This is a genomic window from Alcanivorax hongdengensis A-11-3 (assembly GCF_000300995.1).
GTDB lineage: Bacteria > Pseudomonadota > Gammaproteobacteria > Pseudomonadales > Alcanivoracaceae > Alcanivorax > Alcanivorax hongdengensis.
Genome location: NZ_AMRJ01000010.1, coordinates 1 through 57671 on the forward strand (window position 1 = coordinate 1; position 57671 = coordinate 57671).

49 protein-coding genes (1 of these 49 running past the window's edge) are annotated in these 57671 nt (G+C 60.5%); 28 read left to right on the plus strand and 21 right to left on the minus strand.

The window, feature by feature from the left end; translation table 11 throughout:
* Positions 1-172: 172 nt before the first annotated feature.
* The gene (locus A11A3_RS07820) at positions 173-778 is read right to left on the minus strand and encodes a hypothetical protein (protein ID WP_008928740.1); all 606 of its coding nucleotides are present in this window, start codon (positions 776-778) and stop codon (positions 173-175) included.
* Between the two features lie 285 nt (positions 779-1063).
* Here A11A3_RS07820 and A11A3_RS07825 point away from each other — a divergent pair, with 285 nt between their 5' ends.
* Positions 1064-4336: a carboxyl transferase domain-containing protein gene (locus tag A11A3_RS07825; RefSeq protein ID WP_008928741.1), complete on the plus strand. Its 3273-nt coding sequence runs from the start codon at positions 1064-1066 to the stop codon at positions 4334-4336.
* A 106-nt stretch (positions 4337-4442) separates the two neighbouring features.
* Positions 4443-5288 (plus strand): DNA ligase, encoded by an 846-nt coding sequence (locus A11A3_RS07830; RefSeq protein ID WP_008928742.1) that lies wholly within the window; start codon positions 4443-4445, stop codon positions 5286-5288.
* Positions 5289-5293: 5 nt separating this feature from the next.
* Here A11A3_RS07830 and A11A3_RS07835 read toward each other — a convergent pair whose 3' ends face one another.
* Together A11A3_RS07835 and A11A3_RS07840 are read right to left on the minus strand one after the other, a co-directional pair.
* Positions 5294-7297 (minus strand): bifunctional 2',3'-cyclic-nucleotide 2'-phosphodiesterase/3'-nucleotidase, encoded by a 2004-nt coding sequence (locus A11A3_RS07835; protein WP_008928743.1) that lies wholly within the window; start codon positions 7295-7297, stop codon positions 5294-5296.
* A 59-nt stretch (positions 7298-7356) separates the two neighbouring features.
* Positions 7357-9240, minus strand: coding sequence for a hypothetical protein (locus A11A3_RS07840; RefSeq protein WP_008928744.1), 1884 nt, complete (start codon positions 9238-9240; stop codon positions 7357-7359).
* A 209-nt stretch (positions 9241-9449) separates the two neighbouring features.
* Between A11A3_RS07840 and A11A3_RS07845 the strand changes: the two genes are divergently transcribed.
* Positions 9450-10844: a phospholipase D family protein gene (locus A11A3_RS07845; RefSeq protein ID WP_008928745.1), complete on the plus strand. Its 1395-nt coding sequence runs from the start codon at positions 9450-9452 to the stop codon at positions 10842-10844.
* 44 nt (positions 10845-10888) lie between these two features.
* Positions 10889-11332 (plus strand): acyl-CoA thioesterase, encoded by a 444-nt coding sequence (locus A11A3_RS07850; protein WP_008928746.1) that lies wholly within the window; start codon positions 10889-10891, stop codon positions 11330-11332.
* A gap of 36 nt (positions 11333-11368) precedes the next feature.
* Here A11A3_RS07850 and A11A3_RS07855 read toward each other — a convergent pair whose 3' ends face one another.
* From A11A3_RS07855 to A11A3_RS07875, 5 genes are all read right to left on the minus strand, one after another.
* On the minus strand, positions 11369-12349 hold the full coding sequence (locus A11A3_RS07855) for an NADPH:quinone oxidoreductase family protein (protein ID WP_008928747.1): 981 nt from the start codon (positions 12347-12349) through the stop codon (positions 11369-11371).
* Between the two features lie 266 nt (positions 12350-12615).
* Positions 12616-15753, minus strand: a complete 3138-nt coding sequence (locus tag A11A3_RS07860; protein WP_008928748.1) for a penicillin acylase family protein — start codon at positions 15751-15753, stop codon at positions 12616-12618.
* 354 nt (positions 15754-16107) lie between these two features.
* Positions 16108-16956: a MerR family transcriptional regulator gene (locus A11A3_RS07865; protein WP_008928749.1), complete on the minus strand. Its 849-nt coding sequence runs from the start codon at positions 16954-16956 to the stop codon at positions 16108-16110.
* Positions 16957-17066: 110 nt separating this feature from the next.
* Positions 17067-18794 (minus strand): SDR family oxidoreductase, encoded by a 1728-nt coding sequence (locus A11A3_RS07870; RefSeq protein ID WP_008928750.1) that lies wholly within the window; start codon positions 18792-18794, stop codon positions 17067-17069.
* A gap of 38 nt (positions 18795-18832) precedes the next feature.
* Complete coding sequence (locus A11A3_RS07875) at positions 18833-19516, minus strand: M24 family metallopeptidase (RefSeq protein ID WP_008928751.1); 684 nt, start codon at positions 19514-19516, stop codon at positions 18833-18835.
* 235 nt (positions 19517-19751) lie between these two features.
* On the opposite strand from A11A3_RS07875, the gene A11A3_RS07880 reads away from it, so the two are divergent.
* Entirely contained in the window at positions 19752-22040 is a 2289-nt protein-coding gene (locus A11A3_RS07880; protein WP_008928752.1) for a mechanosensitive ion channel domain-containing protein, read from the plus strand.
* A 402-nt stretch (positions 22041-22442) separates the two neighbouring features.
* On the opposite strand, the gene A11A3_RS07885 is transcribed toward A11A3_RS07880, so the two are convergent.
* Positions 22443-23285, minus strand: coding sequence for a metal-dependent hydrolase (locus tag A11A3_RS07885; RefSeq protein WP_008928753.1), 843 nt, complete (start codon positions 23283-23285; stop codon positions 22443-22445).
* 88 nt (positions 23286-23373) lie between these two features.
* Between A11A3_RS07885 and A11A3_RS07890 the strand changes: the two genes are divergently transcribed.
* Complete coding sequence (locus tag A11A3_RS07890; protein ID WP_008928754.1) at positions 23374-24366, plus strand: hypothetical protein; 993 nt, start codon at positions 23374-23376, stop codon at positions 24364-24366.
* On the opposite strand, the gene A11A3_RS07895 is transcribed toward A11A3_RS07890, so the two are convergent.
* The gene (locus A11A3_RS07895; protein WP_237738841.1) at positions 24363-27233 is read right to left on the minus strand and encodes a GGDEF domain-containing phosphodiesterase; all 2871 of its coding nucleotides are present in this window, start codon (positions 27231-27233) and stop codon (positions 24363-24365) included. The two genes, A11A3_RS07890 and A11A3_RS07895, sit on opposite strands and share 4 nt — an antisense overlap.
* Positions 27234-27393: 160 nt before the next feature.
* On the opposite strand from A11A3_RS07895, the gene uvrD reads away from it, so the two are divergent.
* Positions 27394-29571: a DNA helicase II gene (gene uvrD, locus A11A3_RS07900; RefSeq protein WP_008928756.1), complete on the plus strand. Its 2178-nt coding sequence runs from the start codon at positions 27394-27396 to the stop codon at positions 29569-29571.
* A gap of 258 nt (positions 29572-29829) precedes the next feature.
* Positions 29830-30981, plus strand: a complete 1152-nt coding sequence (locus A11A3_RS07905; protein ID WP_008928757.1) for a TRAP transporter substrate-binding protein — start codon at positions 29830-29832, stop codon at positions 30979-30981.
* Between the two features lie 96 nt (positions 30982-31077).
* Here A11A3_RS07905 and A11A3_RS07910 read toward each other — a convergent pair whose 3' ends face one another.
* Entirely contained in the window at positions 31078-32049 is a 972-nt protein-coding gene (locus A11A3_RS07910) for an integron integrase (RefSeq protein ID WP_008928758.1), read from the minus strand.
* 235 nt (positions 32050-32284) lie between these two features.
* Here A11A3_RS07910 and A11A3_RS17420 point away from each other — a divergent pair, with 235 nt between their 5' ends.
* The 10 genes from A11A3_RS17420 to A11A3_RS07950 all read left to right on the plus strand — a co-directional run bounded on the left by A11A3_RS17420 (position 32285) and on the right by A11A3_RS07950 (position 40980).
* The gene (locus tag A11A3_RS17420; protein ID WP_008928759.1) at positions 32285-32671 is read left to right on the plus strand and encodes a VOC family protein; all 387 of its coding nucleotides are present in this window, start codon (positions 32285-32287) and stop codon (positions 32669-32671) included.
* Complete coding sequence (locus tag A11A3_RS07915; protein WP_008928760.1) at positions 32655-33248, plus strand: hypothetical protein; 594 nt, start codon at positions 32655-32657, stop codon at positions 33246-33248. Before A11A3_RS17420 ends, A11A3_RS07915 begins: the two co-directional genes overlap by 17 nt.
* Before the next feature lie 83 nt (positions 33249-33331).
* Positions 33332-33547 (plus strand): hypothetical protein, encoded by a 216-nt coding sequence (locus tag A11A3_RS17705; RefSeq protein WP_157375485.1) that lies wholly within the window; start codon positions 33332-33334, stop codon positions 33545-33547.
* A 781-nt stretch (positions 33548-34328) separates the two neighbouring features.
* On the plus strand, positions 34329-35459 hold the full coding sequence (locus A11A3_RS07920) for a DUF3800 domain-containing protein (protein WP_008928761.1): 1131 nt from the start codon (positions 34329-34331) through the stop codon (positions 35457-35459).
* Between the two features lie 81 nt (positions 35460-35540).
* Positions 35541-35816, plus strand: coding sequence for a hypothetical protein (locus A11A3_RS07925; protein ID WP_008928762.1), 276 nt, complete (start codon positions 35541-35543; stop codon positions 35814-35816).
* 162 nt (positions 35817-35978) lie between these two features.
* Positions 35979-36296 carry a transposase gene (locus A11A3_RS07930; RefSeq protein ID WP_008928763.1) on the plus strand — a complete coding sequence of 106 codons (318 nt, stop codon included), beginning with the start codon at positions 35979-35981 and terminating at the stop codon, positions 36294-36296.
* Positions 36293-37162, plus strand: coding sequence for an IS3 family transposase (locus tag A11A3_RS07935; protein ID WP_040296920.1), 870 nt, complete (start codon positions 36293-36295; stop codon positions 37160-37162). The genes A11A3_RS07930 and A11A3_RS07935 overlap by 4 nt, the downstream gene beginning before the upstream one ends.
* Positions 37155-37922 carry a hypothetical protein gene (locus tag A11A3_RS07940; protein ID WP_202802677.1) on the plus strand — a complete coding sequence of 256 codons (768 nt, stop codon included), beginning with the start codon at positions 37155-37157 and terminating at the stop codon, positions 37920-37922. Before A11A3_RS07935 ends, A11A3_RS07940 begins: the two co-directional genes overlap by 8 nt.
* A 112-nt stretch (positions 37923-38034) precedes the next feature.
* Entirely contained in the window at positions 38035-39843 is a 1809-nt protein-coding gene (locus tag A11A3_RS17710) for an AAA family ATPase (protein ID WP_157375491.1), read from the plus strand.
* Positions 39844-40167: 324 nt separating this feature from the next.
* Complete coding sequence (locus A11A3_RS07950) at positions 40168-40980, plus strand: CPBP family intramembrane glutamic endopeptidase (protein WP_202802678.1); 813 nt, start codon at positions 40168-40170, stop codon at positions 40978-40980.
* On the opposite strand, the gene A11A3_RS07955 is transcribed toward A11A3_RS07950, so the two are convergent.
* Positions 40946-41866, minus strand: coding sequence for a LysR family transcriptional regulator (locus A11A3_RS07955; protein WP_008928768.1), 921 nt, complete (start codon positions 41864-41866; stop codon positions 40946-40948). The two genes, A11A3_RS07950 and A11A3_RS07955, sit on opposite strands and share 35 nt — an antisense overlap.
* Positions 41867-41971: 105 nt before the next feature.
* Here A11A3_RS07955 and A11A3_RS07960 point away from each other — a divergent pair, with 105 nt between their 5' ends.
* The gene (locus A11A3_RS07960) at positions 41972-43090 is read left to right on the plus strand and encodes an FAD-dependent oxidoreductase (RefSeq protein ID WP_008928769.1); all 1119 of its coding nucleotides are present in this window, start codon (positions 41972-41974) and stop codon (positions 43088-43090) included.
* A gap of 7 nt (positions 43091-43097) precedes the next feature.
* Here the strand turns inward: A11A3_RS07960 and A11A3_RS07965 are convergent, their stop codons facing one another.
* From A11A3_RS07965 to A11A3_RS07975, 3 genes are read right to left on the minus strand one after another with little or no spacing between them, the layout of a single operon-like run.
* Positions 43098-43493 carry an acyl-CoA thioesterase gene (locus tag A11A3_RS07965; RefSeq protein ID WP_008928770.1) on the minus strand — a complete coding sequence of 132 codons (396 nt, stop codon included), beginning with the start codon at positions 43491-43493 and terminating at the stop codon, positions 43098-43100.
* A 4-nt stretch (positions 43494-43497) separates the two neighbouring features.
* Positions 43498-44868 (minus strand): TRAP transporter large permease, encoded by a 1371-nt coding sequence (locus A11A3_RS07970; protein WP_008928771.1) that lies wholly within the window; start codon positions 44866-44868, stop codon positions 43498-43500.
* Positions 44868-45413 carry a TRAP transporter small permease subunit gene (locus A11A3_RS07975; RefSeq protein WP_008928772.1) on the minus strand — a complete coding sequence of 182 codons (546 nt, stop codon included), beginning with the start codon at positions 45411-45413 and terminating at the stop codon, positions 44868-44870. The genes A11A3_RS07970 and A11A3_RS07975 overlap by 1 nt, the downstream gene beginning before the upstream one ends.
* 240 nt (positions 45414-45653) lie before the next feature.
* On the opposite strand from A11A3_RS07975, the gene A11A3_RS07980 reads away from it, so the two are divergent.
* From A11A3_RS07980 to arsH, 9 genes are all read left to right on the plus strand, one after another.
* Entirely contained in the window at positions 45654-46700 is a 1047-nt protein-coding gene (locus A11A3_RS07980; RefSeq protein ID WP_040296925.1) for a PstS family phosphate ABC transporter substrate-binding protein, read from the plus strand.
* A gap of 147 nt (positions 46701-46847) precedes the next feature.
* Positions 46848-48236, plus strand: coding sequence for a phosphate ABC transporter permease subunit PstC (gene pstC / locus A11A3_RS07985; protein WP_008928774.1), 1389 nt, complete (start codon positions 46848-46850; stop codon positions 48234-48236).
* Between the two features lie 10 nt (positions 48237-48246).
* Entirely contained in the window at positions 48247-49515 is a 1269-nt protein-coding gene (gene pstA, locus A11A3_RS07990; protein ID WP_008928775.1) for a phosphate ABC transporter permease PstA, read from the plus strand.
* Positions 49516-49605: 90 nt separating this feature from the next.
* Positions 49606-50415, plus strand: a complete 810-nt coding sequence (gene pstB / locus A11A3_RS07995) for a phosphate ABC transporter ATP-binding protein PstB (RefSeq protein ID WP_202802679.1) — start codon at positions 49606-49608, stop codon at positions 50413-50415.
* A 12-nt stretch (positions 50416-50427) separates the two neighbouring features.
* Positions 50428-51141 (plus strand): phosphate signaling complex protein PhoU, encoded by a 714-nt coding sequence (gene phoU, locus A11A3_RS08000; RefSeq protein WP_008928777.1) that lies wholly within the window; start codon positions 50428-50430, stop codon positions 51139-51141.
* A gap of 104 nt (positions 51142-51245) precedes the next feature.
* Positions 51246-51563 (plus strand): ArsR/SmtB family transcription factor, encoded by a 318-nt coding sequence (locus tag A11A3_RS08005; RefSeq protein ID WP_040296916.1) that lies wholly within the window; start codon positions 51246-51248, stop codon positions 51561-51563.
* A gap of 5 nt (positions 51564-51568) precedes the next feature.
* On the plus strand, positions 51569-52057 hold the full coding sequence (locus A11A3_RS08010; RefSeq protein WP_040296926.1) for an arsenate reductase ArsC: 489 nt from the start codon (positions 51569-51571) through the stop codon (positions 52055-52057).
* A gap of 5 nt (positions 52058-52062) precedes the next feature.
* Positions 52063-53094 carry an ACR3 family arsenite efflux transporter gene (gene arsB, locus A11A3_RS08015; protein WP_008928780.1) on the plus strand — a complete coding sequence of 344 codons (1032 nt, stop codon included), beginning with the start codon at positions 52063-52065 and terminating at the stop codon, positions 53092-53094.
* Positions 53095-53163: 69 nt separating this feature from the next.
* A complete protein-coding gene (gene arsH, locus A11A3_RS08020) occupies positions 53164-53874 on the plus strand; it encodes an arsenical resistance protein ArsH (RefSeq protein WP_008928781.1) in 711 nt (236 codons plus the stop codon).
* A gap of 95 nt (positions 53875-53969) precedes the next feature.
* Here the strand turns inward: arsH and A11A3_RS08025 are convergent, their stop codons facing one another.
* From A11A3_RS08025 to A11A3_RS08050, 6 genes are all read right to left on the minus strand, one after another.
* Positions 53970-54890 carry a glutathione S-transferase family protein gene (locus A11A3_RS08025; protein WP_008928782.1) on the minus strand — a complete coding sequence of 307 codons (921 nt, stop codon included), beginning with the start codon at positions 54888-54890 and terminating at the stop codon, positions 53970-53972.
* A gap of 188 nt (positions 54891-55078) precedes the next feature.
* Positions 55079-55528: a thioredoxin TrxC gene (trxC, locus tag A11A3_RS08030; protein ID WP_008928783.1), complete on the minus strand. Its 450-nt coding sequence runs from the start codon at positions 55526-55528 to the stop codon at positions 55079-55081.
* 55 nt (positions 55529-55583) lie between these two features.
* Positions 55584-56342 carry a hypothetical protein gene (locus A11A3_RS08035; protein WP_008928784.1) on the minus strand — a complete coding sequence of 253 codons (759 nt, stop codon included), beginning with the start codon at positions 56340-56342 and terminating at the stop codon, positions 55584-55586.
* Between the two features lie 16 nt (positions 56343-56358).
* The gene (locus A11A3_RS08040) at positions 56359-56910 is read right to left on the minus strand and encodes an HdeD family acid-resistance protein (RefSeq protein WP_008928785.1); all 552 of its coding nucleotides are present in this window, start codon (positions 56908-56910) and stop codon (positions 56359-56361) included.
* Between the two features lie 71 nt (positions 56911-56981).
* The gene (locus tag A11A3_RS08045; RefSeq protein ID WP_008928786.1) at positions 56982-57530 is read right to left on the minus strand and encodes a YaeQ family protein; all 549 of its coding nucleotides are present in this window, start codon (positions 57528-57530) and stop codon (positions 56982-56984) included.
* Between the two features lie 88 nt (positions 57531-57618).
* A protein-coding gene (locus A11A3_RS08050) for a TMEM165/GDT1 family protein (protein ID WP_008928787.1) crosses the window boundary here: on the minus strand, positions 57619-57671 show its 3' portion. It continues 499 nt past the right edge of the window; the window shows 53 of its 552 coding nt (coding positions 500-552); its start codon lies beyond the right edge, outside the window; it ends in the stop codon at positions 57619-57621.

The window sequence follows — 57671 nt, forward strand, 5'->3', positions numbered from 1 at the left end:
AAAGGTGTCTAGCAAACTGGTGGCGATTCACAGAGCAGCCCAGGAAACTATTACACAGCCATTCTTGCAACCATAGCTTGGTCATACGATGGTGGCTTTGAGATAGTTTGCCCGTACCCACTTGCCATCGGCTTAGGTGAGAACTCGAGTTTCGAGAATCTAGCCCCTTTTCCTACACTGTGTAACGCACCCGATCGACGCGATGCATGAATTCGTTGTCGACCAAAATTGGCTGGAACTCGAAATCACTTTCTATTCCTTCACGCCAGAACAGGATCGGATCTGCCAATGCTGACTCGGGCAATTCGCCTCTATGTACCAGCGTAGGAATGATCGATAAATCAATCACCGTCATTTCCTCAAGCGTCAGCCACACATGCACATCCAATGAGCCCACAGCAGCAGGACCTTGCTTAATGATTTCCCTTAGGCTGTCCTTGGTCAGGTTGTAGAGATTGTTGCCCTTGTAGAAGACATTTCCCACTGTGATGTTTAGCCTGACTTCAGGCGGAAAAATATTGGCACAGGTTTCCCACAGCGACTGAGATACGGCATGACATTTATTGACCACATCCTCTTTACGATATTTTGCTAGCACTCCTTTAGAAAGGCTGCGGATAGCTGCCAGAACATCGTTGTAAAGGGGGTCATCGTGGCGACTTTCAAGTTCCGACAACACATCTCTTAGCGTGTCCTCATCCGGCGCTCCCGCCTTATATTCTTCGTTAAACTCCTCCAGGAATCGCAGCGACGCAACAAATTGACTTAGGTAAGACATGAGCACCCCTTGCTCTTATTTTTATGGATTGAAAGGACCGCAACTATGTCACATGACGTCGTCACCAGCCAGGCGCTAATCGGGGGCATCTACAAGATGCGAGGTCTTTCATCGTGCATCAAGGATGTTGAAGGATCTCAGTTGCTAGGTCTTTCTCTGTGCCCTTTATCTTGCCAACTCACCATTAACCCAATGCATACCCGCGCATGCGTATCGATCAATGTCATCAATAATGGCGACTGGCTACACTGGGGGTCTTACCGTTAACCCTGCCTGGAGTCCGCCGTGTCCGTGCCGTTTTCCGCCATCCTGATTGCCAACCGTGGCGAGATTGCCATTCGTATTGCCAATGCCTGTGCGGATCTGGGGGTTCGTTCCGTGGGCGTGTATGCCAAGGATGATCAGGCCGCCCTGCACACCCGTCAGGTGGATGCGGCGGTGGCGCTGCCCGGGCGGGGGGTACCGGCCTATCTGGATGGGGTGCAGCTGATTGCGGTTGCCAGGGAGCAGGGTTGTGAGGCGATTCATCCCGGGTATGGCTTTCTGGCCGAGAATGCGGACTTTGCCGAACAGTGTGCCGAGGCGGGACTGACCCTGATCGGGCCGGGGGCTGCGACGTTGCGGTTGTTTGGCGACAAGGCGGCGGCCCGGGCGTTGGCCGCCCGCTGCCAGGTGCCGCTGGTGCAGGGCACGGCGCAGGCGGTGTCGCTGGAAGAGGCAAAAGCCTTTATGGCGTCACTGGACGGCAGTGGCGTGATGATCAAGGCACTGAGTGGCGGTGGCGGGCGCGGCATGCGCGCGGTCACCGACTCGGCAGAGCTGGAGGCCGCCTATCAACGCTGCCAGTCGGAAGCCCGGGCCGCCTTTGGCAATGCGGCGGTGTATGTGGAGCAGCTGGTCACCGCCGCCCGGCATGTGGAAGTGCAGGTGCTGGGCGATGGTAGCGGCGCGGTGAGTCATCTGTGGGAGCGCGACTGCACCCTGCAGCGCCGCCACCAGAAGCTGGTGGAGTTTGCCCCGGCCCCGGGCCTGGATGCGGCCCTGCGTGATCGCATCATCCACAGTGCCCTGACGCTGGCGGCGGAAGTGAACTACCGGGGTATCGGTACCTTCGAGTTTCTGGTGGAACCGGATCAGGGGCGTTTCTATTTCATGGAGGCCAACCCCCGGGTGCAGGTGGAGCATACCGTCACCGAGCAGGTCACCGGGGTGGATCTGGTGCAGAGCCAGATTCGTCTGGCCGCCGGCGCCAGCCTTGCCGAATTGAATCTGCTGACCCCGCCCGATTGTGAGGGTATGGCCGTGCAGTTGCGCATCAATCTGGAAACCCTCAAGGCTGACGGCAGTACCACTCCGGCGGCAGGAATGCTTGTCGCCTATGAGCCGGCCAGCGGCCCCGGCATTCGCGTGGATGGTTATGGTTATGCCGGTTATGCGGTGAGCCCGGCCTACGATTCCCTGCTGGCCAAACTGATTATCACGGGGGCGGACTATCAGGCGGTGCTGCGCCGTGCCCGTCGCGCCCTGATGCAGACCCGTATCGAGGGTGTGCAAAGCAACCTGCCGCTCTTGCAGGCCCTGCTGGCTAGCGACGCGGTTCAGGCCAACGCCGTCACCACCGGTTACGTGGAAAGCCAGCTGGCCGCCTTGCTGGCGGCCATGCCCGAGCAGACTGACGCCGATTTGCCCACGGCAAAGCCGGTACAACAAGCGGAAAGCCTGGCCACGCCGCCCGGTTGCGAGGCCCTGCGCAGCCCTACCACCGGCGTGCTGGTAGCGCTGCTGGCGCAGCAAGGCGATACCGTACAGGCCGGTCAGGTGGTGGCGGTGCTGGAAGCCATGAAGATGGAGTTCGAGGTGCGCGCCGTCACCGCCGGCCGGGTGCATAGCCTGGTGGCCGGAGAGGGGGATGCCGTCAACGAATCCGCGCCGCTGATGTTTGTGGCGCCGGGTGAGATGGTGGGCGATGCCATCACCACGGAAGAGACCGTGGACCTGGATCATATCCGCAAGGATCTGGCGGAGGTGCTCGATCGCCACCACACCGTCAGTGATGCCGGCCGTCCCCAGGCGGTGGAAAAACGTCATGGCAAAGGCAAGCGTACGGCGCGGGAAAACCTCCATGACCTGCTGGATGGGGACAGCTTTCAGGAATACGGCGCCATGGCCCTGGCGGCCCAGCGCCGCCGACGCAGTGCCGAGGAACTGCAGGCCATGAGCCCGGCGGACGGGCTGATTGGCGGTACCGGCACGGTCAACGCCGCGCAGTTTGGTAACCCGGCGGCGCGGGTCATGGCCATCAGTTATGACTACACCGTGTTCGCCGGCACCCAGGGCGTCATGAACCACAAGAAGACCGACCGGCTGCTACAGCTGGCCGGCCAGTGGCGGTTGCCCTTGGTGCTGTTCGCCGAGGGCGGCGGCGGGCGCCCGGGGGATACCGATTTTGTTGGCGTGGCCGGGCTGGACTGTTCCACCTTTGCGGCCATGGCAACGCTGTCCGGTGAGGTGCCGCTGGTGGGCATTGGCTCCGGCCGCTGCTTTGCCGGTAATGCGGCGCTGCTGGGCTGCTGCGATGTGATCATCGCCACCCGTGATGCCACCATCGGCATGGCGGGCCCGGCCATGATCGAAGGCGGTGGCCTGGGCCGCTTTACCCCGGAACAGGTGGGCCCGGTGGATATGCACGCCGCCACCGGCGTGGCGGATATCGTGGTGGAAGATGAAGCCGAAGCGGTGGCCGTGGCCAAACAGTACCTGTCCTATTTCCAGGGTACGGTCAGTGACTGGCAGGCTGCCGACCAGCGTGAGCTGCGCCACCGCATTCCGGAAAAACGCACCCGCGTGTACGACATTCGCCAACTGATCACCATCCTGGCCGATAGCGGCTCGGTGCTGGAGCTGCGCCGCGGCTTTGCGCCGGGCATGATCACCGCGCTGGTGCGTATCGAAGGTAAACCCTTCGGCCTGATCGCCAACGACCCCCAGTATCTGGGCGGCGCCATCGATGCGGCGGGCGGCGACAAGGCGGCGCGCTTCATGCAGCTGTGCGAGGCCTTCGGGCTGCCCATGGTGTCCCTGTGTGATACCCCCGGCTTCATGGTCGGCCCGGAGGCAGAGAAGCAGGGCACCGTGCGCCATGTGTCACGCATGTTCGTCACCGCCGCCAGCCTGACTATCCCGTTCTTCACCCTGGTGCTGCGCAAGGGTTATGGCCTGGGCGCCCAGGCCATGGCCGCCGGCAGCTTCCATGCGCCGCTGTTCATTGCCGCCTGGCCCAGCGGCGAATTCGGCGCCATGGGGTTGGAAGGCGCCGTGCGCCTGGGCTTTGCCAGGGAGCTGGCGGCCCAGCCCAGCCCGGAACGTCAGCAACGCCTGTTCGACAAGCTGGTGGCCAAGGCCTATCAACAGGGCAAGGCCCTGAACATGGCCAGCTTCCTGGAGATCGACGCGGTGATTGATCCGCAGGAAAGCCGCCGCTGGATACTGCGCGGGCTCAACGCCGCCGGCTTCCAGCCGGGTCGCCACGGCGGGCGCCCGTTCGTGGATACCTGGTAGCCGATCTCCGGCAACGGCTGTGGGCGCAGGCTGACGCCGCCCCGGCCCCGGTGCTTACAGCCTCCCGGCGTTGTTGCTGTCAGGGTGACGGCTCAGGGAGGTGATCATGAAATTCCATCTTGTCGTGCTAACCCTGCTGCTGCCGTTGCTGGCGGTGGCCGGGCCGGCGCCGTCACTGTTGCTGGCGGAACGCTACCAGGACCAGCCACCCTTTTCGCTGGCGGATTACTGGGTCAGCGAAAAACTCGACGGCGTGCGCGCCTACTGGGATGGCTACCGGCTCTGGTCGCGCCAGGGCAATGCCTTCCACCCACCGGCCTGGTTTGTGGCGGATTTCCCCGCCACGCCATTGGACGGCGAACTGTGGATGGGACGAGGCACCTTTGAAAAGGTGTCCGCTGCGGTGCGCCGGCTTCAGCCCGATGACCGGGAGTGGCGAGAGATCCGCTACCGGGTCTTTGACCTGCCCGCCAGCCCGGCGCCATTCGATCAGCGGGTGGCACGCCTGCATGCCCTGCTCGATCACAGTGCCTCGCCCTATGTGTCCATGATCGCCCAGCGCAAGGTGGCGGATCGGGATGCCCTGATGCGCTGGCTGGATCGGGTGGTGGCCGCCGGTGGCGAGGGCCTGATGCTGCACCGCGGCGGCAGCCTCTATCAGGGTGGGCGCAGCGATGATTTGCTCAAGCTGAAAACCTTTGAGGATGCGGAGGCGGTAGTGGTGGGCTACCGGCCCGGCCATGGCAAGTACCGGGGCATGATGGGCGCGCTGGAGGTAAAGACGGAAAAAGGCCGGCGCTTTGCACTGGGCAGTGGTTTCACCGATGACCAGCGGGCCCACCCGCCGGCCATCGGTGCCACCGTCACGTTCAAGTACTACGGCCGCACGGCCTCCGGCCTGCCCCGGTTCGCCAGCTTCCTGCGCGTGCGCAATGACGAACCGGGGCGCTAGACCGGCTACTGCAGGTTGAGCTCGTAGACCGCCTCATTGTTGTCGTTCACTTCGATGAAGCTGGCGTTGCTCGCTTGGCTCTCCACGAAGGTTTTCGCCCGGGCGGTATTGGGCACCCGGAAGACGATGGTCAGGTCGGTGGCGCTGCTGATGGGCGCGAACGACCAGTTGCCGTCGGCGGTGGGGGTGACCGGGCTGTTGTCCTTGATGTAGTTGGCCAGCACGGTACGGTTTTCGTCCGGTGACTGAATCACCACATGGTCGCTGCCGGTGCCCGGGAACACGCCGCTGTTTGCCCGGTAATTGTTGGTGGCAATCAGGAAGGTTTGGCTGTCGGTGACCGCTTTACCCTGGAACTGCAGGTTCACAATGCGGTGGGCATTGCTGTCGATTACCTGACAATCGCGGTCGTAGCGGGCCGGTTGGGTCACATCGATCTGGTAGTCAACGCCGTCAATCACATCGAAGTTGTAGGTGGGGAAGCCGGCGAAGTTGACCAGTTCCTGGGGCGCGCTGGTATCGGTGTCAATCTGGAAAAACTGCGAAGCGGAGCATTCCAGCCACTGGGTCAGCTCGGCACCGGTCACCTTTACCGCCATCAGGGTGTTGGGGTAGAGATAGAGGTCGGCCACGTTCTTCACCTTCAGCTCGCCTTTGGGCACCACGGTAAAGCTGCTTTCGTTGGCACACAGTGCATTGCGGTCACAGGCCTTGAAAGGGGCCGCCGCCGACAGTACCGGCAGATCCTGCAGATTGACGTCTCCCTGGATCTGTTCTTCCACATAGGCTTTCTGGGCATCGCTGACGATCTGGATGGACGGGTCGTCCTTCTCCAGGGCCAGGAAGCTGAAGATGTCATCGGTGGATTCGCCGATGGGCTGGTTCATGTAATCCAGCGTGGATTGGTGATCCCCGGCGACCGCCGCGACCAGCGTCGCGTCTGCGGAGACCGTGGCCTTGCCGTCGGCATAGATCGGCTCCGCCTGAACCTGGCTGCCGGTAATCTGCCACTGGTCATCGGTGCTGTTGTACTGCAGGGTGAAATCGATCACCCCCAGGTGGCTGCCCCAGTAACCGGGCATCACCGCCGGCACGCCCTTGATGGTGCCCTTGTCGATATCCACGTTGGCGGTATCGGCAAAGGTGGCGGACGGAAACACCAGATGGCTGTGGCCGAACATGATGGCATCGATACCGGGCACATCCGCCAGGTACCAACTGCTGTTCTCCGGTTTGTCGGCGGCGGAATAGGCGGCAGTACTGAGGCCGGAATGGGGAATGGCCACGATCAGGTCCGCGCCCCTGGCTTTCATTTCCGGCACGTATTTTTCCGCCACCGTCTTGATGTCCCGGGCCGTGACCTTGCCTTCCAGGTTGCTCTTGTCCCACTGCATGATCTGCGGCGGCGCAAAGCCGATAAAGCCCACGGTCAGGGAATGGCTGACGCCGTTACGGTCACGTACGGATTTGGTGATCAGCTTGTAGGGCGTGAAATAGTGGGCGTCGTTGTCCGGATTGTCATCGCCATCATCCTGATAGATGTTGGCATTGATGTAGGGGAAGTTGGCGTCGTTGACGCTTTCCGCCAGGTAATCCAGGCCATAGTTGAATTCGTGGTTGCCGTAGTTTCCCACGTCGTAGTGCAGGGCATTCATGGCCTTGTAGACCGGGTGAATCTCGCCGGGCTTGAGGCCGGCGGCCTGACGCCAGTCGCCCATGGGACTGCCCTGGATCAGGTCACCGTTGTCTACCAGGTAGCTGTTATCCGGATAGGTCAGTTCGGCGCGGGCCCGGCGGATCAGTGAGGCGGTGCGCACCAGGCCGATTTTGGCGTCGGTCTGGTCGCTGTAGTAGTTGTAATCCATCACATTGGCATGGATGTCGGTGGTTTCCATCAGACGCAGGTCCACCGTGGCGGTGTCGGTATTGTTGCTGTCACCACCGCAGGCGGTGAGCATAATGCTGCCGGCCAGTGACAGGGCAAGCAGGGGAGGCAAAGCGGTCTTCATGGGATTTCCTTGCTGATAATGAAAGATTGGCGGTGACCCGGTCACCGCCGCCAACAGGTTCAGGGGCAGTCGCTGATCACGGTCAGGGCGCTGACCGATTCCACACTCGGGGTGTTCATGTAGAGGTCGCGCACGCCGTCCACTTCCAGGGTCTGGCCGACCATGGCCGGGTTGTTGGCCGGGCTGTATTCGGCGCGCTGGTCGGATTCCAGTTTCACGTACACGCTGGTGCTGTTATTCAGGTCCTGCAGCTCCAGGGCATAGGGGTCGTTGATGCCGCCAATAACCTGGCCGATAACGGTCAGCGGCGTGCCCTGGCTGCTGGCATAGGCATCACTGACGGAAACGGCATTGCTGCTGCAGTTGCTGCCACTACCACCGTTGTTGGCGCCACTGACCAGCTGCATGGCGGACACGGATTCAACGCTGGGCTCGCCCATGTAGTTATCGCGCTGGCCGATGACCTCCAGGGTCTGGCCGATCACCGCCGGGTTGTTCTGCGGGCTGAAGTCATTGCGATACTGGCTTTCCAGTTTTACGTAGAGGGTGGCGCTGCCCTGGCTGTCCTGAATCTCCAGGGCGTATTCGCCATTGATGGCCTGGGTGATGGTGCCCACCACGGTAACGTTGCTGCCGGTGGGCAGGGCCAGGGCATCGCTGACACTGAGCGCATTGCCGCTGCCGCCGTTACCGCTGTTGCCGGGGCCATCTGCGGCGCCGTAGGCGCCATAGTCGAAGGTGCTGGCATCCCAGGGGTTATAGCCGGAAGACGGCGAGCTCCAGGGCTGGCCATTGTCCGGGTCGTCACTTTCTTCACTGGCCAGTGGCGTCGGTGTGGCGATGCCGGCCGGGTGGGCGCTGCTGTTGAAGTGCGTGTAGCTCTCCGGGGTGGCCAGCCAGTCAACCAGATTCAGGCTTAACTGGGCGGCATTGCCGCTGTCGGTCCAGCCCGGGTAGGTGCTTTTGGTCTGGCCGTTGTCTTGGCGCTTGTATTTGGGCGAGGCATCTTCAATCGGGCTGGAGTCGCCGATGAAGGCGGCCTTGCCGGCCCCGGACTTGGCGATGGCCACATAGGGGCCTTCGTTCTGGCCACCGAAATACAGGCCGCTGTCCACCGCATGACTCCAGCGAGCCGGGCTGTCGCTGCCGGAAAAGTACACCAGGCCCTTGGCCCGGGACGGGTCGGTGATGGCCAGGGTGGCGCCGCCGGCCATCAGCACCGGGCCCACACCGCTGGTGATCCCTTCGCCCTGACTGGCGGAGACAATGCCGCTGACCCCGGACAGCCAGTCAATGGCATTGAAGCGGAACCGCAGGCCGAACTGCTGGGCCAGCCAGCCGCCGCTGGCCATGGCGGGATTGCGCAGGTCGCCATAGTCGCCGCCGATGTTGAACTGGCTGGCGGTGGAGCGGTTGTAGCCGTTGTAGACTTCGGTGGCATCCCAGCTGTTCAGGTTGCGGTCGGCATTGTAGTGATCTGCGATGAAATAGATGCCCTTGCCATCCGCGAGGAAGTCTTCCAGCGCCTGTTGCTCCGCCTGGGTGAAGGGGCGGTTGCTCTCCGCCAGCACCAGCACGTCCGCATGGCTGATGCCGGCGTAGGTGATCACCGCTTCATTGGCATTGCTGTTGGCGGTGGTGGGGCTGTGGTAGTCATCCACAAAGGTGATGATGCCATCACTGTTCTTGTCGACGCCGCGATACTCCTGCACGGTATAACCGGCGCTGACCAGGTCATCGGCAAAGTCGGAAAAGCCGCCATCGATCACCCAGTCGGCATTGCCTTCCGTACCGCCGTGGGATACATCGAACAGCACGACCTTGCCGTTGTCGTTGGTGCCCGGCGTTTTCAGCGGCGCGGGGTAATTCCATTGATAAGGAGCGGCGTGGGCCAGCCCCACGGACGTGAACAGGGCACTGGCCAGCAGGCAGCGTTTCAACATGGGTGTTCCCTCTCAGGCGTTGGTGGATGCCCAGAGGGTGCGGGCCTGACAAGCCACACGGATAAAAAATCCGTGATAGTTTGATTAACCTCCGCCAGGTTGGGATGGTGTTGGCAGGCTGGGCGGTTTTTACATCGGCATCATGTTGCGGTCATAACCGTTCGGGCATCGGGGAGTTCGCCGGCCAGCGGTGAGGTCAGGGAGAGAGCATGGGCAAGGCGTCCACGGCGGTGGAGCATTCACAGTTGTCACTGATCGCCGATGGCGAGCAGGCGTTCCGGTTGCGCGCGGCCACCGCGCGGCTGGCGCGGCGCACGCTGGATGTGCAGTACTACATCTGGGATGACGACACCACCGCCAAGCTGCTCACCTATCGTCTGCTGGAGGCGGCCCGCCGGGGCGTGCGGGTACGCATGCTGCTGGACCATGCCAATCAGCTGGGCCGGGATGTGAAGTGGGCGGCGCTCAACAGCCACCCGAATATCGAAGTGCGGCTGTTCAATCCCTTTCGCGGCCGCTACAAGCATTTTCTGCAATGGCTCTACAATGTGCCGCAGCTCAACCACCGCATGCACAACAAGGCCTGGATCATGGATGGCGAGTGCGCCTTGGTGGGCGGACGCAACATTGCCGACCATTACTTCGGCGTTAACGCGGCCACCAACTTTCGCGATCTGGATCTGTATGCCCGCGGCCCGGTGGTCACCGATACCCTGCAGGCGTTCGATGCCTACTGGCACAGTGATCTGGCCGTGCCCCTGAAAACCTACCGCCCACGTACCGAGCAGAGCGCCGAGAATATCTGGCAATGGCTGAGTCAGTGGCGCGATACCCTGCAGGGTTATCCGTACCTGTTTCAGCAGGGTGAGGAGTTCTTTGCCGCCATGCTGGCCGAAGAGAATGCCCGCTCGGTGAGCGCCCCGGCGGTGGTGCTGTTCGATGGCCCGGAAAAGGCCAGTGGAGTACGGCAGACGCTGATGGGTGCACAGCTGGCCGCTTTGCTGGGTCGCCGCCGCCACCGGGAGGTGCTGATCGAAGCCAGCTACTTTATTCCCGGGCAGGATTTCGTCGCCGAACTGGGCCGCCTGCATGCCGATGGCAGCCGGGTGGCGGTGCTCACCAACAGCCTGGCCACCAATGACGTGGTTGCCGCCCACGCCGCCTATGGTCGCTACCGTCGCGCCCTGCTGGCGGCCGGGGTGGAGCTGCACGAACTGCAACCCAATGCCCGCGCCATGCGCCGGCAGAGTCACCTGTTCAAGGGCCGTTCCCGGGCCAGCCTGCATACCAAGGCCATGGTGCTTGATCGCCGCGAAGTGTTTGTCGGTTCGTTCAACATGGACCCGCGTTCTCTGCACCTGAACACGGAAATGGGCTACTACGTGGTGTCCGAGGCATTGGGTGAGCAACTGGCCGCCTTTGTGGAAGAGGGCCTGGCGCCGGATAACAGCTATCGCCTGGAAAAGGGCCGTGGCGGATTGCGTTGGGCCGCCGGTGGCATGCAGGGCAAACCGGTGGTGCTCGATCGTGAGCCGCGGGTGTCGCCGTGGCGACGGCTACTGGCCATGTTGCTGTCGGTTTTGCCCATTGAGCGCCTGCTCTAGGACCGGCATGCTCGACAGTCCCCCCAAACACGCTGGAGAAACCCATGCCTGAGCCGTTCTGTTTTCGTTTTCGCGTACGCTACAACGAGTGTGATGCACAGCAGGTGGTGTTCAATGCCCGCTACGGGGATTACGTGGATATCGCCATGACCGAGTTCATGCGTGCCCTGGGGCGGGACTACAAACAGTTGCTGGCGGCGGGGCTGGATAACCAGGTGGTGAAGCTGACCACCGAGTGGCAATCCCCGGCGCGTTTTGATGACGTGCTGGATGTGTTCGTGTCACTGCAGCAGCTGGGCAATACCTCCTTCACCCTGCAGGCCGATATTCGGCACGCCGATGACGGTTCCCCGGTTGCCCGCTCGCAGGCGGTCTATGTGATGATGACCACCGAGCCGTTCGAGAAAACCCCGGTGCCCGATGACCTGCGTGCCTTGCTGCAGGCCGGGGCGCCGGGGGTGGTGATTGATCAGAGCGGTCGGGGCTAACCTCAATCCATCCAGAGGACGCCTGCGGTGCCCTTATCAGTCGCCGGCCACGTCCAGTACCACCTTGCCCTTGGCGGTACGTGAGGTGAGTGCGGCCAGGGCCTGCTCATAATCCTCGAACTTGAACACCTGGCTGATGCGCGGCTGGATCTTGCCCTGGTTGAACAGCTGCATCAGTTCCATGATGTTCTGCATGTTGGTCTGCGGCTCATGCTGGGTGAAGGCGCCCCAGAACACCCCGACGATGGAGCAGCCTTTCAGCAGCGCCAGGTTGGCGGGGATTTTCGGGATGTCGCCGGCGGCAAAGCCGACAATCAGCAGCCGGCCGTTCCAGGCCATGTTGCGGATGGCGGCTTCGGTGAACTTGTCGCCCACCGGGTCGTAGATCACGTCCACGCCTTTCGGGTAACGCTGCTTGAGGGCGTCTTTCAGGTCGTCTTCGGCGTAGTTGATCAGGTCGTCGGCGCCGGCTTCTTTGGCCACGGCCAGCTTCTCTTCGCTGCTGGCGGCGGCGATCACGGTGGCGCCCATGGCCTTGCCCAGTTCCACCGCGGCCAGGCCCACACCGCCGCTGGCGCCCAGCACCAGCAGGGTTTCGCCGGGCTGGATGTTGGCGCGCTGCTTGAGGGCGTGGTAGCTGGTGCCGTAGACCATGGAGAAGGCGGCGGCGGTGTGGTCATCCATGCCGTCGGGGACCGGAATCAGCTGGGTTTCCGGCACCAGAATTTCTTCGGCAAAGGCGCCGTAGCCGGTCAGGCCCATGACCCGCTGGCCGGGCTTGAAGCGTTGCACGCCGTCGCCCACTTCGAGCACTTCCCCGGCCATTTCGCCGCCCGGTGAAAATGGCATCTGTGGTTTGATCTGGTACTTGCCTTCGATGATCAGGGTGTCCGGAAAGTTGAGGCCGGCGGCCTTGACGCGGACCTTGACCTGGCCCTTGCCCGGTTGCGGGGACGCAATGTCCTCGATGACCAGCTTGTCCGCCGGGCCCAGTTCCTTGCAGAGAATGGCGCGCATGGGTGTCGCTCTCCCGAAAAATATCGTTATAAGGTGCTGACGAAACGCTAACGCCGGGCCGGCAATTAAACAAATGCATGCTGCTCATCCCGTTAGATAAGTTGTATGCATGCATGAAAAGGGGGGATCGGTGCGTCTTGATGTCGCCGTTGGCTGTCGACGCCGTAGGAGTTCGCGTGCAAGCACGCTCCCACGAGGTGCCCAAAATAGCGGAACAGCAAGGAAGGCAGAAAAGGGCGGGCCTGGAGGCCCGCCCGGGGGAGGGATCAGCGGTGGCCGGTGAACTCCACCACCTGCTGGAAGGTGGGCCGGTTCTGCCAGTCGATGGCCGGCACCGAAGACAGGCCGATGGCCCGGTGCTGGATCTGATCCTGGCTCTCGTCCACTTGCCAGCTGTCCATGCTGGCGATGCCGCCGAGCTGGTCGATGGCCTGGTTGAGGCTGTCGGCCAGGGCCTGACGGCAGGTCTGCGCGTCGTCACTGTTGGCACAGCGCAGTGCCCGGTAGGGGTGCTGGCTGGTGCCCAGCGCCTGGTCCAGTACCCGTTGCAGGTAGCCGTAGTCGCCGCTCTGGTAGGCGGAGCCCTGGGCGGACGGTTTGTTGTCGCGGCCCATCAGTGTCAGGTTCTTGCCATCCACATCTTCCATGGCGGTGACCTGGGGCAGCAGGGCGTCGATCATCAGCGGGTACCAGGCATTCATCAGGGCCACGGCGCTTTCGTCGTCGTAGTCACCGGACTGGTCCCGGTCGCGGCGCTGGGCGCCGTCGAGCACCCAGTTCTTGAGCAGGGTCACGGCACTGTCCTGGTCGCCGGTGAGCGGTGCGGTGTCCAGCAGCGCCAGGGCGCTGGGCAGCACTTCCTGGCCGCGCAGGTCCACATGGGCCGCATCGCCCATGGCCTCTACCATGTTGGCGCGGGTCACGCTGCCCTGTTCCACCAGTTTGCGAAGGCGTACCTCCAGCATGTCGTTACGATGCACCGGGCCATAGCTGGCATTGGCGTCGGCGGCCCACCAGTCCCGGGCCGGGCGGTTGTTCCAGCTGGCCAGGTAGCCACGCGGCGGGTTGCTCTCATGGGGATGCGCGTCCTGGCCGATGAAGCCCTGCCAGTCGTACTGACCGTTACCCCAGCTGGGCAGCTCCGGGTCCACGCCGGGGCTGCGTTGCGGGTAGAGTCCGGAGTGGAAGTAGGCGATATCGCGATCATCGATATAGAACCAGTTGAAACTGCCGGTGGTGCTGTTGAAGGTGTCGTAGAAGCTCTGCACGTCATGCGGGTCGTTACGGGTGGCCTGCATGAAGGGCAGGGCGGTATCCAGCTCGGCGAAGTAGGTGCTGCGCTGGCGGGTCAGCGCCACCGGCTGGCCGTTGACGGTGGCGTAGCCGATCACCGGGCCGTACTCCTCGGTGCGAATGGCGCGCCGGTGCACCGCATAGTTCTGGCCGATGCTGGACGGGTCGTCGGTGGGCACCGCCAGGTTCCAGCGCGCCGCCCATTGCTGGTCGATCACGTCGAAGGCCTTGCAACCGCCCTGGTAGAGGTAGCCGCCGGCGCCGGTGCTGTCATCGTCCAGGCTGCACAGGCGCACCACGCGTACATCACTCAAATCGGAGCTGCCGGAGGTGGCGCTCCAGGCGAAGTCCGGGCCATGGCCGATCACCACATAGGGCAGCCCGGTGAAGGTCATGCCGCGGGTATGGATGTCGCCGCCGTTGACTGACATTTCCAGCAGCAGCTGCGGTTCGAAGTACCCGGTCTGCGGGCCGAACACGGCAATCGGCTGGCCGCTGGCGGTGTGCTCCGCGTTGATCAGCAGGGCGTTGGACATGGTCGGCGGGAAGCGGTGACGCAGGCCGGCCAGACCCTTCTCCAGGCTGGCCAGGCGCTGTTCCACCTGCTGGCGCTGGTCCGGGGTCAGTGACGACGCGCCGGGCAGGCGGGGGCTGATGGCCTCGGGTTGCGGTTGCCACAGACGGTCCATGGCGATGCGCAGGGCAGCCCAGTCGCTACGCAGCTGCTGGCCGTCATCGTCCAGGAACGACAGCGACAGCACGCCACTGAGAATATCCTGCACATTGTCCAGCAGGCCGCCGACCACGCCGGTGCCCGGCAGCGCCGGCAGGTTGCCACCGGTTTCCGGGCAGCTGGCCTGGCCGGGCCGGCCGCAGGGCTCGGTGGTCAGGGCTTCGTAGGGCTGGTAGCTGCCGGCATCGAACATCACCGCGCCGGGGAAGCGGCTGCTGAGCTCGCCGGATAGCGGGCACAGGTCATCCGGCAGGCTCGGCGGGGACTGGGTGGCGAACGACAGCGCCGTGGTCACGGTGGAATCCGCGTCGGTGCCGTGGCGCAGGTCGTGCCACAGGTCGCAGGCGGCCTGGTCGCTGCCGGTCTGCTCGCGCAGGGCCTGCAGTAACAGCACGTTCTTCTGCTCGTCACCGCCGCCGCCGGCGAAGATGCCCTGGATCAGAGTGGCGATGGCGACCACATCCTCGATCTTGAACGGCTCCAGCTGCACGCCGAGACCCACGTATTCGATGGGGACCTGCAGCAGGCCCGCCTGGGCGTCGGCCACGTACTTGTTGAGGCCGGCCACATAGTCGGTGGCGTCCTGATAGACCTGGGCGCCGTCGTCACCGAAGCGGCCCACGGTCTCGGCGATCTGCCGGGTCAGGTCCTCTTCCCGGTAGGGGGCGTTCTCGGCGATATCCTTGTCGAAGGAAAAGTCCGCCGGGCCAAGGAACCTGGACAGCTGGCCACGGCCGGCCCGGCGCAACACATCGAGCAGGAACAGGCGGTCGGCGGCGGTGGCATAGCCGGTGCCGAACAGGGCGTCGCGGCGGCTGTCGCCGAAGATGTGCGGCACGCCGAAGTTGTCACGCTTGATGTCCACCTGATAGTTGCCGCTGGTGATGGTGGTTTCGCTTTCCCAGTTGCCGGCATCCGGGCCCAGCAGCGGGGCCGGTTTGAAGTAGTGGGTGAGCTGGTCGTCGGTGAGGCCCGGCTGGCTGTGCGACAGGGCATCGTAGATCGGCAGCTGGTCGTCGAAATGCGGTTCCTTGGTGAGCGCCGGCACCAGGCCGGTTTCCGCCACCAGATCATTGAGCAGGGTATTGATCAGATCGCCCAGGCCGGGGATGTCCTGGGTCAGGTTGCCGAGCCCGCCGCCATCGTCCTGGCCGGGCGGCAGAATATTGAGCACCGGGCCGTAGTCGGCGTAGGGCGCGGTCACCGCCGACGGGCGCGGCGCCGGTTCCGTGGGCGTGACCGGGTCCGGCTGGTTGGGTGTCGGGGTCGGTGTGGAGGCGGCCGGGCTGCTGCCGCCACCGCCGCCGCCGCAGGCGGTCAGCAGGCCGGCGGTGAACAGCGCGGCTGCCAGCCGATTCAGGGAATGACCGGATTTCATGAGTACCCTCCGAGAGTGCATTGTTGTTTTGGGCCCCGGGTCGGATGTGGAAGGCCGGGGCGGACGTAGCGTTTATGTACGTTCGTCCCAGAGTGGCACGGGGCTCCCGTGCGAGGGAGGGCAGGCAACAAAACAGAAAGAAAATACAACGGCGCAACAAAACTGTTGCACTGTGTAATGTTGTGCGGTGAAGGGTTGTGCGGTGAAGAAAGGTTTGACGGGCCTGTTTGGCGCCGCCCCGCAGGAGCGGGCTGGCAAGCAAAGGGGGGAGGGATTCGCGTGCAAGCACGCTCCCACAGGGCGCCGACAGGCCACGGGAAAATTCAGCCTGCCGGGGGCGGGAGCCTCTGCTCCCTAGTCGTGGGTTTCTTCGATGTGGGCCAGCACGTTGGCCAGCCGATCCACCAGGATCTTGTTGATGCTCTTTTCCAGCACGCGGCCCAGCTCGTCGCTGACCACGGCGTCGGCCAGCGGCCGGATGCGGGTGATGAAGTCGGCCAGCTTGGGCACGTCTTCGCCTTCCGGCAGGGCGTCGTCACCGTACTTTTCGTCCACCAGGTGGTGGATGATCATGCCGATGAAACGATCGGCCAGCTTGTCCACTTCCTCGCGCACCAGCGACACATGGGTGAGTACCGCATCCAGTGGCACACCGGCTTCGGTCAGTTCCTTGCCGGCGTTGTAGATCCGCGGGAACGGAATGCGCAGGCGCATGCCTTCGGGAATGATGTAGCCCAGCTTGACGGCCTTGGTCATCACCTCCGGGGTGATGTCGTCGCCGAAGTCGTCGATCAGATCCTGGTAGTCCAGGTAGGAGGGGACGCTGGGGTTTTGCCAGGAGGTGACCGCCACTTCCAGGCCGAGAATATCGTTGAGCTCGCGGCCCTGTTCCCAGGCGCTGAGCAGGTCGCGGATATTGTTGAGCGTGTAACCCCGTTCCAGCAGGGCGCCGATGATCTTCAGGCGTGCCAGATGCACATCGGTGTAGATGCCGGTGCGGCCGCGCTTTTCCGGCGGCGGCAGGATATCGCGGTCCTGGTAGGCACGCACGTTACGCACCGTGGAGCCGGCTTCGCGGGCCAGCTCGTCGATGGTGAATTCCTTGTGCTTGCCGGTGTCGTCCGCGGCGCTTTGGGCGACCGGCTGCGTGTACTTTTTCAAGGTACGCAACAGGGCGGCGGGATTACGTTCGCTGGATTTCATGAGGGCGATGATAGCCCGCTTTCCCGGCGGGTGCTACAGCCCGGAGTATTAGCGGCACACAGGGTGTGCCGCGCGTCACGCTGAGGGGCAGAGGGGGGTTGCGCAGCCTGCTAACGGCTCAGATCCACCTGGGCCAGGTTGCGGGCCAGGCCCGGGGCAAAACGGCCCAGCCACTGCATACCCACCGCTTCCGGGCTGACCGGCGCCACCGCACGGTTGTCTTCCACCGCCTCGATGATGGCCGCGGCCACCCGGTCCGGGGTGTAGGCGCGGCGATGGTAGAGGCGCTGGGCATTGTCGCGCAGGCGTTCCTGCTCGTCGTCGTCCACGCCCACGAAGCGGGTGCGGCGGGTGATCGGCGTGTCGATTACGCCCGGGCAGATGGCGCTGACGCCGATGCCGTGCTCGGCCAGCTCGGCGCGCAGGCACTCGGTGAACATCAGTACCGCGCTCTTGCTGGTGGCATAGGCGGGTAGCATGCGCGAGGGCATGAAGGCCGCCGCCGAGGCCAGGTTGACGATGTGGCCGCCCTTGCCCTGGTCGATCATCTGCCGGGAGAACAGCCGGCTGCCGTGGATAACGCCCCACAGATTGACGCCCAGTACCTGCTGCCAGTCCTTCACCGAGGTATCCAGCAGTGACCCGGACAGACCCACGCCGGCATTGTTGACCAGCACATCCGGGGCGCCCAGTTCCTTGTCCACATAACGGGCCAGCGCTTCCATGGAGCGGCTGCTGCTGACATCCGCCTTGCGGCTCAGTGCCAGGCCACCTTCGCGGCGAATCACCTCGGCGGTGGCTTCGGCGGCCTCGGCACTGATGTCGGTACACAGCACCTGGGCGCCACGGCGGCCGTAGGCCAGGGCGGTTTCCCGGCCGATGCCGGAGCCGGCGCCGGTGATCACCACCAGCCGGCCGCTGTCCTGGCGGCGCGGGCCATTGAGGCGTGCCCGCTGCAGCGCGCCGCTGGCCGGCTTGCCGTCCACATGGGCGATGAATTCACGGATATGGCGGGCGGTCACGTCCGGGTACTGCAGCAGCGGGCCCCAGTGACCGGTATTGATTTCCCGGCGCCAGACCTGCTCGGCCCAGCGGGTGACGCTGTCGAGCATGGCCGGGCGCACAAAGTTGTCCTGGCGGGCGACGATCTGCTGTACCGGAATGGCGGTGTAGCGCTCGCGCGGGCGCAGCAGGCAGGGCAGCATGTTGGCCCGGTACATGTTGATGCCGTGGGTGCCGTCCTTGAGCTGGGTGCCGCTGACATCCACGTCCAGTTTTTCGGTGGCACGCAGCAGTCGCGGCCAGGCTTTGGCCAGGCCGGCCTTCCAGGCCAGCGGCGCCCCCGGCAGGTGAAAGGCGCCGATATACCAGGAGTGGCTGAGCTGGTTGAGCACGGCGCTGGGGCTGCCCTGTTGCTGCATCCACTGGCCGATATGGTCCAGGCAGGGCCCGGACAGGGTGGTAAAGGAGGCAATGCGGCGGCCGGCGCCGGGCTCGGTGACCGCTTCCCAGCTCTGGATCGAGCCCCAATCGTGGGCCACCAGATGCACCGGTTGATCCGGGCTGATTGCATCGATCACCGCAAAGAGGTCGGCACTCAGTTCGCTGAGCCGGTAGGCGGCCTTGCCCGCGGGGGCGGTGGAGTTGCCGCTGCCGCGCACGTCATAGGCGATCACCCGCATGTCGCGGCTGAGGCGCTCGGCGACCTTTTCCCACACATGGCTGGAATCCGGATAACCATGCACCAGCATCACGGTGGGGCTTTTGTCATCGCTCCAGGTTCGTACCGCCAGTTGCACATCATTGCGGCGTACCTGGCTGTCGCGCCATTGCACCATGGAAAACCTCTACGGCGTTGTTAAAAGGGCGAGCGGCGTCAGGCCGCCTGCTCGCGCAGGGTGGTCGGGCAATGCGACAGGTCGGGCTCCAGCCAGCCAGCGGTTTCGCTGTCGACCACCAGCAGTTCACTGAACGCCGCCCGCCGGGCGCCATCGCGCAGGGTCAGCTGCAGTTGCCAGAGACCGGGCAGCAGGGCCAGGCCGTGCCGGGGCAGGCCATCGGGCAGGGTGCCGGTCAGCGGCATCAGGCGGCTGCGGACCTGCCGTTGCAGGCCGTCGCCTTGCCCGGCGCAATATTGCTCCAGCGTCTGCCCGGCTTTCAGGGCCGCCAGCAGGGTCTGGCGTTCCGCCGGCAGCTGCTGTTGCAGGGCGCTGTCGTCCGGGTTGCCGGTCAGCACCGCGCGGGCGCAGTGGCCGTTGAGGACCGCATCGCATTGCAGACGGTAGATCATGCCCGGGCGATAGCGTCGTTTGCCCTGTCGATTCAGGCCAAACGGCCCGCGCGGTGTCTGCCGTTCGGCCAGAAAGCGCGCCTGGGGCGCGCGTGCCGGGTCGTGTAGCTGGTGGGCGCGCAGCCAGTCACGCAGCAAATGGGCGGTATCCGCCTCGTTCATGCCCGGTTGCAGGGCATTGGCGATGGTCTGTACGGCTTTGTAGGCCTGTTGTTGGGCCTGGCGATAGGGCGCCAGCGCCTGGGAATCCGGTGTCCAGATCCGTGTCATGTGAGCCTCCACGCAAGGCAGCAAGGTCGTCGATAATTACATTGGCTAATGTCACGGTCAACCGCGGCCATTGGCCGGTTGTCAGCGCCCGCGGCCTCCAGGGTCAATCGTTTCGGCACGGTATTGCGCGGGGCTGTCTTCGCGTGATCTTCACATAAAGACTTCGCTGTCTTGTTAGGGTGTGGCCCGAATACGCTTCAAATTCACCAACATCCGGCAAGGCCGGATCAAGGAGATGACCGTGCGGCACCCCTGGCAGTATGTTCCCGGCCTAAGCGCCCTGCTTTTCCTGAGTCTGCTGATGGTAGCGCCCCCGGCGATGGCGCAAACGGCGGCGACCCCTGACGATTACGGCAAGTTGGCCGATACCCTGGAAAACGATGCCTCGCGGCAGGCGCTGATCGAACAGTTGCGCGGCCTGCAGGCGGCCAGCAATCCGAGCCCGCTGGGGCTGGAGGACGAGGTGCCGGCCACCGAGATTGCCGCCGATGCCCCCAGTGGCCAGACCGCCGGGCAGGTATCGCTGGCCCGGCGCATGGCGGCGGCCACCGGCAACATGGCCGGCGATATTGGCCGGCAGTTTGCCGCCCTGGGTGCTCTGGTCACCGGCTGGATGGGTGACAGCAGCGAGACAGCGGCGGCATCGCCGGCGGTGGACTGGAAGGCGGTCAGTGCCGCGTTGCTGAACCTGGCCATTCTGGTGGTGACCACCTTTGTGCTGTTTGCCGTATTGCGGACGCTGGCCGGGCCAGCCTTTACCCGCCTCAGTGGCTGGGCCCGGGCCGGCTCGGAAAAGCTGGCCATCCTGCGCACCACGGTGGCGGTGGCCCTGGCGGCGGTGCTGGATGTGATCGTGGTCGGGCTGGCCTATCTGGGTGGCACCTTTGTGGCACCACTGCTCACCGAGCAGCTGGGCGCGGATGCCACCCGCCTGGCGCTGTTCCTCAACGCCTTCCTGGTGGTGGAGCTGATCAAGGCCGGCCTGCGCATGTTCTTCTCGTCCCGCTATGAAGGTCTGCGTCTGCTGCCAGTGGCGGCGGATCAGGCCCGTTACTGCAACGGCTTCCTGGCCCGCGAGGCAGGCTGGGTCGGCTACGGCATGCTGGTGCTGGTGCCGGTGCTCAATTTCAACGTGTCTCCGGCACTGGGCAGTGGCGTGGGTACCCTGATCATGCTGCTGGCCCTGGTGTACGCGGCGGCGGTGATCCTGCGCAAGAAGTCGGTGCTGGCCGACGCCCTGGGTCGGCGTGCCCAGGCCAGCGCCGGGCCCCTGCGCCTGGTGCTGTTGCTGCTGGCGCGCACCTGGCACTGGCTGGCGCTGGCCTATGCATTGCTGGTGTTCGCGGTCACCGTGCTCAACCCGGATACCGCTTTGCCCTACGTGGCCAAGGCCACCCTGCTGACGCTGGTTTATGTGGGGCTGGGTATGCTGGTGGCGGTGGCCCTGGCCCAGCTGATCGGCAAGGAAGTGCAGTTCTCCGAGCGGCTCAATGCCAGCATGCCGCGCCTTCAGGCGCGGGTGAACACTTACATACCGACCGGCCTCAAGGTTATTCGCGCGCTGATTCTGGCGCTGGTGGTGGTGCTGTCGCTGGATGCCTGGCACCTCTATGACCTGGCCGCCTGGTATGCCACACCGGCTGGCGCCCAGGTGGTGGCGTCGCTGATCGATATCCTCATCATTCTGGCGCTGGCGGCGGCGGTCTGGGTGGCCCTGGCCAGCCTGGTGGAGCACAAGTTCAGCCCCGGTGAAGACAGCTCCGCCGCCCAGGCAGCCCGTGGCGAGACCCTGCTGGGGCTGTTCCATACTACCCTGGCGATCACCATCATCATCATGACGGCCATGATCGTCCTGTCCGAGGTCGGCGTGGATATCGGCCCGCTGATTGCCGGCGCCGGTGTACTGGGCCTGGCCATTGGTTTCGGTGCCCAGAAGCTGGTGCAGGATGTGATTACCGGCGTCTTCATCCAGGTGGAAAATGCCATGAACACCGGCGACTTTGTCAGTGTCGGCGGCAACTCCGGCACCGTGGAGCGGGTCGGCATCCGTTCCGTGGCGCTGCGTGATCTGTATGGCACCTACCATATCGTGCCGTTCTCCTCGGTGGATGCGGTGTCCAACTTCACCCGCGAATACGGCAACCATGTGGGCGAATACGGCATTGCCTACCGCGAGAGCATCGACGATGCCATCGTGCAGCTGGAAGCCGCCTTCGAGGCACTCAAGGAAGGTCCGCACAAGGACAATATCCTGGCGCCCATGACCGTGGCCGGCGTGACCGCCCTGGCCGACAGCTCGGTGAATATCCGCGTGGTGATCAAGACCACGCCGGGTAACCAGTGGGCCGTGGGCCGTGCGTTCAACCGACTGGTGAAGATCTACTTCGACCAGGCCGGTATCGAGATTCCGTTCCCCCATACCACGCTGTACTTCGGCGAGGACCGGGACGGCTCGGCCCCGGCGGCGCGGGTGCGTCTGGCCGACGACCGGGTAGTGTCCACCCAGGGCAGCGGCGACAACTAGTCGCCCGCCGCCCGCAAACGCAAAACCCGGGTTGCCACAGGGCGCCCGGGTTTTTTTATGGCGGTGGATTGGCAATCACAGTGTGTTTCGTGCTGCTGAGATGCCAGGTTGCGCCCTGGCGTCTGCCGCGAGCCTGATACCCAGGCATGCTCTGCTCCCTGTGGGAGCACCCCCTCTGGCTCCCCCTCAAGGAGGGGGAGGACGGTGAATCATCAGGCAGATGAAAGCGTATGACGCCCTCCCCCTGAAAAGGAAAGGGCAGGGGGCGACGATGAGTGCTGCCAGGCGAACGACAGTTTTTATGCCCTTGATATCCGTTAATCCGTGCCGCGCAAAAAAAAGGGTCGGCATATGCCGACCCGGAGTCACCGGAAAAGGGAGAGCAACGGTGATAACAACAAATCAGGCAGCCTGTTTGAGTACGTCGCCCAGCAGGGCTTCGAACTGCTCCAGCTTGTCCCGGTTGTCGTGGTCCCAGGGATGGAAACCGGGTTTGAACCAGTCGAACCAGGGCCGGGTGATATTGCGGAAGATGCCCTTCTTGCCCCAGGTGTGCTTGGCCACTGCGCGCCAGCCTTTCAGGTCGGTGAGGCCGCCCTTGATGCGCACGTTGTGCAGGTAGAAGGGAATAAAGAGGGCAAAGAAGACGCCGGTGGCCAGCACCAGGGTGCCGCTGCGCAGGGCATAGGCGCCCAGGTTGCTGTCGTCGCCGATCACGGTGCGATAAACATCAAAGGCCACCGCCTTGTGCTCGGTTTCTTCCAGCGCGTGCCAGTTCCAGATGGCCTTGTAGCCTTCGTCGGCACCGTCCATGATTTCCGGCAGATCCAGCAACCCGCCGCCCAGAATGGCGGTGAGGTGTTCCAGTGCCACGGTGGCGGCCAGCTGGAAGGATTTCGGAGAATACTGCTGGGCGGCCTTGAGCAGTTTGGCCACCAGGGCTTCCTGGGCGTGCAGCGGCACACCGCCCTGGGCCACGAAATCGTTGTATTCTTCGTGCTCACGGCCGTGCATCGCTTCCTGGCCGATAAAGGCAGTGACCGCCTTCTTCAGCTCGGCATCGGTGATCTGCTCACGGTAATTGCGTACGCTGTCGATGAAGAAGCGCTCACCTACCGGGAAGAACAGGCTCATGGTATTGAGGAACTGGCTCACGTTGAGACCATCCTGGTGCCATGTCAGGGCCTTGGCCGGGTTCAGGTTGAACTTCAAATTGCGTCGTACGGGCAGGATACTGATCGCCATAACCGCATACCTCCATAAACGTTACATTGATCGATGATACAATTGGCCGTGCAACAATCAAGCGCCAAACTGACCGGGATGGAAAAAAGTGTCTGAAAAGAAACAGGAAATTGCCGAGCGTTTACTCGACGGATTGCTCGATCACCTCTGTGAGCGCCTGACCCCGGCGCAGCTGGAGGGGGTGATTACCCAAGAGCTGGACTATTTGCTGGCCCAGAGTGATCGCTTTTCCCTGTCGCAGCTGGTCAGTGTGGAGCAGGTGCAGACCACGGCCCGCAAGTACGCGGTGCAGATGGACATCAGTGGCGCCATTCCGGAGCTGGTCGGTGACATGGTGGAGCGCTTCTACGACCACGGCATCCAGGGCCAGCGCCAGATCGGCGAGGTGCTGGACGAGTCTGCGGTGGAGGCCTTCCTCGACAAGCTGCTGGAGATTCCCCTGTCCCAGCACGGCGTCGCCTGGCTGGGCCGCAACCCGGTGTTGCTGGCGGTACTGGCCGGTGGTGCCCAGATGGGTGTGAAGACGGTGCTGCACCAGAGCCTGCCGGCGCCGCTGCGCGCCCAGCTGCTCAAGCGGTTGCCGCCGCGCTGGCTGGCCAGCCTGGAGCTACGCCTGCAGGAGTGGCTGCTGCGTCGCACCGAGCAGCTGCTCAGCGATCCCTATCTGTATCGTGATGACAATCTGGAAGAGCTGCGCGACCTGGTGCTGGTAGCCTGGCAGGACTTTGCCCAGCGGCCGGTGGCAGAGCTGCGCGAGTTGATCAGCAGCGAGGATATCCAGGAGCTGTTCGTGATCGTGTTCGAGTACTGGCGCGAGCTCCGCCACAGCGATTACTTCAATTCCCTGCTGGATACCGGCGTGCAGGCGTTCTTCGACAAGTATGGCGATAGCACCCCCGGTGAGCTGCTGGCGGAGCTGGGCATCAGCCGCGAGATGATGCTCGACGATGCCCTGCGCTTTGCGCCGCCGATCCTGGCGGTGTTGCAGCGCGAGGGGCTGGTGCGAGAGTGGCTGCGCCGGCAGCTGGGGCCGTACTTTGCCTCCGAGTCGGCGCTGGCGATTCTGGAAGAGGGGCTTTAGATCTTCACGCGCGGCTTGTGGATCTGGTCGCGCAGGATTTCCTGCAGGCGGGTTTCCGGCACCGGCTTGCTGATGTAGAAGCCCTGAATGCCGTCACAGCCCATCTCGCGCAGCATTTCCAGGTGGGCGGCGGTTTCCACCCCTTCGGCGATCACGCGCATTTTCAGGCTGTGGGCCATGTCGATGATGGCGCGGGTAATGGCGGCATCATCCGGGCTGGTGTCCATTTCCATGATGAAGGAACGGTCGATCTTGAGCGTGTCCACCGGGAAACGCTTCAGGTAGCTCAGTGACGAGTAGCCGGTGCCGAAATCATCCAGTGCCAGTTCGATACCCCGGGTGCGCAGTTCCTGCAGCAGGGTAATGTTCTGGTCCATGTCTTCCATGATCAGGCTTTCGGTGAGCTCCAGCTCCAGCAGGTGGGCCGGCAGGCCGGTGCTGTCCAGTACCCGGTCGATGATCTGTGCCACATTGCCCTTGCGGAACTGGTGGGCGGACAGGTTCACCGACACGCAGATATCACCCAGGCCCTGCTGATGCCACTGGCGGGCATGGCGACAGGCGCGTTCCATGACCAGCTCGCCGATGGCGGAAATCAGCCCGGATTCCTCCGCCAGCGGGATGAAGTCCGACGGCGGCAGCAGGCCCATGGTCGGGTGCTGCCAGCGCACCAGTGCCTCCACCGAGGTGATGCGCCCGGAGCCCAGGTCCATCTTCGGCTGGTAGTAGATGACGAACTCGTTCTTGAAGATCGCCTTGCGCAGGCTGGTCTCCAGCGCCAGCTGCTCCACCGAGGCCACCCGCATGTTGCCACGGTAGTACTGGTAGCTGTTGCCGCCGCTGCGCTTGGCCTGATAGACCGCCATGTCCGCCTGGTTGATCATGCTCTGGGCTTCCTTGGCGGTGTCCGGGAAGATGCTGATGCCGATACTGCCGCCCAGCAACAGCTCGTGGCCGTCGATCATGAAAGGCTTCTTCAGGGCGTTGATCACTTTCTGGCTGAGGTTGCTGACGGCGGCTTCATTGGGGAAGTTTTCCATCAGCAGGGTGAACTCGTCACCGCCCACCCGGGCCATGTCCTCGGTGGGCACGCCGCACTCGCAGATGCGGTCGGCGGCGGCCTTGAGCAGGCGGTCGCCAATTTCATGGCCGAGGGATTCGTTGATCGGCTTGAAGCGGTCCAGGTCGATCATCAGCAGCGCCACCTTTTCCCGGTTGAGGCGTGCCAGGGTCAGCGACTTGTGCAGATGCTCGCGGAACTGGGAACGGTTGGCCAGGCCGGTGAGGCGGTCGAAATTGGACAGGAACTGTAGCTGTTCCTCGGTTTCCTTGCGGGTGGTCAGATCCGAGATCATGCCCACGTAGCGGATCACCCGCTTCTGCTCGTCACGCACGGCGCTGACTTGCAGCCATTCCGGGAAATGTTCCCCGTTATGGCGCTTTTCGTTGATCTCGCCTTCCCAGAAGCCGTTTTCCTTGAGCGCTGCGGTGATCATCTTGTAGGTGTCACTATTGGCGGTGGTGCCTTCATGGTCGAGCACCTGCTTGCCCAGCACCATGGACTCCGTGTAGCCGGTGATCTGCTCGAAGCGGGCATTGACCGCCTGGAAGCGGAACTGGTTGTCGAGGATGAAGATGCCCTCCGGGGCGTTCTCGAACACGGTGGCGGCCAGGCGTAGCTGTTCCTGGGCCTGGCGGTCGTCGGTGATATCCCGGCGGGTGCCGATCATGCGCAGGGCGCGGCCGCTCTTGGCGCGCTCCACCACGCGGCCATCATCCTCGATCCAGCGCCATTCACCATCCGCGTGGCGCAGGCGGTAGACCGCGTGGTAGCTGTCACTCTGGCCCTTGAAGTGGGCAACCATGGCGCGGCGGATGCGCGGCAGGTCATCCGGGTGCACCAGTTCTTCCAGGTCGCCGAAGAAGTTGCGGAAGTAGGCGCTGTCGTAACCCAGCAGCCGGTCGAAATTGGTGTGGTAGTTGTGGCCGGTTTCCAGCATCCAGTCCCACAGGCCGATGTTGCTGGCTTCCAGCGCCAGTTGCAGCTGCTCGCCGGTATCGGTGAGCGCCTTGTTGGATTGCTCCAGCGCCTGGGTGCGCTCCTGCACCATGGTTTCCAGCCGCTCGTTGGCCTCCTGCAGGCGCTGGCGGGCGTCCTTTCTTTCGCAGATTTCCTGGGCCAGCTTCTCGTTCAGTGATTCCGCGTCCGAGCGGGCCCGGTTCAGGTAATCAATCAGCGCCCGGTTGCTGGCCTGCAGGGCCAGGGCCTGGTTGCCGGTGCGGTTGATGCGCCGGGCGGCGATCACCAGGAACACGCCCAGGCCGGCCAGTAACATCAGCATGGGCTGACCATCCTGCTGGATCTGGGTCAGGCGCCACATGGCCGGGCCCAGCAACAGCAGCAGATACAGCAACACGGTGGGCAGGTGGCTGCTGTAGGCCGCCAGCGACACCATGCACAGGCCCAGGCCCAGCGCCGCCAGGGTTAGCTGCGGCACCAGCATGGGCGTGGTAAAGAGGGTGGAAACCGGGTTGAACAGGTAGCCCGCCAGGCCCATGGCCAGTGGCGTGGCCAGCGCCATCAACGACAGCCAGCGGCGGCAGCGACGGTCCGATTGATCCCGGTCCAGCCGCCGGCGGTACACCCGCAATAACCCCAGGCGCAGCGCCACCACAAGCACGGTCACCGCCAGCCAGCCCAGCATGGTCGGCCGCGCAATCGGGCTCTGTGACCAGTAGGACGCCACCAGAATCGCCGCGCACGGTACCTCCAGCGCGCTGAGGGTCAGCATGCCGCTGTAAAGGCGTTGGCACTGTTCGTCCACCACCGTAGGTGAGTGCGAAGGCTGTGTTGGCAAAGACTGCACGAGTTGGTGTTCCTCTGGCTCGGAGCCGAGTGTTTTTGTTTTCGAGTTTACCCATAGCTTGGGGTGAAGGGAAACAGGAAGCTACGAATATATAGTCATAGCGAGAATGTAAACACTTGCTTGCGTACGGCGCCGGACCATTCTGCTAAACTCCCGCGCCATGGACGACGTGACTTCCCTGATTGATGGTCTCAACCCGGCCCAGCGCGATGCGGTGGCAGCCGACGACCGCCATTTACTGGTGCTGGCCGGCGCCGGCTCCGGCAAGACCCGGGTGCTGGTGCACCGTATCGCCTGGCAGATCGCCACCGAGCAGGCCTCGCCGTTTGGCATCCTGGCGGTGACCTTCACCAACAAGGCCGCCGCCGAAATGCGCGGCCGTATCGAACAGCTGCTGGACATGTCCGCCGACGGCATGTGGGTAGGCACCTTCCACAGCATCGCCCACCGTCTGCTGCGCTCCCACTGGCAGGAGGCCGGCCTGCCCCAGGGCTTCGAGATCATCGACGCCGACGACCAGGTGCGACTGGTGAAGCGGGTGATCAAGGAGTTGGGCCTGGACGAGCAGCGCTGGCCGGGCCGCCAGGCCACCTGGTTCATCAATGGCCAGAAGGACGAGGGCCTGCGCGCCAAACACATGGACGCCAACGGCGACCTGTTCGTGCAGACCATGCAGAAGATCTACTTCGGCTATGAAGAGGCCTGCGAGCGCGGCGGCCTGGTGGACTTCAACGAAATGCTGCTGCGCGTGCTGGAGCTGTTCCGTGACAACGACAGCCTGCGCGGCCACTACCAGCGCCGTTTCCGCCACATCCTGGTGGACGAATTCCAGGATACCAACAGCATCCAGTACGCCTGGCTGCGGCTGCTGGCCAATGACGACAATGCGGTCACCATCGTCGGCGACGATGACCAGTCCATCTATGGCTGGCGTGGCGCCAAGATCGAGAACATCCACAAGTTCAGCCGCGACTTTCCGGATACCCGCACCATCCGCCTGGAGCAGAACTACCGCTCCACCGGCACCATCCTGAAAGCGGCCAACGCGGTGATCGACAACAACAGCGACCGCCTCGGCAAGGAGCTGTGGACCGACGGCGGCGATGGCGACCCGATCCGCCTTTATGCCGGCTTCAACGAAGTGGACGAAGCCCGCTTCATCGCCGGGCGCGTGGACAAGCACAGCCAGGAAGGCACCGCGCGCCGCGATATCGCCGTGCTGTATCGCTCCAACGCCCAGTCACGGGTGCTGGAAGAGGCCTTCCTGCAGGCCGGCATTCCCTACCGCATCTACGGCGGCCAGCGCTTCTTCGAGCGCGCCGAGATCAAGAACGCGCTGGCCTACCTGCGCCTGATCAGCAATCGCCACGCGGACGCCGCCTTCGAGCGGGTGGTCAACACCCCCACCCGTGGCATCGGCAACAAGACCCTGGAAACCCTGCGCGAGGTGGCCCGCCAGCGGCAGATCTCCCTGTGGCAGGCCGGCCAGGCCATTGTCAGTGAGCAGTTGCTTAGCGCCCGCGCCATCAACGCCCTGGCGGTGTTCCTCAACCTGGTGGAGCAGCTGGCCCAGCAGACCGAGGGCCTGGGCCTGGGCGAAACCGCCGAGCACGCCATCGAAGCCAGCGGCCTGGTGGCCTTCCATGCCAAGGAAAAGGGCGAGAAGGGCCAGCAGCGCATCGAGAACCTGCGCGAACTGGTGTCCGCCACCCGCGACTTTTCAGAGGTGGAGAGGGGCGAAGAAGACGAAGACTCCGAGCTGGACAGCCTCACCGCCTTCCTGGATCACGCCGCGCTGGAATCCGGCGAAGGCCAGGCCGACGCCCACGAGGACGCGGTGCAGATGATGACGCTGCATTCGGCCAAGGGGCTGGAATTCCCGGTGGTGTTCATCACCGGCATGGAAGAGGGCCTGTTCCCGCACCAGATGTCCAGCGAGGAGCCCGGCCGCCTGGCCGAGGAGCGCCGGCTCTGTTACGTGGGCCTGACCCGCGCCAAGCGTGAACTGTATCTCACCCACGCGGAAAGCCGTCGCCTCTACGGCAACGAGAACTATAATCCGCCCAGCCGCTTTATCCGCGAGATCCCCGCAGAGCTGATCGAGGAAGTGCGCGCCCGCGCCGGCTTCAGCCGTCCCATGGGCGGCGCCGGCTCGCCGATCCGCGAAACCGAGTCCAACGGTATCAACCTGGGCGCCCGCGTGTTGCATCCCAAGTTTGGCGAGGGCACGGTACTGCATTTCGAAGGCCAGGGGCCCAATGCACGGCTGCAGATCAACTTCGACGGCGCCGGCACCAAGTGGCTGGTCAGCCAGTACGCGCGACTGGAAGTGATTTAGGGCCTCGGGCCCGCCTGATGCTGCAACGTTCAGTGCATTTGGCGTAGGTCGGAAATGGGCGTGAGCCCATCTCCGACATGGCATTACAAAATGGCACGGCGTGTGCCATTGATGGCGGAGATTGCCTGCGGCAATTTCCGCCCTACGAAAGCGAACCTGGTTGGAAAGACTGCTGGACGCCGGCAGGGCCATGCGTCCGGCAATAACAAATAACCCGAAAGCGGCAGATCAGCGCCGCCCTTCATCGGAGGAAGAACATTGGATCGCCGTAAATTTGTTTCTGCCCTGGGTCTGGGCCTGGGCGCCGCCGCGCTGGCCGGCTGTGGCCAGCAGGATTGTGACAAGCCCGAAGCCGGCGACGCCGAAGCCAAAAGCAAAAGCGAGCCCAAGCCGCAGACCTACGAATGGAAAATGGTCACCACCTGGCCCAAGAACTACCCGGGCCTGGGCGCCGGCGCCAACCGCTTCGCCAAGCGCGTGGAGGAAATGACCGCCGGGCGCATCAAGATCAAGGTTTACGGCGCCAAGGAACTGGTCCCCGCCTTTGAAGTATTCGATGCGGTGCGCCAGGGCAGCGCGGAAATGGGCCACGGCGCCGCCTACTACTGGAAAGGCAAACACCCGGCCACGCCCTTCTTCACCGCCGTGCCCTTCGGCCTCACCGCCCAGGAAATGAACGGCTGGCTGCACTACGGTGGCGGCCAGGAGCTGTGGGATGACCTCTACGCCCAGTTCGGTCTCAAGCCCTTTGCCTGCGGCAACACCGGCACCCAGATGGCCGGCTGGTTCAACAAGGAAATCAACAGCATCGACGACCTCAAGGGCCTGAAGATGCGCATGCCCGGCCTGGCTGGCGAAGTGCTCGGCAAGGTCGGCGCCACCCCGGTACAACTGCCCGGCGCCGAAGTGTTTACCTCCCTGCAAACCGGCGCCATCGACGCCGCCGACTGGGTCGGCCCCTACAACGACCTGACCTTTGGCCTGCAACGGGTGGCCAAGTACTACTACTACCCGGGTTGGCAGGAACCGGGCCCCACCCTGGAACTGACCATCAACAAGAAAGTCTGGGACAGCCTGCCCATGGACCTGCAGGCCATCATCCGCTACGCCGCCCAGTCCGAAAACCAGGACATGCTCGACGAATACACCGCCCGCAACAACGCGGCGCTGGAAGAGCTGGTCAACAAGCACGGCGTCCAGGTACGCCGCCTGCCCGATGACGTGCTCGCCGCGCTCAAGGGCGCCAGCGACGACGTGATCGAAGCCCTGGTGGCCGACAACAAGGAAGCCCGCAAGGTGTACGACTCCTACCGCGCCTTCCGCGACCAGTCAGTGAACTACCAGGCCGTGGCCGAGCAATCCTACATGAACGTGCGCAGCCAGCTGGAAAAAGGCGACAAGAAAGCCTGATCCGCGACCTGCATGCAACAAGACAAGACGGGGCCCTTTGGCCCCGTTTTCATGTCCGCACGAGCTTTAACGGACTGTACCTGAGTGTGCTCCCGCCTATTGCGCTATAGGACTCTTGACGCCGGCAAAACCCTGCCCGAGGACATGCGTGTAGATCTGGGTGGTGTTCAGGTCGCTATGACCAAGCAACTCCTGCACGGTGCGAATGTCGGCGCCATTAAGCAGTAACTGTGTGGCGAAGGAATGACGGAAGGTATGGCTGGTGGCAGGTTTGTTAATACCCGCTTTGCGCACCGCCTGACGCACGGCCTTTTGAACCGCAGAGACATGGATATGGTGGCGTACCCATACGCTGTTGTGGTCTTGGCAAACACTGGATGATGGAAAAAGCCACTGCCACTGGCTGGAAATATTGGCAAATGGGTATTTTCGTTCCAGCGCAAAGGGCATTGAGACAGGGACGCGCTCTGTCGTAGGAGTTCGATTTATCCGGTTTGTGGTTGCCCGGATAAGCGCTGAAAGGGCGGGAATCAGCGGTTCCGGCAGCAAGGTCGTGCGGTCCTTGCCTCCTTTGCCGTTGCGGACAGTGATGGTCTTGTTGTTGAAATCGATGTCCTTGATACGAAGTCGGGCGACTTCAGTTACGCGCATTCCTGAGCCATAAATAAGAGAGATGATTAAGCGGTGGGGTTCCGGTAAGTGTTCAATCACGCAGATGGCTTCCGCATGAGATAAGACAACGGGGAGTTTGGCCGGTCGTTTAGCGCGACTGATATTTTCCATTTCTCCCAGTGGTTGATGGATAACATGCCGATACAGGAACACCAGGGCGTTCAGGGCCTGGTTCTGAGTGGCGGCAGCGACATGACGACGTGTCGCCAACCAGGTCAGAAAAAGCGAGACCTCGCGCTCCGCCATCTCCTCCGGATGACGCATCTTGTGAAAGCGGATGAAATAACGAATCCAGTACCAGTAAGTTTTCTCGGTACGAGTACTGTAATGCCGCACCCGAATCGACTCGCGAAATTGCTCACGAAGCCTGGGGCGATCAGCACGATCCTTGTGCATAGCCTGCTCCATACCAATGTATTTATACTGTTCATCTGAGCAGTATTATTGGCCTGGGCAAAAGAGGAAGTCAACATATTCAATCATACGGTCACGGCCGTGTTTGTAACACGCTGACATTTCTGGTTTTATTCTTCGTTATACAAATTAAATAACTGTGATATGAAGCCGGCGCGTTCATTGGATATTCGAGCCGGCTTCCTAATACCTGTTATGTTGTGAGGAGAGTTAAGCAGTGATATCGAGCCTTGACCATATAGTCCTAACTGTTCGCAGCATTGAGGATACAGTTCGCTTCTATACGGAAGTGCTAGGTATGGAGCAAGAAATTTTCGGCGCGGGACGAGTTGCGTTGAATTTTGGTGCTCAAAAGATCAATTTGCATGAATCAGGTAAAGAATTTGAGCCAAAAGCTAACTCCCCTACGCCAGGTTCAGCCGACGTATGCTTTATTACAGATTTGCCTATCAGCGAAGCCTACGATCGAGTTTCGGAAAAGAGCGTCTGTATCATTGAGGGTATCGTTTCACGTACGGGGGCGGTAGGACCAATTCAGTCGTTTTATTTCCGAGATCCAGATCATAATTTGATCGAGGTGTCGTCATATGCAACTGCAACATAACAAATGCAGGCACGGCGACGCCTACTACATTGCGCCTTCGGCTTCATTTCGTAGGCGCGCATGCTGCAAGCGTTACGATTTTGGAAAAGCGATGAGCGCTGATCAGATTACGACTTATGCAGCTTGGTGGGGCGCAATTATTGCAACCGCCGTGTTCTTTTGGGACGTCTGGAAATGGAGGCGTGATAAGGCTGCGATTGAAATGACTGTTCGTCCAAATATGACTGTTATTGGAGAACCAGAGCTAGAGGATAAGTATTGGATTAAGGTTTCTGCTACCAATAAAGGAACCAGGCCTACAACCATAAAAATGGTGGGCGCCGAAATATATCCTTCGTTTATAGAATACATCATGAAGCGAAACACAGAGGAATATGTATTTCCTAACGCTGGAATGCAAGACCCTTTACCAAGAGTGCTCAATCCAGGCGAGGAATGGTCCGGTCTAGTTCCACAGATTCGGAAAGATAAGCAACTAAATTTTCTTGATCTGGCATCCGAAAAAATTGTCGTATTGGTTCTGCAGCAAACTATTGCGCCAAAATTAGTCAGGGTTAGATTGAGCAGTACAAAATAATCGTAACAAGTCAAAGCACTCGGACGCAGTGAACTGCGCCGGTGTTTGTGGCGTTATGAGTCTTAAAGACTTGGAAACCGATCATGGAAACTACTAAAGAAGAAAAAGAATTTCTGACCGGTGAAACACTGCAAAAGAAAGTGCTGCACAACAATCGAAAGCGTCGTTTATCTAAATTAGTCATTTATTCTATCCATGGCTTATTTTTAGTGCTGGCTGTAATGTCCGCATACTTCGGTAGTTGGCTAGGCGCCGGTGCTTTATTGGTATTGTGGGGTGTGCTTGTATTTAGTTTCTAGCAAGCTCATAACAAGCGGCTTAAAAACCGCTCCACTTCGTTCCGCTGGACGCGCCATTCGGCGCGCCTTTTAGCCGGGCGTTAGGTTGCTCTGCCTTTTCCTGTTTATTGAGGGCGGAGCGGTTTGAAATTCACTGCCAGTAGCGGGCAGTTCAGCATCAGATTTCGTGCCGGTTCACATATCCGGCAGTTTCGTTCCTGGTGCCGTTGTTGAGATTAGTGGTTGTGGCAAGGCATTTCCGTTCGTTGTGGGTTGCCACATTCCAGGTTGGCGGTAGCTGCAAAGTCAGCGTTCTTGCAGGTGCCATAAATTCAGGTTGGGTTCGCAGGCTCACACCGTGCCAGTAGTTGGCAGTGACGTGTCGCCAACCTAACCAGGCAAGGCAGCGGACGCAAAATACGCGCCGCTGCTCGCAGCGTTAAATGGCTCTGCCTTTTCTATTCGCCGAAGGGCGTTGCCAAAACATAAATCGGTGCCGGTAGTTGGCGCCGCAGCATCAGGCTCCTTGCCGGGCCACATATCCGGCAGTTTCGTTCCTGATGCCATTGTTGGGTAAGGTGTTTGTGGCAAGGCTTTTCCGTTCGTTGCGGACGGCCACAATCCAAATTGGGGGTAGCTGCAAAGTCTGCGTTCTTGCGGGTGCCAAAAATTTAGTCTGGTTCGCAGGTTCACACCGTGCCAGTAGTTGTGTTGGTGTGTCGCCACTTAACCAGGCAAGGCAGGGGACGCGTGCCGCGCCCCTGCTCGCAGCGTTATATGCGTTACGAATTATGGAGACCTCATGCACTTTGACGTGAATGAAATGAGAAAGCCTTTCATTGAGTATGAGAAGCTAGAGTGTGTCGATGACGAGTTTACCTTTTATTATGATGAATCTAACAATATTAGAAAGCTGCATTTGACCTCTAAAGGATTGAATGTTGAAAAATCATGTAATTTCGTATTGGCTGGAATTGTTCACAGAGGGGAGTGTCACAGCGCGGATTTTGAATTACTAAAGAAAAGTCTACGCTTACAAAAATCAGCTAAGGAAATCAAGCTTAAACACATTGGTAAGGGCTCGTTTGAGTGCATTCTAAAATCCGAAAAGCTGAACACCCTTTTGCAATGGCTTCTTGATAATGGTTTTTATATACACTACTTCAGTTTAAATGTTTTATATTGGTCAATTGTTGATATCGTAGATTCAGTGATAGAAAACCTTAACCATGTTGAGCGACAGTTTTTCATTCAGGCTCACATGCTCGTTAAAAGTGACCTATACAAAGTAATAGTGAGTAATGAGTCTTTATTCTTAGAAAAGCTTAGAGATTTTGAGTATCCAAACATAAAAAGTGATAGGGTTGGGGAGTTTGCAAACTTCTTAGTTAGTTTTGTTAAGGAAAACTCTGAAGCTTTAAGTGAGGGTAGAAAGTATCTTCTGAATAAGTTCATGGAAGGCGCTGAAGGTTCAACCGAACTTTTCTTCATCATGAATGAAAAAGACCACATTTTAATTTCCGATTTCTTTATCTATTACTTAAGAAATACATATCTATTCAAAAACTCCAAACATTTTTTTGATGAGGAAAAAGAGATTGAAGCTATTTTCAATAAATATGACCTCGTAGATAAAGGAGTAATTATTAATAACTACTCATTTGTTAATTCTGAAGAAATGTTAGAAGTCCAGGTTTCAGATGTCTTGGCTGGATTACTTGGAAAGTACTCTACTTTTCTTTCAGATACGGGCAAGGATAAAATAAAGATCATTAAAAATAATTTAAGACAACAGCAGCTTAGCAACTTGAATTTGTTAGAGAAATTAATTGATAAATCAGATGCAGTAAGTCGTGGTTTTTTCTATCGTTGTGTCAGTGAAGATGAATATCTGAAGAATAATTACTTCATGCATGATCAATCATGCATATAACAAGGCGCTGCTACGGAAAATTTACTCGCTGGCGCTCACAAATTTCCGCAGAGCGCGGCGTTATCTCTATAGGGAGTGGCTATGGTCGAGGAGAAAAGCCATGGAGAAAATGGCACCCTTTTTGAGGAGGATTGGGAGAAGGAGGGAAAAGAACTTATCAGGATGCTAAAGCTTACTCCTCTGCTGGCCCTATATGCTGGGCAGGTTGCGCACGTTTATCAGTCAGTAGGAATGGCAGCATCTGGATTAGCATCCCTTTGGTTTGTTTTCGTCATCATTGGGTGGCCAAAGAGCATTATTGTACAGGCACTTTTGGCAATAGTTTTGGGGGTGGTTGTTCCGTTTTTCGTCTTGTAATTCTGAATATCAAGGCCTGCTTAATGAAAGAGATAACACATCAATCAACTACGCGCCTATGGCGCCGGACGCAGCAAAGCTGCGCCGGTTATTGAGGCGTTAGATTCCCAAGTTCCCCAAGAAAAGTAGACACCTCACTACAACCTAATGAGGTGTGTTTTTATGGCCAAGAAGCGAAAGAATAAATACAACCACTACACCGAAGACTTCCGTAGAGAAGCGGTGCGTAGGTCAGAAGATCCAGACAGCAGCGCTGTGGAGGTGGCCCGTGAACTCGGTATTCATCCTGGTCAGATTTATAACTGGCGCAGGCAGTACAAAAGACTTTCCGATAAGCAGTTCAACAATATGCAAGGTGTGGATTATTCCAAGCAGGAAAGCGAGGAAATGCGTGCGCTGAAGCGCGAAATCGCTGACCTCAAAGAGGAAAATGAATTCCTAAAAAAGGCGACGGCGTACTTCAGCAAAGACAAGTGGTGAAGTACGCCTTTATTGAGTCGTTACGGGATCAGTATCCGGTCACCAAGATGTGTCGCTGGGCTGGCGTCAGTCGCTCGGGTTACTACAAGTGGCGCAACCGCCAGCCTTCTCAGCGGCAACTTAGGCAGCTGGAGGCTGAAAGGCTACTGGTATCGCTCTTTAAGCGGTTCCGGTCTCGTTACGGAGCCCCCCGGATGACCGTTGAGCTGAAGGAAAGCGGCTGTGATATCAGTGAGAATACCGTTGCCAAGTTGATGGCGAAACAAGGGCTTAGAGCCAGGAATGGGAAGGGGTACAAGTACTTCCCGGACGTCATGGCCCACAATCATGTCAGCGACAACGTGTTAAGACGAAACTTCACGGCCAGCCGCCCGGATGAAAAGTGGGTGTCTGACATTACCTACATCAAGGTGGATAAAGGGTTTGTCTATCTGGCAGTAGTGATGGACTTGTTCTCGCGGAAGATCGTGGGATGGTCCCTGGATACGACGATGACAAACCAACTAATCATCGATGCCTTCAACATGGCTCGAGAATCCAGAAATGTGGAGCCAGGACTGATTCTGCACTCAGACAGAGGTGTTCAGTACCGGTCGGGTGAGTATCAGGCGCTGTTGCTGAGTGAAAAGATCCGGCCTAGCATGAGTCGCAAAGGGAACTGCTGGGACAATGCCGCCATGGAGTCCTTCTTCGCTCGTTTCAAGGTGGAAGCCCTTTACCAAGAAGATGTATCGAATAAGCGGGAAGCTTATTCCTGCGTTTTTGAGTACATTGAAATGTTTTATAACAGCCACCGACGACATAGCGCGCTGGGATATAAAAGCCCGAACAGGTTTGAACAAGATTACCTGAAGATGTGTGCGTAAATCAGTGTCTACTTTTGGTGGGGAATATCAATTCTTTATGAGCACATATTCAGAAGCCGCCAGTTGGCTAAATAACAATCAAGGTGTGCTGACGCTATCGATATTCTTAGCCACGATATTTCTCGGCTGGGCTAGTGGAATATTTGCGGCCCTCAGACGGAAGCCTAAATTCGTGTCTAAGATTATTGAGGGACCCACCTTCGCGTGTACCTTTTCTACCGGAAAGTCGAAGGGGGAATTCGACGTCCACCGTACTGCTATTGCTCTGTATCTGAGCGTATCAAATGTGGGCTCCTCGCCATCGAGTATCGAGAATGTGGCGGTAGGCTATCACTGGAGTGTAAAGCCTTTCAGTCTGCTGTGGTTAAAGTACTCAATAGGATGGTTTTGGTTGAACCACCAATCTGTCGCTTTGGAGGATTTCCAAGCGAAAATTGGAGAGTCCATCAAGGTATATCCATCACTTTTCCAAAATGTGAATATGGGTTTCAACAAAACAGAAACTTATCTGAATATGGGGCAATCAACCAATGGCGTGGTTTATTTCGAACAACCAGATAGCTGGGGCGGCTGCTTCCCTCAGGCCAAAAATGACAACGTAAAAGTTAAGATAAAAATTCTGGATACCTTCGGAAGGACGCATACAAAAAGATTCAAAATACCAATGGTGTCACTTGAGTATGCTCGAAAATACAATCCATCTTTTGGTAAAACTCTGTCTGAGCTGAACGGCGAAATATTGCCCTTTGATCAGACCTGAATCTAACCAACGCATCAACGGGACCGGTTTGTTCCGCTGCTGCTCCACAAACCGGCCCGTTATGCCAGCGTTAGCCAGCAGAACAAGCTCATAAAAATTCGGGCAAATAAATATGTTATTTAAGAAAGCTGAAATTGATAATGTTGGTCCACTCGCAAGTTTATGCGTCAATTTTCCGAAAGCAGACGATTCTCCTAAACCGCTGATTGTCGTTGGAGAAAATGGATCTGGGAAAAGCATATTTCTAGCTCACCTCGTAAATACTCTTGTGGTAGGAAAACAAGAAGTATATGAGGATGTTGAAGTTGAAAAAGGAAAGGTTTTTAAGTATAGAAGCCCAAACTATATAAAATCTGGTGAATCGTACTCATTTTCAAGCGTAGAATTTGAGTCTGGTGAAAAAGTTCAAGAATGGCAACTATCACTTACAAGAAACGAGTTCGAAGAAAAGCTAGGTTATACGGCGCCAAGGCGAGAATGGAACCAAATTCCCGGAACAGAATACTCACACTTCATTTCTTCCTTTAGAGGAAACTTGGAAAACACAAAGAAAATCTTCAAACAGCAATGCTGTTTGTACTTTCCAGTTAACAGATTTGAAGAGCCAGGATGGCTAAATCTAACCAATCTAAAATCGAAAGCTAGTTATACAGAACTGAAAAAAATCACAGGGTATTCTAATAGAGATATAATCTGCACATCTCCTCTTAAAAACAATATCAACTGGTTGCTTGATCTAATATTCGATAGACAGGCATTTGATATTCAAACTCATAATGTGACACTACCGGTTCAGGGAAACCCTAACCCTCCTATGATTCCTGTTTTTGCAGGTTACAGAGGGCAAAGCTCTAATATTTACGAAGCGGTATTGCAGGTAATACGTGTAATACTGAATGAAGAAGGAAATATTAGGCTTGGAGCCGGCACAAGGCAAAATCGCCAAATATCTGTTATGAAGGATGAACAGGTTTGGGTACCAAATTTATTTCAGCTCTCTACTGGTGAAGTACAGCTTGTAAATTTATTTCTTTCTATCATCAGAGATTATGATCTTTCCGAAGGAGAATTTAACAATCTTAATGACATCAAGGGGGTTGTTATTATAGACGAAATTGATGCTCACCTTCATGCAGTGCATCAGAAAGATGTTTTGCCTAAGCTGATTAAATCATTCCCGAATGTTCAATTTATAGTTACATCACACGCACCTCTTTTTCTTCTTGGCATGGAGCAGGAGTTTGGGGAGGATGGCTTTGAAATAATTAACTTGCCAAATGGTAAAAAAGTCGCAGCTAATGACTTTTCTGAATTTATCGCAGCATATGAGGCATTTAAAGAAACCACTAAGCATCGAGAAGAGATATTTTCTGAAATTCAAGAGCACTCAAAACCGATAGTTTTTGTTGAGGGTGATTACGATATTCGATACCTTAATAAAGCGGCCGAGTTTCTGGGGAAAACTAATTTATTGGATTGTATACAGCTCAAAGATGGTGATGGGTTTGGTAACTTAGATAAGATCTGGAAGAGTTATAACAACTCAGTTTCAGAAGTGCTGCCAAACAAAATAATTCTTCTGTATGACTGCGATACAAATAAACAGGATATACAGAAAAACTTGGTTTTTAAGAGAGTACTACCATCAATTGTTGACAACCCTATCAGTATAGGAATAGAGAATCTGTTTTCGGAAGATACTATTAATAAAATTGAAGGCGAAAATCCTCAGTACATTGATATTCATGAGGAATCTTCAAAAAGAGTTCGTGGGGTAGAAACAAATATTCCAGCCTCAAAGACTGTTAATAAAGACGAAAAAGGCAATATGTGTAGTTGGCTTTGTGAGAATGGAACAGCTGAGGATTTCTCTGGTTTTGAAACTGCTTTCAACATAATAGAAAGTATAATCAATGGCTAACAATACGCTCGTTCGGACGCAAACTACGCTGCGCTTCGTTTGCGCCGCACAGCTTCAACGTTAGATTTCACCAGGAGCCATTGTGAAAATAAGAAACGTATTAGGCTAAATGGGGTCAGATCTTGCGTCGTGCACGGAATACGAACCCAATAAAAAATAAATACAGGGCACGCATAAACCAAGAAGGAATCGGTCACTTTGTGGCAGGCGGCCTTTTGCGTTTTGTGAGCTTGACTGGATAAAGCTTTTTACTGAGCCGACGGGTCGGTAGCGGATACCCGAAAAGAGTATATGCATGTAGGTGATGCGTATGATCTGATTCGGATGAAACGTTCAGTGGTGGCTGGCAGCGCAATGACGAATAAGAATGAAGAACCGAAAAACGCCAGGCTGAGCTGGCTGGAGCGGCCCGGGGAAGATTTCCCGTTTTACCGTGGTCAGCCCGTTTCCCTTTCTGCCGTTAAGTGGCTTGTTGTTCTGGTGGCGGTTGCGGCAGGGTTCGCCTGCCTGACGGTTGATGTCCCTATCCTTACCAGTGATCTGGGTATTTTTATCCGTACCTTGCTGTTCCCCGCGATTCCATTGGTGGCTCTGAGAATAATGGTCGGAGCTCACTGGCGTTGTCTTTTTCGCCGTGTGAGGCGTGCGGACGTGGGCTGGATGCTGGGGTTCGCGGTTCTTAACCTGCTGGTAAGCACCTTGGTTGGCTGGCTGATCATGACGCTGTTTGGCGCGGAGGCAAATGCGGCGGTGGTGGGGCTTGCGGGACTGGGCGCCTCGGAGCGCGGGCTTTTCTTTCTGCGTACGGTGCCCCAGTTGTTCGGAGAAGAAGTTCTGACTGTGCTGCCGTTTCTGGCCATATTGTCCCTGGCCCATGATCGGCTCAATCTGTCGCGGGGCCGGTCGTTGCTGTTGGCCTGGTTGCTTTCATCGATACTTTTTGGCCTGGTGCACTTGCCATCCTATAACTGGAATCTTCTACAGTGTTTGCTGATTATCGGCAGCGCTCGTCTGGTTTTGTCCCTTGCCTATATCAAGACGAAAAATATCTGGGTATCAACCGGGGCGCATATCATTAATGACTGGGCGATTTTCAGTGTAGTTATACTGGGTTCTGCGGCGAAGGTTGTTGGCTGATCCCCTGCTGAACCAGTGCGATTTGCAGGTGCTCCAGAAACACCTTCACCTTCTCCAACGGATATTTCCTCCCTGAATAAAACGCATACAACACCAGATCTTCCGGTTTGAGGCCGGGGTCGATTTGTACCAGGTCGCCGTTATCCAGCTCCGCCTGGCAGGCATGCTGCGGCAGGATGGCGAAGCCCAGGCCCTTGAGGGCGGCGGCTTTGGCCATGTGGCCGCTGTTGACCTTGTAGTGTGAGTGCACCGGTAGTGTCTGGCCCTTTTCGAAGCGCCAGGGCATGCCCTGTAGCACCGACAGGCTGGTAATGCAGGGCACTTTGCCCAGTTCACCGAGCGAGCGCGGTGGCGGGTGTTGTGCAAGCAATGAGGGGGCGGCGACGACGCAGCTTGGCCAGCGCAGGATCTCCCTGGCGACCCAGCCGGAGTCCTCCAGTTGTCCGCGCCCGAAGCGCAATACCAGGTCGAAGCCTTCCAGTATGCCTTCCACCGGGTTCAGCTGGGTGTCCGCGCTCAGCTGGATGCGGGGATGATGCAGGCAGAAGTCGGCGACGATGTCAGCCAGAAAGGGCAGGTCCGGCATGATGATCTTGAGATGCCCGTTCAGGGTATCGCCCTGCAGGGCGGTGTCTTGCAGGGCGCTGTCCATGGCCTGGGTAAGCGGCATGATGGATTGATATAGCTGCCTGCCGGCGGCGGTGGGGACCATCTTGCGGGTGGTGCGCTCCAGCAGCCGCACATTGAGCTGTTGCTCCAGCAGGGCCAGGTGTCGGCTGACATTGGAGGTGGGTAATTGCAGCTGCTCGGCGGCCTGCTTGATGCTCAGTTGCTGATACACCGCCTGGAAGCTGAGTAGCCAGGGTAGCTCGATGTTTTCGATCATCCATTATCTCAAAAAGCGGGATTAACCTGCCAAATATAGCATCTTTATCCTTCTGAATGGCTTGGTGAAACTCTCTGCTGCATTTACCACTAGCAGGGAGAGACCATGAAAAACAGACAACACCTTGCCATTGTCGGTGCCGGTGTGGCCGGCCTGGCGCTGGCGATACTGGCGGCCAGGCAGGGTTGGCGGGTTTGCCTGTATGAGCGCCATGAGCGGATTACTACTCTGGGCGCCGGGGTGACCCTGTGGCCCAATGCGCTCTTTGTGCTTGAGCAGATGGGGCTGGCGGGCGAGGTCAGCGCTGTGGGTGGGGCGCCGCGCTTTGTGCGCCAGTGGGATCACCGGGGCGTCAGCCAGGGTGAGCGGGATATCCAGGCGCTGAACGTGCTGAGTGGCTTTGCCACGGTGACGGTGTTGCGCCGTGATCTGATGGCCATCCTCTACCGGGCAGCCAGGGCGCAGGGGGTGGAGATGCACTTTGGCCGGGCCATGACGGCTGCGGATATTGTCATGCTCAGTCGGGAGGCGGAGCTGGTGGTGGGCGCTGATGGGCGCATGCAGTCGGTGGTGCGCGAGGTGCTGTTTGCTGACACGGTGCGCCCCCGTTACCAGGGCTTCGTCAATATTGTCGGTATCAGTGAGCCGGGCCCGGGCGTGCTGGACAATGCCATCCAGGATTTTCGTGGGCAGGGGGAGCGTTTCGGGGTGGTGCCGGTGAAGCCGGGTGTCTGTTACTGGGCTGCGGGCTGGCGGGCATCGCTGGACCGAGCGCGCCCGGTAACCCGCTGGTATGAGGAGATGCATGGGCGGTTTCAGCACTGGCCCGAGCCGGTGAAGACGGCGCTGGCCTGCCATGAAAAGGGCTCGCGCCATCGCATTTTTGTTCACGATATGGACCCGCTGCCCTACTGGCACCGGGGCAATGTGCTGCTGATCGGTGATGCGGCCCATGCGCCGCTGCCGACCTCGGGGCAGGGGGCCTGTCAGGCACTGGAAGATGCCTGGCACCTGGGGCGATTACTGGACGAGAGCGGGGATTTGCCGGCGATGCTGGCCACGTTTTATCAGCGGCGCATCGACAAGTGCTGCGCGGCCCAGCACGCCGGTCGACAACTGGCGGAACAGCTTTTTGCCGAGACGCCCGTGCCGTTGTCAGCGGCGCCTGTCGGGTCCATGGCGCAGTTGAGTGCGTTCTGGATGCGGGGATTGGGCCCGCTCTGACTGCCCGCTAGTCGCGGGGGACGGCGCGGGTGCGGCCGGTGTTGTCGATGGCCACGAAGGTAAAGTGGCCTTCGGTCACCTTGGAAAGGGTGCCGGTGTCTTCACGGATCCACACTTCCACCAGGATCTGCATGGAGCTGCGGCCGATGTCCTGCATCTGGGTGTAGCAGCTGACCACGGCGCCCACCGGTACCGGGCGCAGAAAGGCCATGGAGTCGATGGCCACGGTGGCAACCCGGCCGCGGGCTTTCTTGCGGGCGGTGACGGCGCCGGCCAGGTCCATTTGCGAGACCAGCCAGCCGCCGAAGATGTCACCGTTCCAGTTGGCGCTCTGGGGCATGGCAATGGTCTGGATGGCCAGGGTGCCTTTCGGTTGCGGGATGTCGTCTGCGTTGTCAGTCATGTTCTTATCCGTATAAAAGATGCGGTAACCAGGTCGCCAGTTCCGGGAACAGTGCCAGAATGCCCAGCATTAACAATTGTATGGCGATAAAGGGTATCACGCCCTGATAGATCTGCGCGGTTTTTACCTCGGCCGGGGCCACGCCGCGCAGGTAGAACAGGGCGAAGCCGAACGGCGGGGTCAAAAACGAGGTCTGCAGGTTGAGCGCGATCATCACCCCCAGCCAGATCGGGTCCAGCCCCATGCCCAGCAGTACCGGGCCGACGATCGGCACCACCACAAAGGTAATCTCGATAAAGTCGAGGATAAAGCCCAGCAGGAAGATCAGCAGCATGACCATCAGGGTGGCGCCGACCACGCCGCCGGGCATGCTGTTAAACAGGGCGTGTACGGATTCCTCGCCGCCGAAGCCGCGGAACACCAGCGAAAACAGGCTGGCGCCGATCAGAATCATGAACACCATGGCGGTGACGCGGCTGGTGGCGCGCACCACTTCGCCAAGCATGGCCCGGCTCAGCTGGCGATTGCCGGCGGCCAGCAGCATGGCGCCGAAGGCGCCGACGCCGGCGGCTTCGGTGGGCGTGGCCGTGCCGGTGAGAATGGAGCCGAGCACGGCGGCGATCAGCAGCAGCGGTGGCAGCAGGCCGCCAAGCAGGCCGGCCCAGCTGCGCGGGCTGTTGTCATCGCGCTGGAAGGCCGGCGCCAGGTGCGGTTTCCAGAGGCTGATGATCATTACGTAGAGCAGGTACAGGCCCACCAGAATCAGCCCGGGCAGCAGGGCACCGACAAACAGGTCACCCACGGAGACGGTATCCAGGTTCCACAGGCCCTGCTTGAGCTGGGCGTCCTGGTAGGCGTTGGAGAGCACATCACCGAGCAGCACCAGGGCGATGGACGGCGGGATGATCTGGCCCAGGGTGCCGGTGGCGCAGATCAGGCCGGTGGACAGCTGCGGCTGGTAGCCCTGGCGCAGCATGGTGGGTAGCGACAGCAGCCCCATGGTTACCACGGTGGCGCCGACGATGCCGGTGCTGGCCGCTAGCAGCGCGCCCACCAGGATGATGGCCAGGCCCATGCCGCCGGGTAGCGGGCCGAACAGCTGGCCCATGCTGGACAGCAGCTTCTCGGCCACTTTCGATTTTTCCAGCATCACGCCCATGAACACGAACAGCGGCACCGCCATCAGGGTGGTGTTCTCGACAATGCCGAACAGGCGGTTGGGCACGAAGGTCAGGTCCGCCGGGTTGAAATGACCGGTAAGCATGCCGGCGCCGGCGAACAGCAGGCCGGTGCCGCCCAGTGCAAAGGCCACCGGGTAGCCGCTCAGCAGCACCAGGCAGGCCACCGCGAACATCAACAGGGGAATCCAGCTCATCAGAGGCCCTCCCCGGGGTGCTCCTGCGGCGCCGGCAGGGGGTGGCCGGCCACGGCCAGGCCATGGCGCAGCAGCTCGGCGATGGCCTGCACCAGCAGCAGCACCGGCAGTACCAGCAGCAGACTCTTGAGCAGGTAAAGGAAGGGCAGGCCGCCGTTGGCGGAACCTTCCAGGGTGTGCCAGCTGCTGGTCACGTAGTGCAGGCTGAGGCCGAAGATGGCGCCGCACACCGGCAGCAGCAGAAACAGGGTGCCCAGCAGGTTGACCCAGGCGCGGGTGCGCGGGCGAAAGCGGGCGTAGAACACATCCACACGCACGTGCTCGTCCTCGGCCAGGGTGTAGGCGATGCCGAGCATGAAGAGGCTGCCGTGCAGATACATCAGTGATTCCTGCAGGGCGATATTGCCGATGCCGAAGGCATAGCGCAGCATCACCACGGCGACCATCACCAGCACCAGTGCCAGCGCCAGCCAGGCGCTGGTGCGGCCAATGGCGCAGGTAAAGCGGGTCAGCCGCTGCTGCCAGCGTTGTAATTGTTCTGTCATAGGCGCCCAATAGCGGCAGGGGAAAGGGTCGACAATGGCCGGCGGGCGAGGCCCCCGACATTGCCGCGCCCCGGCGGGGCCTGATTATACGGGCCCTGCGGGCCGGGGTCAGCCCGCGGGGCGGAATTTCCCCTGGCTGTCATTTTGCTGTCATATAGGGGCTCTAGGATGCGCAACCAGTAGAGAAAAAACCGGCGAGGATGCCGGCCAAAAACCAGGAGACGTATCGTGAAACTGAAAATGACAGCCCTGGTTGCCAGCGCGGCAACCGCCCTGACCCTGGCCAGCGCCCCGGCCAGCGCCCGTGATTACATTTCCATCGTGGGTTCCTCCACGGTGTATCCGTTCGCCACCACCGTGGCCGAGCGTTTCGGTCGCAGCACCTCTCACCCGACCCCGAAAATCGAATCTACCGGTTCCGGCGGCGGCATGAAGCTGTTCTGCGCCGGTGTCGGCACCCAGAACCCGGATATCACCAACGCTTCGCGTCGCATGAAGAAGTCCGAGTTCGAGCAGTGCCAGCAAAACGGTGTGAAAGACATCGCCGAGGTCGTGATCGGTTATGACGGCATCGTGGTGGCCAACTCCGCCGAAGCCAAGCACGTCGACCTGACCCTGCGTGACCTGTTCCTGGCCCTGGCCAAGGAAGTACCGAACCCGAACGGCAAGGAAGAGCTGGTGGCCAACCCCTACCAGACCTGGAAGGACGTGAACCCGGCCCTGCCCAATACCAAGATCGAAGTGCTGGGCCCGCCGCCGACCTCCGGCACCCGCGATGCCTTTGACGAGCTGGCCATTGAAGGCGGCTGCAAGACCTTCCCCTGGCTGAAGGCCATCAAGAGCGAAGACAAGGGCCGCTACAAGGCGATCTGCCGCAGCATCCGTGAAGACGGCGCCTACATCGAAGCCGGCGAGAACGACAACCTGATCGTGCAGAAGCTGCAGAAGAACCCGGCCGCCTTCGGTGTGTTCGGCTTCTCCTACCTGGACCAGAACCGCGGCAAGATCCAGGCGGCCAACGTGGCCGGTAACGCCCCGACCTTTGATACCATTGCCAGCGGCGACTACCCGCTGTCCCGCTCCCTGTACTTCTACGTGAAGAAGGCGCACGTGGGCGTGGTACCGGGTATCGAGGGTTACGTGAAAGAGTTCACCAGCGAGAAAGCCTGGGGCCCGGACGGTTACCTGGCCGACAAGGGCATGATCCCGCTGGGTGACGACCTGCGCGCTGACATGGGCAAGCAGGCCCGTAACCTGACGCCGATGACCGGTGACGAGCTTCACTAAGGTCTAAGCGCCTGACGCGAAAACAAAAAGCAGGGATGCTTTGCAGCCCGGTGGCCTCGGCCCCGGGCTTTTTCGCCGACCGGCAGACCGGTTTTTTGCTGCCCTGGCAGGACACGCCACGGCCTTGAGACGTACGGGGAATTGTTAATGGATACGGGTAACCTGCTGTTGCTGGTGGTGGTCATGGTGGCCGTGGCCTATTACATGGGGCGCCAGCGCTCCATGGCCCTGGCCCGGCCGCTGGGCGGCATTCGCCACCTGCATTCGCTGCCCTTCTACTACGCCATGCGCGCGGCGCTGTGGTGTGCCATCCCGGCGCTGGTGGTGCTGGGCCTGTGGCTGGTGTTTGACGACAGCTTCATTCGCACCTTGGTGATCGGTGGCCTGCCGGCGGACCAGCTGCCGGCCAGCGAGTCGGCCCGTGGCCTGTTGCTCAACCAGATCAACAACGTGGCCAGCGGCGCCCTGCCGGTGGACAGCGTCAGCCCGGCGGTGGCCGCCGCGGCGGAGCGCCTGGGGCACCTGCGCCAGATCAGCACCATGGCCCTGGCCGTGGCGGTGATCGTGGTGGGCATGCTGGGTGCGGCCTGGGGCTGGCTGAAGATTTCCCCGCAGTTGCGCGCCCGCCAGCAGGTGGAGCGGGTGCTGCAGGTGCTGTTCATGCTGTGCGCGCTGATCGCCATCCTCACCACCGTGGGGATTCTGATGTCGGTGCTGTTCGAGTCCATCCGCTTCTTCGGCAAGATCTCGCCGGTGGATTTCCTGTTCGGCCTCAAGTGGAGCCCGCAGATTGCCCTGCGCGCTGACCAGGTGGCTTCGGAGGGGTTCTTCGGTGCCATTCCGCTGTTTGTCGGTACCCTGCTGATTTCCGCCATCGCCCTGATCGTGGCGGTGCCGGTGGGGCTGATGTCGGCCATCTACCTGGCCGAGTACGCCCACCCGAAACTGCGCGCCTTCGCCAAGCCGGCGCTGGAAGTGCTGGCCGGGGTGCCTACCGTGGTGTACGGCTTCTTCGCCGCCCTGACCGTGGCGCCCTTCATTCGCAACCTGGGCGAATCCATGGGGCTGGATGTGGCCTCCGAATCCGCCCTGGCGGCGGGCCTGGTGATGGGGGTGATGATCATCCCCTTCGTGTCATCGCTGGCCGATGACGTGATCACCGCCGTTCCCCAGTCGCTGCGCGACGGTTCCCTGGGGCTCGGGGCGACGCAATCGGAAACCATCAAGAAAGTGATCATTCCGGCGGCGCTGCCGGGCATCATGGGCGGCATTCTGCTGGCCGCGTCCCGGGCCATTGGCGAGACCATGATCGTGGTGATGGCGGCGGGCCTGTCCGCCAACCTGACCGTGAACCCGCTGGAGGCGGTGACCACCGTGACGGTGCAGATCGTCACCCTGCTCACCGGTGACCAGGAGTTCGACAGTGCCAAGACCCTGGCGGCCTTTGCCCTGGGCCTGATGCTGTTCCTGACGACGCTGGCGCTGAACGTGCTGGCCCTGCGCATCGTCAAGAAATACCGCGAAGAATACGAGTAGGGAGCCAGAGATGAGCAAAACCACCGAACAGGTTCGCCAGTCCCTGGCCAAGCGTTACCGGGCGGAAAAACGCTTCCGGGCCTTCGGCATTGCCTCCATCGCCTTTGGCCTGCTGGCACTGCTGTTGTTGTTCACCGACATCATCGGCAAGGGCCACACGGCGTTTTTCGAGCACTACATCCAGATGGAAGTGACCTTTGATGCCGATACCCTGGGCATCGACGACGCTACCAACCAGGATCAGCTCAACTTCGCCAACTATGACGGCGTGATCCGCAATGCCCTGCGCGAGCGTTTCCCGCAGGTACAAAGCCGTGGCCAGAAGCGTGAGCTCTACAGCCTGATCAGTACCGGCGCCGGCTACCCGCTGCGCGACATGCTGGCCAGCCACCCGGCGCTGCTGGGCCAGACCCGGACCCTGTGGCTGCTGGCCGACGACGATGTGGATCAGTACTTCAAGGCCGACCGCCAGGGCCGCGAGGATTCACGCCTGACACCGGAGCAGAAGGCCTGGCTCACCAGCCTGGATGACAACGGCCAGGTGAAAAAGGAGTTCAATGCGTCCTTCTTCACCAGTGGTGATTCCCGCGAGCCGGAGCTGGCGGGTATCTGGGGCGCGGTGTGCGGTTCCTTCTTTACCATGCTGGTGACCTTGCTGCTGAGCTTCCCCATCGGCGTGGCAGCGGCCATCTATCTGGAAGAGTTCGCGCCGCGCAACAGGTTCACCGACTTCATCGAGGTCAACATCAACAACCTGGCGGCGGTGCCGTCGATCATCTTCGGCCTGCTAGGCCTGGCCATCTTTATCGGCCTGTTCGGCATGCCGCGCTCGGTGCCGCTGGTGGGCGGCATCGTGCTGACGCTGATGACGCTGCCGACCATCATCATTTCCAGCCGCGCGGCCATCAAGGCGGTGCCGCCGAGTATCCGCGAAGCGGCCATGGGCCTGGGCGCGTCGCCCATGCAGGTGGTGCTGCACCATGTGATGCCGCTGGCCATGCCCGGCATGCTCACCGGTGCCATCATCGGCATGGCCCAGGCGCTGGGCGAGACCGCGCCGCTGCTGATGATCGGTATGGTGGCCTTTATCGTCGATGTGCCCGCCGGGCCGGTCGACCCGGCCACCGTGTTGCCGGTGCAGATCTACCTGTGGGCCGACAGCCCGGAGCAGTCCTTCGTGGCACTGACCTCCGCCGCCATCATGGTGCTGCTGGCCTTCCTGATCGCCATGAACACCCTGGCGGTGTTCCTGCGCAAGCGCCTCGAGCGGCGCTGGTAAGGAGAGCACATGGATAACGCATCAACATTGAACAAGGGGCAGCAGGTGCGCCGTGCTGCCAACCCCCTGCAGGCCGAAGGTAAGCCGCCAATGAGTAATGAACATCCCTATCCGGAAAAAACCGTGGGTGCACCCTTCGTGGATGACCCGAAAATGCGCATGCGTGACGTGGACGTGTTCTACGGCGACAAGCAGGCCATCCACGGTGTCAGCCTGGATATCGGCAAGAACGAGGTGGTGGCCCTGATCGGCCCGTCCGGGTGTGGTAAGTCCACCTTCCTGCGTTCGCTCAATCGCATGAATGACACCATCGACATCTGCCGTGTGAGCGGGTCGCTGCATCTGGAGGAGCAGGATCTCTATGATCCGAAAATGGATGTGGTGGAACTGCGCGCGCGGGTGGGCATGGTGTTCCAGAAGCCCAATCCCTTCCCCAAGTCGATCTATGACAACGTGGCCTACGGCCCGCGCCTGCATGGCCTGGCCAACAAGAAGTACGACCTGGACGAGATCGTCGAGACCAGCCTGCGCAAGGCCGGCCTGTGGGAAGAAGTGAAAGACCGGCTGCACCAGCCCGGCACCGGCCTGTCCGGTGGCCAGCAGCAGCGGCTGTGCATTGCGCGCACCATCGCGGTGAGCCCGGAAGTGGTGCTGATGGATGAGCCCTGCTCGGCGCTGGACCCCATCGCCACCGCCAAAATCGAGGAGCTGATTGCCGAGTTGAGCGAGTCGTACACCATCGCCATCGTCACCCACTCCATGCAGCAGGCGGCGCGGGTTTCGCAACGCACCGCCTATTTCCACCTCGGTCATCTAGTGGAAATGAATGACACGGACACTGTGTTCACCAAGCCCCAGCACAGTCTCACGGAAGCTTATATTACGGGCCGCTTTGGTTAAGGAGAGCAACCCATGGATCGTACCTATTTTGGTCAGCACAGTTCCGCCCAGTTCAACGAGGCGCTGGAATCCATTCGCAATCACCTGATGGAAATGGGTGGCCTGGTCGAGAAGCAGGTGGTGGATGCGCTGGAAGCGCTGCTGCAGGCCGATTCCGCCCTGGCGGAAAAGGTGCTGGAAACCGAAGACAAGGTCGACAAGCTGGAAATGCTGATCGACGAGCAGTGCACCAAGGTGCTGGCGCTGCGCCAGCCGGCGGCCTCTGACCTGCGGCTTATCATTGCCGTGTCCAAGGCCGTGTCGGACCTGGAGCGCATCGGTGACGAGTCCGCCAAGATCGCCCGCATGGGCCTGCAACTGGCCGAGGAAGGCGAGTCGCCGCGCGGTTACGTGGAAGTGCGCCACATCGGCAACCACGTGCGTAACATGCTGCGTGACACCCTGGATGCCTTCGCCCGCTTCGACGCCAAGAAGGCGCTGGAAGTGGCCGCCGAAGACAACGAGGTGGACCTGGAATACCGCAGCGCCATGCGCTCGCTGGTGACCTTCATGATGGAAGATCCGCGCGCCATTTCCCGCGTGCTCAACATCATCTGGTCGCTGCGCGCCCTGGAGCGTATCGGCGACCACTCGCGCAACATTGCCGAGCAGGTCATCTACCTGGTGGAAGGCAAGGACGTGCGCCACATCAGCGTCGACGAGATGGAAGAGAAGCTCAAGGGTTAGGCCTTCCTCACGCAGCCTGTCATAAAGGATTCACGCCTGACCGCTTTCGGTCGGGCGCTTTTTTCGACTAATATATTCGTTATTCCGGATATATGGATAAAACCATGCTGACAGCCACGCAACTGTGTAAATGCCTGGGCGACGACATTCGCCTGGGCCTGATCTGCCTGCTCCATGGCCAGCAGGAGGTGTGCGTCTGTGATCTGGTGGCGGCGCTGGCTTTGCCCCAGTCCACGGTGTCCCGGCATCTGGGCCAGTTGCGCCAGTGTCAGCTGGTGGTGGCCCGCCGGCAGGGCACCTGGATGCACTACCGCATCAACCCGGCCCTGCCGGACTGGGCGCACCGCACGCTGGCCACCCTGGTGGTGCCGGCCCGGGAATCGCTGGATATCACGCTACCCAATAGCCTTTGCTGCGAGTAATGACCATGAACACGCCCCTGAATCTGCTTTTTCTGTGCACCGGTAATTCCTGTCGATCCATTCTTGGCGAGGCGCTGGCCAACCATCTGGGCGAGGGTCGTCTGCGCGGCCTGAGTGCAGGCAGCCAACCCACCGGTCAGGTCAACCCCAATGCCCTGGCGGTGCTGGCGCGCCATCATGTGCCGGCGGGTGAGCCCAGCTCCAAATCCATGGATGACCTGGAAGGTGAAAAGGTGGATCTGGTGATCACCGTGTGTGACGCCGCCGCCGGTGAAGCCTGTCCGATCTGGCTGGGTGACACCCTAAAGGTTCACTGGGGCCTGCCGGACCCGGCCCATGTGACCGGCACGCAGGAAGAGATCGTGGGGGCTTTCGAGGCCACCTACCAGGCGTTGCACGCTCGCCTCAGCGCGTTACTGGCACTGGATCTGGAGGAGCGCACGCCACTGGGCCTGGTGGCTGCTGCGCAGAAACTGCACCGCGAGCTGGAGTAATCAGAATGGGTTTTTTTGAACGTTATCTGAGTGTCTGGGTGGCGTTGGCGATTGTCGCCGGGGTGCTGCTGGGGCTGGCGGTGCCGGGCCTGTTTCAGGCCGTGGCGGCACTGGATTATGCCCATGTGAACCTGGCGGTGGCGGTGTTCATCTGGCTGATGGTCTACCCGATGATGATCCAGATCGATTTCACCGCCATTCGCGATGTGGGCCGCAAGCCCCGCGGGCTGGCCCTGACGCTGGTCATCAATTGGCTGATCAAGCCATTCACCATGGCTGCGCTGGGCTGGCTGTTCTTTCAGGGGCTGTTCGCGCCGCTGGTGGACCCGCAAACCGCCAGCGAGTACATCGCCGGCATGATTTTGCTGGGTGTGGCGCCCTGTACCGCCATGGTGTTTGTCTGGAGTCACCTGACCCGTGGCGACGCCAACTACACCCTGGTGCAGGTGGCCGCCAATGATCTGATCATGGTGTTTGCCTTCGCGCCCATCGCCGCCCTGCTGCTGGGCGTCAGCCATATCACCGTGCCCTGGGATACGCTGCTGTTGTCGGTGGTGCTGTATGTGGTGCTGCCGCTGATCGCCGGTTTTGTGACGCGCCAGGCGCTGGTGCGCGGGGGCGGCGAGGCGCGGGTCGCGTCTTTTGTGCATAGCCTCAAGCCGGTCAGCGTCATGGGCCTGCTGGCCACCGTGGTGGTGCTGTTCGGCTTCCAGGCGCAGACCATCCTCGCCCGGCCGATGGCCATTGTGCTGATCGCCATTCCGTTGCTGATCCAGACCTATGGCATCTTTGCCATCACCTACTGGCTGGCCCGACGCCTGCGGCTGGTGCACAACGTGGCCGGCCCGGCGGCCCTGATCGGCACCAGCAATTTCTTCGAGCTGGCGGTGGCGGTGGCTATCAGCCTGTTCGGCCTGCACTCCGGCGCCGCCCTGGCCACGGTGGTGGGGGTGCTGGTGGAAGTCCCGGTGATGCTGTCACTGGTGGCGATTGTCAATCGCACGCCGGGCTGGTTTGCACAGCCCGAGCAGGCTTGATCAAAAATCGTAGGGCGGAAATGGGCGTAAGCCCATCTGCGCCGCTGCTGTGGTGGAGACCGAAACCCCATGAGCGATATCCCCAATCTCGACAAGGCCTGCTTTCAGGTGCCGACGGCGGATGCCGTTTTCGCCGAGCCAGCCTCTCGGCACAAGCCGCGCATTCTTTTGTTGTACGGCTCACTGCGCCAGCGCTCTTTCAGTCGGCTGGTGGTGATGGAGGCGGCGCGGTTGCTGGAGGCCATGGGCGCGCAAACCAGAATCTTCCATGCCGATGGTTTGCCGTTGCCCGACAGCGAAGACGCGGACCATCCCAAGGTAAAGGAACTGCGAGATCTGGTGACCTGGAGCGAGGGCATGGTGTGGTGCTCGCCGGAACGCCATGGTGCCATGACCGGCATCATGAAAGCCCAGATCGACTGGATTCCGTTGTCACTGGGCGCGGTGCGCCCCACCCAGGGCAAGACTCTGGCGGTGATGCAGGTGTGCGGCGGCTCCCAGTCGTTCAACGCGGTCAATCAGCTGCGCGTGCTGGGCCGCTGGATGCGTATGGTCACCATCCCCAACCAGTCGTCGGTACCCAAGGCGTTTCTGGAATTCGATGACAACGACCGCATGAAACCGTCCGCTTTTTACGACCGTATTGTCGATGTGATGGAAGAGCTGGTGAAGTTCACCTACCTGGTGCGTGATCGCAGCGACTTCCTCACTGACCGTTACTCCGAGCGCAAGGAAAGCGCCGAGGCACTGATGAAACGGGTCAACCAGCGCAGTCTGTAAAGGCCGGGGCTAACCACAGAGGGCACAGAGGTCTCAGAGTAAAACGTTACCTGGTTGACCCTGTGCACGCTGTGGTGAAACGGTTTTGCGGGTAATCAGGCCGCGCGGATCACAAAGCCCTGACGGGGAAAGTGTACGTGCACCTCGCCCACCGCCGGTTCGTGGCGGGCCACCACCCAGCCCTGGTCGTTACTGGTGACCAGCGTGCCGGTGACCGGGTCGCGGCCATAGTCGTCCGGGGCCAGGCTAACGGTGTGGCCGATCAGGGTGTCGTCCTGGTTGCTGTTGGCAAGGGCCCGCGGGCTTGCCGTGCGGGCAATCTCCAGTGCCTGGTCGGCGTTGATCTCGCGGCGCTCACCCTGGCCGAATGCCTGCAGGCGGTCCATCCAGGTATTCACGTTCGGGTAGTTTTTGATGGCGGGCTGGTTGGCCAGGTCACGCTGGAACCACAGGCTGTGATAGGCGGAGAAGTCCCCGGCGTTGGGCTGTTCGCCAAACAGAAACGGTTGTTCGGCCAGCATGGCTTCCAGGTGATCCAGGTGGGCACGCACCATGCGCTTCATCTGCCGCGGGCCATGCGCTTTCACCCGGGCCTTGCTGCCCATGCGCAGCCGGTCCCATAACAGCTTGCCCAGATCAGCCAGTGTGGATTCCTTCAGCACCCGCCGCAGCAGGGTCAGGTTGCCGGCGGAAATGATACAGGCGAGAAAAATATCCAGATCCACCTGGCGGACAAATTCCTGCACCTCGGGCGAACAGTTCTCCAGTACCAGTTCCGGCTTGTTGCCCAGGCGGGCGATTTCCCGGCTGATGGTGCGGGTATCGCAGAACACGTCGGCGCCGATCTGTGCCACCGGAATCTTGCGGTAGCCGCCGGCCAGCGGCGCCAGCAGCGGGCGCGGCGGCATTTCCTTCACCTGCACCGACTGCCAGCTCAGGCCGGCATAGCCGAGCATGGCGCGGACCTTTTCGGAAAAGGGCGACAGGGTGTAGTGGTGCACAATCAGATCGGACATGGGGAGACTATCGGGCAATCGTCAGGTGCCGCGATCTTCCCCAAGCCGGCGGGCAATGGCAAGGCGGTTGGCGCCACGGCGGTGGCGCCACAGCCAAGAGTCAGGGCCTGTTCACACTACCGAGACGGCACATCGTCTGACACGACTGGACGAAAAAATGCATTCATCATAAGCCGTCCCGGTGGTGTCTAGGACAGACCGGCCAGTTGCTGGTTAAGCCATTGCTGGAACTGTGCCTTGGACAGGGCACCGGACAGGCGCGCCACTTCCCGGCCCCGGTGAAAGAGCATCAGGGTGGGGATGGAGCGGATCTGGAAGGCTCCGCCACTTTGCGGGTTGGCGTCGGTGTCCAGTTTCACGAACACCGCCCGGTCGGCCATCTCCGCGGCCACCTGGCGAAACACCGGCGCAAAATGCTGGCAGGGCCCGCACCAGGGGGCCCAGAAATCCACCACCACCGGCAGATCCGTCTTGTCCAGGTAACGGCGAAAGTCCCGGTCACTGGCGTCCAGTGGCTGGCCGGGCAGCAGGGCAGTGCGGCATTTGCCGCAGACCGGGCCATCAGAGAGCCGTGCCGTGGGCACCCGATTGAGGGCGCCGCAGGCCGGGCAGACCAGTTGGGTGGAGGTAGCTTTCATGGGCGTTGTCCGAGGTAGGAGGCCTGCTACCAATATCGGGTTGCGCCGGGGGAATTCAAGCGCCCGGGGGAGTGAAAACAAAGCGACCGCTATCCGGGTTGAAGGTGTAAATGGCGGAACGGTCACCCCGCTGGCTGTAGCAGGTCAGGACAATCTGCTCCGGACCCCGGGGGCTGGCTGTTTGCAGGTTCATGTAGATCGGCGTCATGGTGAAACCGAAACCGCATTCATGGGCATTGGGGTTGAACCGCTGCACGACCTTGCCGCTGGCCTTGCTGATCACGTCAACGCGATCAATGCTGACGTTGCCCTGTTCGGTTCGATAGAGACCGACGAAGGTGTGGTAGGCGGTCTGTCCCCAGAAGGGAATCTTTAGCTCGGCGCTACCGTGGGCAGGGTGATCATCATTTAGTTGCCCGGCCCGTGACAGGTTAACGGCTAGCGTATGATGACGGTCATGCCATTTTCCGTTGGCGCCTTGCCCGGTGAGCGTCAGTTGCAGGGGGCAGGCTGTGGTGTCGAAGCCGCTTTTGCTGCCCTGCTCAATGATCCGGGAAAAGGTCCTGGTGTCATGGATTTCGCACAGAGCTAGCTGGTCGCCATCCAGTTTGCCGTAAAGCACGATGGGCGAGCGATAACGGTCGTAGTAATAACTGCCTTCCACGTTCAGGCCCGAACCGAACGAGTACACTTGCAGGGACAGGTGCACTGCGGCGTCACCAAGATGCCCGGTGTAATTGGTGACCCGGTACCAGCCGGCAGTGGCCGGGCTGGTCAGGATCAGCAACGGTATCAGGCTCAGGAGGCGATACATGATACGGCTCCTAGGGCTAGTGATAACGGCGCGCGGCCAGCGCCACCATCACCAGCATCCAGCCGTTCATCAGCAGTTCGATGGCCAGGAACAGCCCCACCACCCATTCACCGGATTGCGGCCACTGGGCGAAGATCATCCCGGACAGGGCCAGGCCGATCACGGCGCTGACAATCAGTAAAAAGACATTGGCGCCGCCACGGGCATGCCAGGCAATGAACAGGCGGAACACCGAGGTGATGGCAATGGCCACGGCAATGATCAGGGTCAGGGCGCCGGCGGAGACCACCGGGTTGGCCATCACGTAGCCGCCCAGCAACGCATAAAGCAGACCCAGGATCAGAAACGGCAGGCTGCGCGACAGCGTGGCGGTGCGAAATGCCTGCAGGATCTGGATCACCCCGCCGAGCAGCAGCAGGCCACCAACCCAGAACACCCCGATCAGGGTGAACAGCCCCACGGCACCAATGCCGAAGGTGCCCAGTAACACGAACACAAGACCGGTGATCAGCAGGCCGCGCCAGTGGCGGGCCAGTTCTTCCAGCATGGCAGGAGGTGTGTCAGGCATGGCGAGGCTCCCTTTCGCAGCAATGACATGGCTGACTGTAGCACAGTGACCGGGGCGCTTTTTGTGACGGATCAGGCGCCGGCGGGGTACCAGGTGTCCAGCTGCATTTCTTCGGAGCGGTCGGTGCTGCCGAACCACACCTGGCCGTCCTGGATCATGCATTGCAGTTGCATGGTGCGCTCCACCATGGGCTCCAGCGCCGCCTCGCTTTCCGGGCTCACATGGATAATGGTCAGGTTGTCGAAGCGGCGTGCCTTGCTGGCCATGGCCTGCCACCAGACCTGCGGTGCGCGCGGGCCGTAGCAATACACGGTGACCTGCTCGGCCTGGCCACAGGCCTTGCGCAGGCGCTTTTCATCGGGCATGCCCAGTTCGATCCAGTGGGCCAGGGTGTCGTCCGGGTTGCGCTGCCACAGGTCCGGCTCTTCCGGGTTGGAGATGCCCTTGCAGAATGTCAGGTCTTCATGGGCGTTGAGGGCAAAGGCCAGCAATCGCAGCATCATGCGCGACTCGGTTTCCGAGGGGTGCAGCGCCACCGTCAGGTTGTGGGTGGCGTAGTAGTCCCGGTCCATGTCGGAGAGGGTCAGCTCGGCTTTGAAGATGGTGGCGGTCAGGGCCATGGTGATTCCTGGTCTGGGGGCTTGGGGTCTGACGTTGCAGGGTGGGCATTATGCCCCTTTGTGGCCACGACGTCAGACCGCTGACCGGTTAAAACAAAGCCCAGAGGCCGAAGCCGATGAACAGCACGGCGCTGATGCGGT

Excerpts from the sequence above, each read along its gene's own strand:
- A11A3_RS07820 (WP_008928740.1), bottom strand. The coding sequence starts at position 778 with ATGTCTTACCTAAGTCAATTTGTTGCGTCGCTGCGATTCCTGGAGGAG.
- A11A3_RS07830 (WP_008928742.1), top strand. The coding sequence starts at position 4,443 with ATGAAATTCCATCTTGTCGTGCTAACCCTGCTGCTGCCGTTGCTGGCG.
- A11A3_RS07835 (WP_008928743.1), bottom strand. The coding sequence starts at position 7,297 with ATGAAGACCGCTTTGCCTCCCCTGCTTGCCCTGTCACTGGCCGGCAGC.
- A11A3_RS07840 (WP_008928744.1), bottom strand. The coding sequence starts at position 9,240 with ATGTTGAAACGCTGCCTGCTGGCCAGTGCCCTGTTCACGTCCGTGGGG.
- A11A3_RS07845 (WP_008928745.1), top strand. The coding sequence starts at position 9,450 with ATGGGCAAGGCGTCCACGGCGGTGGAGCATTCACAGTTGTCACTGATC.
- A11A3_RS07850 (WP_008928746.1), top strand. The coding sequence starts at position 10,889 with ATGCCTGAGCCGTTCTGTTTTCGTTTTCGCGTACGCTACAACGAGTGT.
- A11A3_RS07855 (WP_008928747.1), bottom strand. The coding sequence starts at position 12,349 with ATGCGCGCCATTCTCTGCAAGGAACTGGGCCCGGCGGACAAGCTGGTC.
- A11A3_RS07860 (WP_008928748.1), bottom strand. The coding sequence starts at position 15,753 with ATGAAATCCGGTCATTCCCTGAATCGGCTGGCAGCCGCGCTGTTCACC.
- A11A3_RS07865 (WP_008928749.1), bottom strand. The coding sequence starts at position 16,956 with ATGAAATCCAGCGAACGTAATCCCGCCGCCCTGTTGCGTACCTTGAAA.
- A11A3_RS07870 (WP_008928750.1), bottom strand. The coding sequence starts at position 18,794 with ATGGTGCAATGGCGCGACAGCCAGGTACGCCGCAATGATGTGCAACTG.
- A11A3_RS07875 (WP_008928751.1), bottom strand. The coding sequence starts at position 19,516 with ATGACACGGATCTGGACACCGGATTCCCAGGCGCTGGCGCCCTATCGC.
- A11A3_RS07880 (WP_008928752.1), top strand. The coding sequence starts at position 19,752 with ATGACCGTGCGGCACCCCTGGCAGTATGTTCCCGGCCTAAGCGCCCTG.
- A11A3_RS07885 (WP_008928753.1), bottom strand. The coding sequence starts at position 23,285 with ATGGCGATCAGTATCCTGCCCGTACGACGCAATTTGAAGTTCAACCTG.
- uvrD (WP_008928756.1), top strand. The coding sequence starts at position 27,394 with ATGGACGACGTGACTTCCCTGATTGATGGTCTCAACCCGGCCCAGCGC.
- A11A3_RS07910 (WP_008928758.1), bottom strand. The coding sequence starts at position 32,049 with ATGCACAAGGATCGTGCTGATCGCCCCAGGCTTCGTGAGCAATTTCGC.
- A11A3_RS07915 (WP_008928760.1), top strand. The coding sequence starts at position 32,655 with ATGCAACTGCAACATAACAAATGCAGGCACGGCGACGCCTACTACATT.
- A11A3_RS17705 (WP_157375485.1), top strand. The coding sequence starts at position 33,332 with ATGGAAACTACTAAAGAAGAAAAAGAATTTCTGACCGGTGAAACACTG.
- A11A3_RS07920 (WP_008928761.1), top strand. The coding sequence starts at position 34,329 with ATGCACTTTGACGTGAATGAAATGAGAAAGCCTTTCATTGAGTATGAG.
- A11A3_RS07925 (WP_008928762.1), top strand. The coding sequence starts at position 35,541 with ATGGTCGAGGAGAAAAGCCATGGAGAAAATGGCACCCTTTTTGAGGAG.
- A11A3_RS07930 (WP_008928763.1), top strand. The coding sequence starts at position 35,979 with ATGGCCAAGAAGCGAAAGAATAAATACAACCACTACACCGAAGACTTC.
- A11A3_RS17710 (WP_157375491.1), top strand. The coding sequence starts at position 38,035 with ATGTTATTTAAGAAAGCTGAAATTGATAATGTTGGTCCACTCGCAAGT.
- A11A3_RS07950 (WP_202802678.1), top strand. The coding sequence starts at position 40,168 with ATGAAACGTTCAGTGGTGGCTGGCAGCGCAATGACGAATAAGAATGAA.
- A11A3_RS07955 (WP_008928768.1), bottom strand. The coding sequence starts at position 41,866 with ATGATCGAAAACATCGAGCTACCCTGGCTACTCAGCTTCCAGGCGGTG.
- A11A3_RS07960 (WP_008928769.1), top strand. The coding sequence starts at position 41,972 with ATGAAAAACAGACAACACCTTGCCATTGTCGGTGCCGGTGTGGCCGGC.
- A11A3_RS07965 (WP_008928770.1), bottom strand. The coding sequence starts at position 43,493 with ATGACTGACAACGCAGACGACATCCCGCAACCGAAAGGCACCCTGGCC.
- A11A3_RS07970 (WP_008928771.1), bottom strand. The coding sequence starts at position 44,868 with ATGAGCTGGATTCCCCTGTTGATGTTCGCGGTGGCCTGCCTGGTGCTG.
- A11A3_RS07975 (WP_008928772.1), bottom strand. The coding sequence starts at position 45,413 with ATGACAGAACAATTACAACGCTGGCAGCAGCGGCTGACCCGCTTTACC.
- A11A3_RS07980 (WP_040296925.1), top strand. The coding sequence starts at position 45,654 with ATGACAGCCCTGGTTGCCAGCGCGGCAACCGCCCTGACCCTGGCCAGC.
- pstC (WP_008928774.1), top strand. The coding sequence starts at position 46,848 with ATGGATACGGGTAACCTGCTGTTGCTGGTGGTGGTCATGGTGGCCGTG.
- pstA (WP_008928775.1), top strand. The coding sequence starts at position 48,247 with ATGAGCAAAACCACCGAACAGGTTCGCCAGTCCCTGGCCAAGCGTTAC.
- pstB (WP_202802679.1), top strand. The coding sequence starts at position 49,606 with ATGAGTAATGAACATCCCTATCCGGAAAAAACCGTGGGTGCACCCTTC.
- phoU (WP_008928777.1), top strand. The coding sequence starts at position 50,428 with ATGGATCGTACCTATTTTGGTCAGCACAGTTCCGCCCAGTTCAACGAG.
- A11A3_RS08005 (WP_040296916.1), top strand. The coding sequence starts at position 51,246 with ATGCTGACAGCCACGCAACTGTGTAAATGCCTGGGCGACGACATTCGC.
- A11A3_RS08010 (WP_040296926.1), top strand. The coding sequence starts at position 51,569 with ATGAACACGCCCCTGAATCTGCTTTTTCTGTGCACCGGTAATTCCTGT.
- arsB (WP_008928780.1), top strand. The coding sequence starts at position 52,063 with ATGGGTTTTTTTGAACGTTATCTGAGTGTCTGGGTGGCGTTGGCGATT.
- arsH (WP_008928781.1), top strand. The coding sequence starts at position 53,164 with ATGAGCGATATCCCCAATCTCGACAAGGCCTGCTTTCAGGTGCCGACG.
- A11A3_RS08025 (WP_008928782.1), bottom strand. The coding sequence starts at position 54,890 with ATGTCCGATCTGATTGTGCACCACTACACCCTGTCGCCCTTTTCCGAA.
- trxC (WP_008928783.1), bottom strand. The coding sequence starts at position 55,528 with ATGAAAGCTACCTCCACCCAACTGGTCTGCCCGGCCTGCGGCGCCCTC.
- A11A3_RS08035 (WP_008928784.1), bottom strand. The coding sequence starts at position 56,342 with ATGTATCGCCTCCTGAGCCTGATACCGTTGCTGATCCTGACCAGCCCG.
- A11A3_RS08040 (WP_008928785.1), bottom strand. The coding sequence starts at position 56,910 with ATGCCTGACACACCTCCTGCCATGCTGGAAGAACTGGCCCGCCACTGG.
- A11A3_RS08045 (WP_008928786.1), bottom strand. The coding sequence starts at position 57,530 with ATGGCCCTGACCGCCACCATCTTCAAAGCCGAGCTGACCCTCTCCGAC.